At 57.4% G+C, this 57007-nt stretch carries 53 protein-coding genes and 4 pseudogenes (1 of these 57 cut by a window edge); 26 read left to right on the top strand and 31 right to left on the bottom strand.

The features are described from left to right. The 3 genes in view from GBO37_RS17770 to GBO37_RS17760 are tightly spaced (at most 32 nt apart) and all read left to right on the top strand, a layout consistent with a single transcriptional unit that may run on beyond the window. Positions 1 to 800, top strand: the 3' portion of a protein-coding gene (locus GBO37_RS17770) for a bifunctional alpha/beta hydrolase/OsmC family protein (protein WP_045269764.1). It extends 433 nt beyond the left edge of the window; the window shows 800 of its 1233 coding nt (coding positions 434-1233); its start codon lies beyond the left edge, outside the window; it ends in the stop codon at positions 798 to 800. Between the two features lie 32 nt (positions 801 to 832). Beyond that, entirely contained in the window at positions 833 to 1396 is a 564-nt protein-coding gene (gene msrA, locus GBO37_RS17765) for a peptide-methionine (S)-S-oxide reductase MsrA (RefSeq protein WP_011191350.1), read from the top strand. Further along, positions 1396 to 2421 carry a zinc-binding alcohol dehydrogenase family protein gene (locus GBO37_RS17760; RefSeq protein ID WP_252930252.1) on the top strand — a complete coding sequence of 342 codons (1026 nt, stop codon included), beginning with the start codon at positions 1396 to 1398 and terminating at the stop codon, positions 2419 to 2421. The genes msrA and GBO37_RS17760 overlap by 1 nt, the downstream gene beginning before the upstream one ends. A gap of 396 nt (positions 2422 to 2817) precedes the next feature. Here GBO37_RS17760 and GBO37_RS17755 read toward each other — a convergent pair whose 3' ends face one another. Then, positions 2818 to 3312 carry a MarR family winged helix-turn-helix transcriptional regulator gene (locus tag GBO37_RS17755; RefSeq protein WP_004099028.1) on the bottom strand — a complete coding sequence of 165 codons (495 nt, stop codon included), beginning with the start codon at positions 3310 to 3312 and terminating at the stop codon, positions 2818 to 2820. Between the two features lie 750 nt (positions 3313 to 4062). On the opposite strand from GBO37_RS17755, the gene GBO37_RS17750 reads away from it, so the two are divergent. Together GBO37_RS17750 and GBO37_RS17745 are read left to right on the top strand one after the other, a co-directional pair. Continuing rightward, positions 4063 to 4551: a YkgB family protein gene (locus GBO37_RS17750; RefSeq protein WP_018429614.1), complete on the top strand. Its 489-nt coding sequence runs from the start codon at positions 4063 to 4065 to the stop codon at positions 4549 to 4551. 24 nt (positions 4552 to 4575) lie between these two features. Then, the gene (locus tag GBO37_RS17745; RefSeq protein ID WP_232092758.1) at positions 4576 to 5007 is read left to right on the top strand and encodes a DUF6314 family protein; all 432 of its coding nucleotides are present in this window, start codon (positions 4576 to 4578) and stop codon (positions 5005 to 5007) included. Positions 5008 to 5045: 38 nt separating this feature from the next. Here the strand turns inward: GBO37_RS17745 and GBO37_RS17740 are convergent, their stop codons facing one another. After that, positions 5046 to 6005, bottom strand: coding sequence for a YeeE/YedE thiosulfate transporter family protein (locus tag GBO37_RS17740; protein ID WP_103243971.1), 960 nt, complete (start codon positions 6003 to 6005; stop codon positions 5046 to 5048). A 26-nt stretch (positions 6006 to 6031) separates the two neighbouring features. Next, entirely contained in the window at positions 6032 to 6454 is a 423-nt protein-coding gene (locus GBO37_RS17735) for a MarR family winged helix-turn-helix transcriptional regulator (protein WP_223296479.1), read from the bottom strand. A 367-nt stretch (positions 6455 to 6821) separates the two neighbouring features. On the opposite strand from GBO37_RS17735, the gene GBO37_RS17730 reads away from it, so the two are divergent. After that, positions 6822 to 7292 (top strand): LysR family transcriptional regulator, encoded by a 471-nt coding sequence (locus tag GBO37_RS17730; protein WP_252930250.1) that lies wholly within the window; start codon positions 6822 to 6824, stop codon positions 7290 to 7292. 186 nt (positions 7293 to 7478) lie between these two features. Here GBO37_RS17730 and GBO37_RS17725 read toward each other — a convergent pair whose 3' ends face one another. The 16 genes from GBO37_RS17725 to GBO37_RS17650 form a co-directional block, all read right to left on the bottom strand. Further along, positions 7479 to 8834: an IS1380-like element IS1247 family transposase gene (locus tag GBO37_RS17725; protein WP_084693981.1), complete on the bottom strand. Its 1356-nt coding sequence runs from the start codon at positions 8832 to 8834 to the stop codon at positions 7479 to 7481. 151 nt (positions 8835 to 8985) lie between these two features. Continuing rightward, the gene (locus GBO37_RS17720) at positions 8986 to 10047 is read right to left on the bottom strand and encodes a type IV secretion system protein (protein WP_252930248.1); all 1062 of its coding nucleotides are present in this window, start codon (positions 10045 to 10047) and stop codon (positions 8986 to 8988) included. 1 nt (position 10048) lies between these two features. Next, on the bottom strand, positions 10049 to 10588 hold the full coding sequence (locus tag GBO37_RS17715; RefSeq protein ID WP_252930247.1) for a hypothetical protein: 540 nt from the start codon (positions 10586 to 10588) through the stop codon (positions 10049 to 10051). Beyond that, positions 10581 to 11591: an ATPase, T2SS/T4P/T4SS family gene (locus tag GBO37_RS17710; protein ID WP_252930246.1), complete on the bottom strand. Its 1011-nt coding sequence runs from the start codon at positions 11589 to 11591 to the stop codon at positions 10581 to 10583. Before GBO37_RS17710 ends, GBO37_RS17715 begins: the two co-directional genes overlap by 8 nt. A gap of 2 nt (positions 11592 to 11593) precedes the next feature. Next, on the bottom strand, positions 11594 to 13000 hold the full coding sequence (locus GBO37_RS17705) for a TrbI/VirB10 family protein (RefSeq protein WP_252930245.1): 1407 nt from the start codon (positions 12998 to 13000) through the stop codon (positions 11594 to 11596). After that, positions 12997 to 13710 (bottom strand): TrbG/VirB9 family P-type conjugative transfer protein, encoded by a 714-nt coding sequence (locus tag GBO37_RS17700; RefSeq protein WP_341872768.1) that lies wholly within the window; start codon positions 13708 to 13710, stop codon positions 12997 to 12999. Before GBO37_RS17700 ends, GBO37_RS17705 begins: the two co-directional genes overlap by 4 nt. Beyond that, positions 13707 to 14411: a virB8 family protein gene (locus tag GBO37_RS17695; protein ID WP_252930244.1), complete on the bottom strand. Its 705-nt coding sequence runs from the start codon at positions 14409 to 14411 to the stop codon at positions 13707 to 13709. The genes GBO37_RS17700 and GBO37_RS17695 overlap by 4 nt, the downstream gene beginning before the upstream one ends. A 7-nt stretch (positions 14412 to 14418) precedes the next feature. Continuing rightward, the gene (locus GBO37_RS17690) at positions 14419 to 15186 is read right to left on the bottom strand and encodes a type IV secretion system protein (RefSeq protein WP_252930243.1); all 768 of its coding nucleotides are present in this window, start codon (positions 15184 to 15186) and stop codon (positions 14419 to 14421) included. 22 nt (positions 15187 to 15208) lie between these two features. Continuing rightward, positions 15209 to 16411, bottom strand: a complete 1203-nt coding sequence (locus tag GBO37_RS17685; protein ID WP_252930242.1) for a transglycosylase SLT domain-containing protein — start codon at positions 16409 to 16411, stop codon at positions 15209 to 15211. Beyond that, entirely contained in the window at positions 16398 to 16622 is a 225-nt protein-coding gene (locus tag GBO37_RS17680) for a hypothetical protein (protein WP_157020521.1), read from the bottom strand. Before GBO37_RS17680 ends, GBO37_RS17685 begins: the two co-directional genes overlap by 14 nt. Further along, positions 16615 to 18993, bottom strand: a complete 2379-nt coding sequence (locus GBO37_RS17675) for an ATP-binding protein (protein ID WP_252930241.1) — start codon at positions 18991 to 18993, stop codon at positions 16615 to 16617. The genes GBO37_RS17680 and GBO37_RS17675 overlap by 8 nt, the downstream gene beginning before the upstream one ends. After that, positions 18983 to 19261 (bottom strand): type IV secretion system protein VirB3, encoded by a 279-nt coding sequence (locus GBO37_RS17670; RefSeq protein WP_042250064.1) that lies wholly within the window; start codon positions 19259 to 19261, stop codon positions 18983 to 18985. The genes GBO37_RS17675 and GBO37_RS17670 overlap by 11 nt, the downstream gene beginning before the upstream one ends. Before the next feature lie 4 nt (positions 19262 to 19265). Continuing rightward, complete coding sequence (locus GBO37_RS17665) at positions 19266 to 19586, bottom strand: TrbC/VirB2 family protein (RefSeq protein ID WP_231559042.1); 321 nt, start codon at positions 19584 to 19586, stop codon at positions 19266 to 19268. Next, positions 19583 to 20203 (bottom strand): lytic transglycosylase domain-containing protein, encoded by a 621-nt coding sequence (locus tag GBO37_RS17660; RefSeq protein ID WP_371927626.1) that lies wholly within the window; start codon positions 20201 to 20203, stop codon positions 19583 to 19585. The genes GBO37_RS17665 and GBO37_RS17660 overlap by 4 nt, the downstream gene beginning before the upstream one ends. Positions 20204 to 20291: 88 nt before the next feature. After that, complete coding sequence (locus GBO37_RS17655; RefSeq protein WP_252930238.1) at positions 20292 to 20663, bottom strand: hypothetical protein; 372 nt, start codon at positions 20661 to 20663, stop codon at positions 20292 to 20294. A 436-nt stretch (positions 20664 to 21099) separates the two neighbouring features. Continuing rightward, positions 21100 to 21369 (bottom strand): hypothetical protein, encoded by a 270-nt coding sequence (locus GBO37_RS17650; protein ID WP_252930236.1) that lies wholly within the window; start codon positions 21367 to 21369, stop codon positions 21100 to 21102. A 69-nt stretch (positions 21370 to 21438) separates the two neighbouring features. Here GBO37_RS17650 and GBO37_RS17645 point away from each other — a divergent pair, with 69 nt between their 5' ends. From GBO37_RS17645 to GBO37_RS17630, 4 genes are all read left to right on the top strand, one after another. Then, positions 21439 to 23067 carry an RcgA family putative transporter gene (locus tag GBO37_RS17645; protein WP_252930235.1) on the top strand — a complete coding sequence of 543 codons (1629 nt, stop codon included), beginning with the start codon at positions 21439 to 21441 and terminating at the stop codon, positions 23065 to 23067. Then, positions 23057 to 24061, top strand: a complete 1005-nt coding sequence (locus GBO37_RS17640) for a S9 family peptidase (protein ID WP_252930234.1) — start codon at positions 23057 to 23059, stop codon at positions 24059 to 24061. Before GBO37_RS17645 ends, GBO37_RS17640 begins: the two co-directional genes overlap by 11 nt. 133 nt (positions 24062 to 24194) lie before the next feature. Further along, positions 24195 to 24728, top strand: a complete 534-nt coding sequence (locus tag GBO37_RS21690) for a hypothetical protein (RefSeq protein ID WP_371927625.1) — start codon at positions 24195 to 24197, stop codon at positions 24726 to 24728. Between the two features lie 318 nt (positions 24729 to 25046). Further along, positions 25047 to 25796, top strand: a complete 750-nt coding sequence (locus tag GBO37_RS17630; protein ID WP_252930233.1) for a helix-turn-helix domain-containing protein — start codon at positions 25047 to 25049, stop codon at positions 25794 to 25796. Positions 25797 to 26169: 373 nt separating this feature from the next. On the opposite strand, the pseudogene GBO37_RS17625 reads toward GBO37_RS17630, so the two are convergent. Further along, positions 26170 to 26571: pseudogene (locus GBO37_RS17625) on the bottom strand (IS110 family transposase); the annotation flags it as partial. 238 nt (positions 26572 to 26809) lie between these two features. Continuing rightward, positions 26810 to 28105, bottom strand: coding sequence for a serine--tRNA ligase (serS, locus tag GBO37_RS17620; protein WP_252930232.1), 1296 nt, complete (start codon positions 28103 to 28105; stop codon positions 26810 to 26812). Between the two features lie 442 nt (positions 28106 to 28547). Between serS and GBO37_RS17615 the strand changes: the two genes are divergently transcribed. The 4 genes and pseudogenes from GBO37_RS17615 to GBO37_RS17600 form a co-directional block, all read left to right on the top strand. Beyond that, the gene (locus GBO37_RS17615) at positions 28548 to 28751 is read left to right on the top strand and encodes a hypothetical protein (RefSeq protein WP_252930231.1); all 204 of its coding nucleotides are present in this window, start codon (positions 28548 to 28550) and stop codon (positions 28749 to 28751) included. Beyond that, on the top strand, positions 28748 to 29539 hold the full coding sequence (locus GBO37_RS17610; protein ID WP_252930230.1) for an IS3 family transposase: 792 nt from the start codon (positions 28748 to 28750) through the stop codon (positions 29537 to 29539). Before GBO37_RS17615 ends, GBO37_RS17610 begins: the two co-directional genes overlap by 4 nt. A gap of 192 nt (positions 29540 to 29731) precedes the next feature. Further along, complete coding sequence (locus tag GBO37_RS17605; RefSeq protein ID WP_252930229.1) at positions 29732 to 31171, top strand: IS1182 family transposase; 1440 nt, start codon at positions 29732 to 29734, stop codon at positions 31169 to 31171. Positions 31172 to 32114: 943 nt separating this feature from the next. Continuing rightward, positions 32115 to 32354: pseudogene (locus GBO37_RS17600) on the top strand (IS481 family transposase); the annotation flags it as partial. 20 nt (positions 32355 to 32374) lie between these two features. Here the strand turns inward: GBO37_RS17600 and GBO37_RS17595 are convergent. From GBO37_RS17595 to GBO37_RS17585, 3 genes and pseudogenes are all read right to left on the bottom strand, one after another. Beyond that, a pseudogene (locus GBO37_RS17595) lies at positions 32375 to 32578 on the bottom strand (IS3 family transposase); the annotation flags it as partial. 16 nt (positions 32579 to 32594) lie between these two features. Then, complete coding sequence (locus GBO37_RS17590; protein ID WP_252930228.1) at positions 32595 to 33638, bottom strand: IS110 family transposase; 1044 nt, start codon at positions 33636 to 33638, stop codon at positions 32595 to 32597. 194 nt (positions 33639 to 33832) lie between these two features. Beyond that, positions 33833 to 34805, bottom strand: a pseudogene (locus GBO37_RS17585) (IS3 family transposase); the annotation flags it as partial. A 204-nt stretch (positions 34806 to 35009) separates the two neighbouring features. On the opposite strand from GBO37_RS17585, the gene GBO37_RS17580 reads away from it, so the two are divergent. Both GBO37_RS17580 and GBO37_RS17575 read left to right on the top strand, forming a co-directional pair. After that, entirely contained in the window at positions 35010 to 36176 is a 1167-nt protein-coding gene (locus GBO37_RS17580; RefSeq protein WP_252930226.1) for a nucleoside triphosphate pyrophosphohydrolase family protein, read from the top strand. Between the two features lie 5 nt (positions 36177 to 36181). Next, positions 36182 to 36868, top strand: coding sequence for a uracil-DNA glycosylase (locus GBO37_RS17575; protein WP_252930224.1), 687 nt, complete (start codon positions 36182 to 36184; stop codon positions 36866 to 36868). Here the strand turns inward: GBO37_RS17575 and GBO37_RS17570 are convergent. From GBO37_RS17570 to GBO37_RS17550, 5 genes are read right to left on the bottom strand one after another with little or no spacing between them, the layout of a single operon-like run. Beyond that, positions 36802 to 37635, bottom strand: coding sequence for a hypothetical protein (locus GBO37_RS17570; protein WP_252930223.1), 834 nt, complete (start codon positions 37633 to 37635; stop codon positions 36802 to 36804). The genes GBO37_RS17575 and GBO37_RS17570 overlap by 67 nt on opposite strands. After that, a complete protein-coding gene (locus GBO37_RS17565) occupies positions 37607 to 38290 on the bottom strand; it encodes a C1 family peptidase (protein WP_252930222.1) in 684 nt (227 codons plus the stop codon). Before GBO37_RS17565 ends, GBO37_RS17570 begins: the two co-directional genes overlap by 29 nt. Next, a complete protein-coding gene (locus tag GBO37_RS17560) occupies positions 38291 to 39307 on the bottom strand; it encodes an ImmA/IrrE family metallo-endopeptidase (RefSeq protein WP_252930220.1) in 1017 nt (338 codons plus the stop codon). A gap of 3 nt (positions 39308 to 39310) precedes the next feature. Continuing rightward, positions 39311 to 39685, bottom strand: a complete 375-nt coding sequence (locus GBO37_RS17555) for a helix-turn-helix domain-containing protein (RefSeq protein WP_252930218.1) — start codon at positions 39683 to 39685, stop codon at positions 39311 to 39313. Next, positions 39682 to 40026 (bottom strand): hypothetical protein, encoded by a 345-nt coding sequence (locus tag GBO37_RS17550; RefSeq protein ID WP_252930217.1) that lies wholly within the window; start codon positions 40024 to 40026, stop codon positions 39682 to 39684. The genes GBO37_RS17555 and GBO37_RS17550 overlap by 4 nt, the downstream gene beginning before the upstream one ends. Before the next feature lie 199 nt (positions 40027 to 40225). Between GBO37_RS17550 and GBO37_RS17545 the strand changes: the two genes are divergently transcribed. The 5 genes from GBO37_RS17545 (at position 40226) to GBO37_RS17525 (ending at position 50028) form a co-directional block, all read left to right on the top strand. Continuing rightward, positions 40226 to 41364 (top strand): IS3 family transposase gene (locus GBO37_RS17545; protein ID WP_371927624.1). Its coding sequence is split into 2 segments (ribosomal slippage): positions 40226 to 40478 and positions 40478 to 41364, totalling 1140 coding nucleotides; the frame shifts between segments, so codons are not numbered across the junction. 184 nt (positions 41365 to 41548) lie between these two features. Then, positions 41549 to 44368 (top strand): S8 family serine peptidase, encoded by a 2820-nt coding sequence (locus GBO37_RS17540; protein WP_252930216.1) that lies wholly within the window; start codon positions 41549 to 41551, stop codon positions 44366 to 44368. Continuing rightward, on the top strand, positions 44358 to 46178 hold the full coding sequence (locus GBO37_RS17535) for a serine protease (RefSeq protein WP_252930215.1): 1821 nt from the start codon (positions 44358 to 44360) through the stop codon (positions 46176 to 46178). Before GBO37_RS17540 ends, GBO37_RS17535 begins: the two co-directional genes overlap by 11 nt. An 8-nt stretch (positions 46179 to 46186) precedes the next feature. After that, positions 46187 to 49225, top strand: a complete 3039-nt coding sequence (locus GBO37_RS17530) for a hypothetical protein (RefSeq protein WP_252930213.1) — start codon at positions 46187 to 46189, stop codon at positions 49223 to 49225. Next, complete coding sequence (locus GBO37_RS17525; protein ID WP_252930212.1) at positions 49210 to 50028, top strand: DNA/RNA non-specific endonuclease; 819 nt, start codon at positions 49210 to 49212, stop codon at positions 50026 to 50028. The genes GBO37_RS17530 and GBO37_RS17525 overlap by 16 nt, the downstream gene beginning before the upstream one ends. A 52-nt stretch (positions 50029 to 50080) precedes the next feature. Here GBO37_RS17525 and istB read toward each other — a convergent pair whose 3' ends face one another. Together istB and istA are read right to left on the bottom strand one after the other, a co-directional pair. After that, a complete protein-coding gene (gene istB / locus GBO37_RS17520) occupies positions 50081 to 50845 on the bottom strand; it encodes an IS21-like element helper ATPase IstB (protein WP_252930210.1) in 765 nt (254 codons plus the stop codon). After that, positions 50842 to 52287, bottom strand: a complete 1446-nt coding sequence (istA, locus tag GBO37_RS17515) for an IS21 family transposase (protein WP_252930209.1) — start codon at positions 52285 to 52287, stop codon at positions 50842 to 50844. Before istA ends, istB begins: the two co-directional genes overlap by 4 nt. A gap of 43 nt (positions 52288 to 52330) precedes the next feature. Between istA and GBO37_RS17510 the strand changes: the two genes are divergently transcribed. The 5 genes from GBO37_RS17510 to GBO37_RS17490 all read left to right on the top strand — a co-directional run. Next, on the top strand, positions 52331 to 53347 hold the full coding sequence (locus tag GBO37_RS17510) for an ATP-grasp domain-containing protein (protein ID WP_252930207.1): 1017 nt from the start codon (positions 52331 to 52333) through the stop codon (positions 53345 to 53347). Positions 53348 to 53351: 4 nt separating this feature from the next. Beyond that, on the top strand, positions 53352 to 54650 hold the full coding sequence (locus GBO37_RS17505) for an acetyl-CoA carboxylase biotin carboxylase subunit family protein (RefSeq protein ID WP_252930205.1): 1299 nt from the start codon (positions 53352 to 53354) through the stop codon (positions 54648 to 54650). A gap of 26 nt (positions 54651 to 54676) precedes the next feature. Beyond that, on the top strand, positions 54677 to 56005 hold the full coding sequence (locus GBO37_RS17500) for an MATE family efflux transporter (RefSeq protein ID WP_252930204.1): 1329 nt from the start codon (positions 54677 to 54679) through the stop codon (positions 56003 to 56005). Between the two features lie 368 nt (positions 56006 to 56373). Further along, a complete protein-coding gene (locus GBO37_RS17495) occupies positions 56374 to 56664 on the top strand; it encodes a hypothetical protein (protein ID WP_252930203.1) in 291 nt (96 codons plus the stop codon). Positions 56665 to 56817: 153 nt separating this feature from the next. Continuing rightward, on the top strand, positions 56818 to 57007 hold a 190-nt coding region (locus GBO37_RS17490; RefSeq protein ID WP_252930202.1), incomplete at its 3' end, for a transposase.

Raw genomic sequence — 57007 nt, 5'->3', positions numbered from 1 at the left:
TCGGACCGAATGATCTGGACACCATCGCGAGCGAGGGCGAGGCCTCGGTGGAGATTGCCGGTAGGCCCTTCCTCATTCGCCGAGGGTTCCTTGAGGCGGTTGAGGGGATCGACGTCGAGAAGGCCATTGCCTCCCTGCGACGGCCGGTGCTGGTCATGCACTCTCCGCTGGATCAGGTGGTCGGCATCGACCACGCGTCGCGCATCTTCGTCGCGTCCAGGCACCCTAAAAGCTTCATCTCGCTCGACAACGCGGATCACCTTCTCACCGACGTCGCGGACGCGAACTACGCCGCGGCCATGGTGGCGGTTTGGGCGAGCCGCTTTCTCCCACCACTCAGCGCGGATCTTCCGCAGATCGAGGTTGCGGAGGGCGTCGTCGCCACCGAAACTCTTGCAGGGACGTTCCAGCTCAAGGTCCGCAGCGGCGAGCACACTCTGTTCGCCGACGAGCCAGCATCGGTCGGTGGCCTCGGGACCGGACTATCTCCCTACGAACTCGTATCTGCCGGCCTCGCAGCCTGCACGGTGATGACGATGCGTCTCTATGCGAACCGCAAGGGCTTTCCGCTCGAACGGGCGAGCACGACCGTGCAGCACGAGAAGGTGCCGGACATGATGCCACCCGACCGGTTCACCCGCACCATTGTCCTCGATGGGCCGCTGAGTGATGATCAGCGCGCTCGGATCCTCGCGATCGCTGATCGGTGTCCCGTCGATCTGAGTCTCATCCGGGGTTCGGACGTGCAGACCGAGCTCTTGAGCGCCAGTCAGGCTGCGGATCCCGCGAGGCTGGCTTGACCGTGGCGCACACGGAGGAGGGCGAACGGACTGTGAGCCAATCGCCTACCGGCAATAGGGCGGCCGCGACAGAGCGAGCAATTCTCGCAGGCGGCTGCTTCTGGGGCATGGAGGATTTGCTGCGCCGAGCCAGGGGAGTCATTTCGACGCGTGTCGGTTACACAGGCGGAGAAATGCCTGATCCGACCTACGCGAGACATTACGGCCATGCGGAAGCAGTGGAAGTGACCTTCGACCCTTCCGTTCTCGCCTATCGCTCGCTCTTGGAACTCTTCTTCCAGATACATGACCCCACGACCTACGAGCAACAAGGCAGCGATGTCGGTCCGAGCTATCGATCGGCGATTTTCTACACCACCGAAGTGCAGAAGGAAGTCGCCCTCACAACCATCGCGGAAATCGAGGCATCAGGAAGCTGGCCTGGCCCGGTCGTGTCGGAGATCAACCCAGAAGAACCCTTTTGGGAGGCGGAGCCAGAGCACCAAGAATACCTGGTGCGCTATCCTGGGGGCTATAGCTGCCACTTCGTGCGCCCGACCTGGCGGTTGGACCGCTCAGACGAACGCCCAGCTGTAATACTTGACAGAAAGAGTTGATGATGACCGAAACCGTGACTAATCAGGCCGCCTGGCAGAAAGCGCCGGGGCAGCCACTGAGGATCGGTGTCACCGCTCTGCCGCATCTGGCGGCGAACGAGATATTGATCCGCAACGCGGCCATCGCGATCAACCCACTCGACTGGATTCTGCAGGACGTCGCGCTTTTGCCATGGCTCGACTATCCCGCGATTCTCGGCAGCGACGTCTCCGGTGAGGTCGCGGCGGTCGGTGGCGCGGTCGAGCGGTTCAAGGTCGGCGATCGAGTCATCGGACAGGCGGTCGGGACAACCGTAAATCAACCTGCGCAGGGTGCGTTCCAGCACCACACGATCGTGCTGGACCACATGGCGGCGCCGATCCCCAACAACATTGCCTTCGCTGATGCGGCAGTCCTCCCGCTTGGCCTTGGCACCGCCGCAAGCGGGCTCTACGGACGGACACAGTTGGCTCTCGCGCCACCGTTACACTCGCCGACCGCGCGTCCAGAGGTCGTTCTGGTCTGGGGTGGATTGTCGAGCGTTGGCTGCAACGCCATCCAGCTCGCGGTGGCGTCGGGCTACAGGTGCGTCGCCACCGCTTCGGCGCGCAACGTCGGCCTGTTGAAGGAGCTGGGTGCAAGCGAGGTTCTTGACCACTCGAGTCCAGCCATCGTGGAAGACGTGATTGAGGCAATGCGCGGGCGCAGTCTCGCTGGAACGCTTCACGCGACCGGTCACATGAAAGACTGTTTTGCCGTAGTTGCGAGATGCGAGGGCTCGCGCCGGGTGGCAGCGACGCTGGCCCCGCCCGACGAGCGTTCATTTGGAGTCGAGGCGACGCACATCTCCGGGACGAGCCTCAAGGATGACGAGGTTGGTCCAATGATCTACCGCGAATTCCTGCCGCAGGCTCTCGCGGCGCGCACGTTCGTCCCCGCCCCTCCGGCGAAGATCGTGGGCCAGGGCCTTGAAATGCTCCAGGCTGCCTTGGAAGCCCTGAAGGCGGGTGTATCCGCAGCGAAAATCGTCGTTACCCTGCCTTGAGTGACCAGCCAGGCGGTTTTTCGCGTTCGCAGTCTGAGGTGGCCCGCACTTTGCCGATTGGGAAGCTCTACCGGGAAAACGCGTGTGGGACGCGCGCTGCGCTCCTGCCGGAGCATGCGTTCCCGAAACCTGTTCCCGACTGCTTTTCCCCGAAACTACCTATCGGACATAGAGAAATGGGAATGCAGCGAGTGGTTTGAACGGCCGCTTCCGAAACCGCGTTCCGATCAATTGAGCGGCTAAAAGTGGGGCGATCACCGACATATTAGAATGAGACCGCCATGCCCGATCGGCCGGCTTGACGCGTAGCCAAAAGAATGCGGCTGATGGTAGGCTCGCTGACATTATGAAGCCCCGCCATCTGAGCAGCGTTGAGCTGCCGCAATTGCGAGTCTCCTACGCGTCGTCGTTCTTCTCGCGGTCCACACCTCGCTCATGCAATTCGGCATCGACGGGGCAGTTCGTGCAGCCCTCGTAGCAGCACAAGCGGCAGATGCGGTATGACTGCTCGAGGTTTTCCAAGCGATTTCGGAGAACGCGTTCAGCGATGTCCGATAAGGTTTTCAGTTCGTCTGGATTAAGGATCGATAGCCCTTCGGCAATCACTTGATCGCGCGAGGCCAGGACCTCGTCGCTCGCGACCTTGCCAGTTGGAGTAAGATAGAGGGATCGCGCGCGCCCGTCTGTCGAATGCTCCCTACGCTCGATCAATCCCTCGCTTACCAATCTATCCACCAGGCGAACAGTTCCAGCATGTGAAAGGCCCACCCCGATCGCAAGCATACGGATCGAGAGCCCGGGCTTGTGCGCGAGCAACGCCAGCGCTGAGGCGGCGGGTCCAGCTTCCGGCGCCCGCGATGAACTAGCGCGAACGATGTCGTCGCTGATCATGAGTGCGAACGCCCCGAAAATGTTTCGATCTCGAGGTCCATCCATTGCCACATCTATATGTGCGCGGAGCATAGACAGCAAGCCATACCGTGGTCCTCTTCCTCCGCGCGGCTTGTGGAAAATGTCCTGTTTTAAAAGGGTTTCGGAGGATTTCGACTGATCGAGCGCGCCGAAAAAAACGGGTCCGGCTCGTTAAGGCAGCGGAACCGTTGATACCTGGCGGCTATAGGGCAAGCCTTTTCGCTCGGAATCGCCGTAGGTCGCGCCCGAGAATCACTCCGCGTCAGCGCTGTCATCCAGGCCGCGCAGGTGCAGATCAGCGAGACCTAGCTTGCCCCCGGCGTCGCACTTCCATCGTGTCACCGCGCGCGATCACGATTGTATCAATCCCATTGAGGAACAGTCCGTGCTCCACGACGTCGGGGATTGCGGCGATCGCTGCTACGATTTCGGTGGGCATGGTTATCTCGTCCAGGGCCGCGTCCATCCGTACAGGCTGGACGTTTGCCAACGGGCTATAGGCCCACCCGGAGCGCCAGCCCCATCAAGTCAAAATCCCGCAAAGGTCGCGCGTTTGCTGGGTAAAGGCATCGCCGATGAGGATGGCTTCGTGAGGCAGCGAAGCGCGAACCAGCCGCTCGACATATCTCGCTTATTAGTATATGCGTCGCGCATATACTGCAACGCCTGCCCGAAGCACGTAGACGACGTTCGTGACGTTCCCACGGGACCACTGTTGAGGAATTTTAGATGAGCATTTTCGACCGTTATGAATTTCTTGTCCCCGAGCACGGTCGGAGGGATCTTGGCCTGCTTAGATGGGCTCTCGTGATCGTATTTCTGTGGTTCGGCGCGATGAAGTTCACAGCGTACGAGGCCTATGGTATCGCCCCGTTTATCGAACACAGCCCGATCATGAATTGGCTCGGCATGTTCGGGACGCAGGGGCAAAGCTATTTCATCGGCGTTATCGAGTTATCGACCGGTCTCGTTCTGATCCTTGGTGCATTTCGTCCACTCTTCTCTGCGCTAGGCGCACTAATGTCAGCAGCGACCTATCTGATCACGCTGACCTTTTTCATCACCACTCCAGGTGTCGCGGAGCAGACTGCCGGCGGCTTTCCTGCGATTTCGGCTGCACCAGGGCAGTTTCTACTGAAGGACGCAGTTCTGCTAGCGGCGTCCCTCGTGCTGCTGCGTGCTTCGGTCCGCCACAGAGGGGCGCTTGTGCCCTCGTGACTGTGGTCCTCTCGTGACGGCGGCGTGCAAATCCTGCAGAACCTCCGCGGGGCATGGATGCTCCGTCGCGATATCGAGCCCGGAGGCGCTCAGCTGCATGGCGACGCGGTCTTCGCCCGTTTCGGCGAAGGCGCGCTCGCTTATCGAGAGAGCGGCATTCTCACACTGGCAGATGGCAGAGTATTCTCCGCGTGCCGGCAGTATCGCTATCGCTTGAGCGAGGACAGTGTTGTCGTCGAGTTCGCAGACGGACCTCATATCGGGACGCAGTTCCTCAGCTTGAGTTTCTCGCGGACGGATACCGGGTTGGAAGCGAGTGGCGTCTATGCCTGCGGAGACGACACCTACCATGCAACCTACAGGATTCTGGGGCCGGCGGCCTTTGAAGTGGTCATCATGGTCCAAGGGCCTGCAAAGGCATACGAGCTAGTCAGCCGATATTCCCGGTCGGGATAAATGCTCATGTCAGGAGGGCAAGTCCTCTGTTGCCCTTATCATGGCCGTGAAAGGCAGCGCCGGAATAACTTACCACGCGCTGCAAATCCGAAGACGATTGTCGTCGTCATCAGAAGGTAGGCGACTATCCCACCAGGTGAAAGAGTCGGAACCGCTGCGAGGATCAACCCATCATTCCCGCCGGGTATGAGCGCGATGCCGATACCCATCAATGTGCCGCCGACGATAGATCGCAGAATGCCATTGGCTGTCGGCAGTTGGAGACGCAGATTGCCTTGGCGAAAGGAGGCGGTTAGGGCGCCTGCGATCGAAGAGATCACCGCAGTGAGCGCGACCTCGCCGGCCGGCGACATTCTGAGAGGAAGGGCGCGTTGAATCACGTCTGCGAAGGTCCAGGCCGGCGAGAGTGCATATAGAAGTCCGCCAGTGATACCGAGTCCAATCATCGAAGCGCCGAACGACCAACCCGGCTTTGTTCGCAGAACGCTCTTCGTGGAAACGAAAACGAGTGCCAGCACGAGCACAACTAGGAAGGCTAGGAGAGTAACGAGGCCTGTTGCGCTCGGTTTGGAGATTAAGCTTGGCCATGTTGAATCGTAGCCGAACCTGCCATGGTCGGCAACCAAGATACCAATCGTTAATCCCAAGGGTAGAGCTAGAAGTCGCATCTCCCCATCCCCAAGCCGCGCCAGCGATCCGAGCAGGCATGTGTCATTAATGAGTGCGCCGAGGCCGAAGGCGATGGCGCCGATGAGCAGGAGGAAATTGATGCTGGTCGAGGGTGCGAGTGTTGCGCCCAGTGTTCCCGTCCAGACTATCGGGACCGCAACCAGGCCTGCCGCTGCCGACGCTGCGAGAAATCCGACGAACATTTTCGGCGGCTGTCTTCTGTGTAACTCATGAGCGGCCACCACTAAACAGGTTCCGCCTTGGTTCGCCGCATATCCGAACCCGAAGGCAAGTACGCATAGAAGAAGTTCGAGCGCAAACGATCCCATTATTTCAAGCCTGCCTGATCATATCGTCAGCCTTCTGATGCGACGTTCCAGCGTGGCGAGCGCCCCGGCTTAGCTTTACCACGGGAAGGCGCGATCCTGCTGTAGCCGCACAGATGGCAAAGGCTGACCGAGCCATCTTTGTCGAAGCCGTTTGCCACAAGGAGCCGCTCCGACAGCATGCCTAGAATGTCGAGGTCATTGGGCGACAGGGGCGAAATACATTCGGAGATCACCTGCTCCCGTGCCTTGAGCAAGGCGTCCGTTATCTTCTTCCCCGAATTGGTGAGGTGAATGAAGCGCGCCCGCCTGTCGGTGATTTGTCTTCGTCGTTCCACCAACTGTTCGCGCTCGAGCCTATCGATCAATCGCACCGTCCCGGCATGAGAAAGCCCGATCGAGGTAGCCAAAACGCTGATCGGCAGTCCGGGCTCCATGCTGAGTAACACCATCACGGCGGTCCCCGGGCCGCTTGGTGAAAACGAGGCCGAGACACTGGCGATGCTGTCTGCAACCGCCAACGCGAGTGCACCTAAATGGTACTTGGCGACCTCAGGCTCCATACCGCAAGAATATATGCTTCGCGCATAGACTTCAAGCGTGTGAAAATGTATGACCGCCGCATGCATCTATGACAGATTCGGACATGGTCATGCTCATTGAGGGGCTCAGCTCGGATTCCACATCTGAGATCAACGGACGTGCTCGTTCCCCAGGCGCTAGCGGGGGTGGGCTCGATGAAAGTGGACGTGCATGGGTGCCGCTCACCGGGCGCAGGCGGTTCGCCGATGAGACCGCCGGTATGATCGGACGGGTCTCATGCCCGACCTGACTCTTGATCTCCGATACCTGAAGTACGCCGTTCAGGTCGCCGAGGCCGGCAGCTTCCGCCGAGCGGCGGAGCGCCTATCGATATCGCAATCCACCGTCAGCCGACGTGTGCAGCTGTTTGAGCGCCAACTTGGCTTTTCTCTCTTCAAGCGTACGCGAGCGGGGGCAGGGCTGACTCCAGAAGGTGAGCGCTTCCTTCAACAAGCGGTGGTGGGAGCGCGCTACCTTCGTAACGCCGCAACGGAGATCCGCTCCGCGCGGAAACTCAAGACCGGGCTCGTGAGGTTTGGAATGCTTGAAGCGTTCCCGGCGTGCCCGATCATCAACATTCTCTCGGCATTCAGAAATAGACATCCGACGATCGAGGTAAAGCTTGAGGAAGGCACTTCAGAAGAAAACACTTTGGGGGTGAAGCGCGGATTACCCTGCATTCCCCAAGTGGCGTGTCGTTTGAGGTGAAGATCGCCTGTATCCGAGCGCTAGACAAGGATTTTCTGCCGCAAGCGGCACCTGCGGTCGCGCAGACTGCTGGATCTGGACGGATCAGACCGCGAAGCCGCTGTTTCCTTGCCCAGGGGCGGCGTTTTTCAGCGCAGCGGACAGATCTGTCCAGCCGCTTTCGTTCAGTTTGAGCGTGGATCGCGATCATGCGCATAGCGGTGGCGCTCGCAATCGGCGGATAGCGGCGAGGATGGCGCGTACCATCGTGCCGGTGACAGCGACCTCGGCCAGCTGGAAGGTGATGGTGCGGGCGTGACGGACCACACGTGCCCCGATCTTGATCAGCTTCAGTTGCAGGCTGATCAACGACCAGTCGGCCATGGCCTCGGGCAGCTCGATGCAGCGCAAGAAGGTGGCCAGGTTGTACGCCAGGGCGTGCAGTTGCAGCCGCACCTCATTGTCGCGGAACTTCCGGCACGACAGCCGCGTCCAGCGAAAGGCGTATTTGCCCTCTTTGATGTGCTGCTCGGCGGTGCCGCGCTGGTTGTAGAACCGCACCACCCAGTCCGGCTCCATCGGCAGGTTGGTGACGATGAAGCCGACACGCGGGAACAGTTCGCCCGGATGCCATTCGATCTTGGCGATCACCCGGCGTTCCTTGTCCCAGGACGCCGCCTGATACTCGAATTCCTCGAAGAACCGCTTGACCTTGGTCAGTGACGGCCGCCCGACAGGGCGCGTTAGCCGATGCGCGATCTTGTCCTTGAGGACCGCGTTTGCGGGCAGCCGGATGGCGTAGAAGAACCGCGCTTCTTCCAATCGCTCATAGATCGCCGGGATCGCGTAGGCAGCATCGGCCCGGAAGAACCTGCCACCAAGGTCGCGCTCCGCGTAGCGCGCAATGACGGGGTCGAGAACATCACGCCAGCCATCGGCGCTGTGGACGTTGCCATGGCGCAGGGCGCAGCGTTCCAGCATCCCGAACTGGTTGAACAGAAAGTTGGGGTGATAGCAGCTACAGTCGAAATGGCCATTCCAGGCGGACCCTTCCTGGTCGCCATGGGTCGGGCTGACCGAGCTGTCCATGTCCAGAACGATGTACTTCAGCCCGTTACGGTCATGGAACCGGTCGATCCATTGCCCGTTCAGGTCGGCCAGCGCGGCACGGTTCCCGGCCAGAGCCAGCGTCTCGGTCTCGAACCGTCCCATCTGCGATGCCGAGGCCGCTTGTGCATCGACCGCTCTGCCGCCGACAACTTGGCGCATGACCGGATCGCAGGCGAGACGGTTGGCGTCGTTGACATCCTCGTATCCGGCCAGCCGCCCAAAGACTGATTGCCGGAACAGGCCGTCGAGCCGATGGACCGTGTTCTTGCCAGAGCGAGTATCGCGCAGCGCCGCTGACGCCAAATCGGACAACCCGAGCGCGTCATCAAGCTCGCGCATCACCAGAAGGCCGCCGTCGGAACTGAGCTGCGTGCCGCGAAATTCCAGCCGCACGCGAGGGTCGAAATCCACCCGATCTGCCCGTTGCAAGCCCGCACCCTCTGGGTGATCCATGAAACGCGCCCCTCGCAGCCTTCAACACCATGTTTTATATAGGAAATATAATGGTCAGGACAGCGAAATCAGCGCCTTACTTGGGAAATGTGGGTTTCAATGAAGCGAGGGCAGCAAAAAGCTGCCCTCATGTCCCTCGCTTATGCGAATATTATTTTCCGAGTATGCGGGCCTTATCCTGCATTCTATTGATTGACGCCGCAACCCCCGTGGTCGCCTGAAAAACAGATGGGTGTGCTGCAAACGCCTGTCCGGCGCGACCGACAGCATTCTCTCCACGCATCGTTTGCGCTGAGGTTCTGGCGATGGCTGCACCGCCTGCCGTTGCGCCCTTTCCTGCTTTATAAATATTGCTACTTTGCGTAGCGAATTTACTAGCAGCCGCAATGACGCCGGTCATTGCAATATTTCCAGATACAGTTGTGACAAGCATGGGTAGCAGAGCCATGCAGAGCAAGATCAGAATAAGCAAAACAATGAAGGGAATGAACGCCCCGACACTAGAGAATCCACTGGTCCCAATGCGCTCAATCATCTCATTTCCCATTGAAATCATAATCGAGAAGATTGATGCAATAAATAGGGGGTAAAGCGACCAACTGATACACGCCGAAAGCCAGCGTTCAAAGAATCCTTTTGTGGCTTCAAAAAGGGTCATGGCAATAACAATAGGAGCCAATCCAAGAAGGATGGTAATTACCACTTTCGGAAATAATATGAGCAGTGTTGATACTGCTGTAACAATGCCGATAAGAGACAAACATATCCCGGAAACGATAGCCGTAGTAAAGTATCCACCCATTTCCTGTGCGATATTGGTTGCTGCTATACTGAATCTAACCATCATTCGGTCGATCTCACTGGCGAAACCATCGCTGATTGTTGGACCACTTAACCCGTTTCCACTAGATGCAAGTATGCCACCAGCCGTTGATTCAATAGAGCGCAAAATGCCGTCAGCGACTCCCCAAAATTGGTTCCAATTCCAGGCAAAAATGCCTATTAAAGCCAGCTTTATCATCAGGCTTAGACAATGCCCCCACGCCATCGGTCGTAGTTGCACCATCATATTGATACCCAAAAGAGCTACCGCTAGGACAGCCATGTGGCCAACTAGGGTGCCCGATGCTTCCACTAGGCCAAGGAACGTCGATCTGGCTGCATTAACAAGAAAGGTCTCCGCCGAATTGACCATTGGTGCAACGATGGCCATATCAGCGACCTCGCCATTTGCGGCAAATATCTATCGATGGCTTTAGTAGCCTTGCCACTTCAGACAACACAGCTCCATCCAATTCGCGGATTTCTGCTATGCTGCTACCTGCGGCTACCTTATGGTATTCATCGTCGGCATTATCCCATGATGGATATTCAACTTCGCATGGGCATGAATTAGTTTCGACAATGCTTTGGTAGCGTCGCATGTCATATATTGATCTTATCAGAAGGGCATTGCTTGCTTCTTGCGGAGTTCGATTGATGACCCATTCCGGGGGCTGTGGCTTCACGCATCCATGACGGGTTGTCTCACCACCTGCCGGGGGCTTTGACAGATCGGGCATGGTAAAATCCATAAAGTCCCGCTCAGCCTGTGAAGGCTGCGGCTCGGTCTGGGCTTGTGCAAACTGCACATCGCCCATCCGCGTGGGGGATGCAGTCTCGGCAGGGAGCCAGCTGTTAAGGACGGCACCACCGATCGCCACACCGACAGCAAGCGATGTGAGAGCGATGAAAAGGGTTCTCTGATCAAACATGGCTCGTCTTTCCGTTGACCCCGGCATCAGGGATGTAAAATTCCAGCACGCCGCGCTCGCCGCCGGCGCGTCCATTCTGGACCACCACGTCGATCGAGCTGGCGATGTAGCGGAGCGTGTCATCGAACGTCAGCGGCAGTTCCGACTTCAGCGCCATGATGGCGAGTTTCCACAAAGCCAGCTTTGGGGTTTCGGCATGGATGGTGGTCATTGACCCGCCATGGCCGGTGTTGATGGCTTCGATGAAGGTCATGGCTTCCTTGCCCCGGACCTCGCCCACAATCAGTCGGTCCGGCCGCATCCGCATGCAGGAGGTCAGCATGATGTCCGGCGATCTGGTCTTGCTGTCCCGCGCCGCAATCAGTGTCACCACATTGGGCTGCGTCAGCTGCAATTCAGGCGCGTCCTCGATGGTGATGATCCGTTCGCTGTCACTGACCTGCGCCAGCATCTTGCGCGCAACAGTGGTCTTGCCGCTGTCCGTCGCACCCGCGATCAAGGCGTTCATCTTGTGATGGACGATGAACGACAGGGCCGCATCGATATCGCCGGTCGCTGCCAGCCTTTTCAGTTCTCGCTTCGTCTCCGAGCGAGCCTTTTCCACCGAGTATTCCTGCCCATACAGGTATTTGATCTGAATCTTGTCGATAGGCATGGACGTGAAGAACCGCATCGAGATTGCCACGCCTGATTCAACGGCAGGCGCGGCGACCACCTGGACCCGGATCGGACGGCCCCGGTAATCTACGGAGGTCGAGATGATCGGCGCATCCCGGCCAAGGGTCTGCGTCCCTGCGCTTGCGATACGGCGGCCCAGGTCCATGACTTCCTGACGGTTCATCGCCGCGCGGGTTTCCAGCTTCATCGCCAAATCGCCGTGTTCCAGCGACCAGATGCGGCCGTCCGGGTTTATGGCGATTTCCACCAAGGCGGGACTGTCGATGACAGCCCCGATGCGGGACAAGGCTTCATCCAGATAGCTGCCGTGTTCCATATCGTTCATGATCAAAAAATCTCCAGATCGCGGTCCACCATGACGGTGATCCTGGTGCCTTGATTGACGGTGATGGTCGGCGGCATCGAGACATACTTGCCGATGGCCGACTCCGTTGCGCCGGTGACGGCGTTGGATACGCCGGTTGCGGGATCGTTGGAGCCGCCCGTCGAAATGGTCACGCCCCCGTCGCCGCTGTCGTCCTGCAAGGCCGAGGGGATGGCCGAGATCGTGGAAATCAGCGCCGCCGCCCCGAGCCTACGGAAGAAATGGTTGTTGACCTTGCCAGTGGTGCCGGAACGGCCCAAGGCGTCGCCACCAAAGGAGCTGATCTGCACCGACTGGTTGTCGGGCATGATGATACGTTCCCATGCCACCAGAAGCCGGTTCTGGCCTGTTTCCACATCTGCCGAGTAGCTGCCGATCAGACGCGACCCGCGCGGGATCAGGATGCGCGATCCATCATAGGCCACCACATCGGTCGTCACGAGGCCCCGGATCGGACCTTGAAGCGTGGAGTCGATGGCTGTTTCCAGAACCGCCTGGATCATCGTGCCCTGCGTGACGGTGTTGGACGGGTTCACGATGATCTCTGCGCGCTGGACCTGCACCGGACGCCCGGCATCGCGCACGAATTGGGCATCATCGCTGAGACGCGCCGCCTGCTGCGCAGCCGCCCCGTCTCCCAGACCCGCCGCATCGGCGATGGCACCGCCTGCGCCGCCGCCGCCGCCAAGGGCAACCATGGACGATTGCAACCGGGCCTCTTCCAATTGCGCCGCCTCGTCGGCGGCCTGACGGCGCTGCGTGAGCAGATCGTCATCCCCCCCCGGCATCACGCTCTGGCCGTTTTGCAGCCGCAGCATGTCCAGATCGTTCTTCAACTCGGCAATTTCGAGGTTACGGCTGCTGAGTTGTTCGTTCAGTTCCTGCTCGCGCGATTGTGCCTCGTTGCGCAGCTGGTCCAGCTCGCCGCGCATTTGGTCGAGAGCTTGCGTATCCACGACAGGCTCACCCTCGGCGTCCTCGGCGGGAGCCTCGGACAGCCGGTCGATCTGGTCCTGTAGGCCGCGGATCAGATCGACCACTTCGGAATTGTCGCTTTCCGCCGCAGGGGCAGGGGCCGGTTCCGGTTCTGCGACCTCGACCGCTGCCGGCACCGCGGACGGGGGATTTTCCAGATCGCCAAAGCCGCTGCCCTCGTTCTGGAACTCCTGGGCTTCACGGACGGTCATATCCGCTGCGCCGTCAGGGAGCGAATAGACATAGACCAGTCCGGCGATAGCCACGCCGCCGCACAGAAGCCCGGCCATCTTGGCAGCCTTTGCCGCAGGCCGGGCCTTGGGTTGATTGCGCGGATTGGATTTCTCCAGCGCCGCCAGCCGTTCGCGCAGGTCTGCCGTTTCTTGTTCGCTCATTGCACCAACCTCACCGCTTTCATCATCCCCACCGTCGATTCAACCGTTCCCAAGCGCAGCATCCAGAACGGGCTGGTGCCGGTCACGCGCACCACGCCATCGGGCATGGTCTGGGAATTGACCGTGATTTCCTGCCCTGCCGTGACCTTGAAGATCGCGGGCAATTCGCCGTTGCGCCGGAACTTGAAATAGGTGAAGGCCCCATCGTCCCAGACTTGCGTCGGGGTGGTGCCGTTCACGATACTGCCGCCGTAGTCGTAATTCAGCGGACCACGGGCCACCTGGCGGTTCGCGGGCGTGGCGCTGCCCGAGCCGCGCGGGTAGGTGAAGCGCACCACGGAGAACTGCGCCGAGGCGGTTTCCGAGACCTCAAAGTAATACTGCCGCTTGTTGGTATAGACGTTGATGTTGGTGGCGGCGCCGCTGGTCGTGGGCTTCATCACGAAGGCGCTGCCACCCGGCACCGCATCGAAATTGAAGCTGACGGTATCGCCCGCGACCACGGAGGTGATTTCTTCATCCGGGCCGAACTCCACGGACGTGACCCGGCCAACCTGCGTCTGGACGCGGTAGACCTGTCCATCGACCCATTGGGCATAGCGGACACGGGCATCGAGATTGCCCGCCCGAGGGGTCACTTCGGCCAAGGCGCTCGACGCCCCCATGCTGGCCGCGCACAGGGCAATGGCAAGACAAGTGCCGCGCATCATTGGATCTCCGATCTGTCAGAGGTGATTGCGTATTCGTAGACCGAGAAGCCGAACGGGTTGGTCCAGACATCCTCTAGCGACCGGGCGTCGGTCGTGTCGTAACGGAAGGCCAGCGTGGCCGTGAACAGACCCCGGGTTTCCCCGTCACTGTCCTGCAGCCGCTTGCGCAACCGGACCTGGGCACGATCATTGGTGATCTGCGTGACCGAGAGAATTTCCACATCCATGCGTGCATTCGCGCCGTATTTGCTTTGCGGATAGTCCGGGTTTTCCGACGACCAGAGGCTGCGCATGGATTGCAGCGCCGCCCCCGAGGACCGGGCCAGCACCGAGCGGATCCGAAGGTCATTGTCGAGCATGCTGTAGGTTTCCCGGTCGCGCACATAGGCATGGACCAGCGACTGCACGACAGCATCACGGTTGCTGACGGAGATCGTTTGCAGGTTCACCATCGGCAGCGCCATGCCGCTGGACGGATCGAACGGCACCAGGACCGGGGCAGGCGTCTCATGGCTGGCCGCGATCACCGCCGCCATGATGCAGCCGATGGCACCGAAGCCCCATCCGGCAACCCCGAACTTCTGCCAGAAGGCACCGCGCCGCCGCGCGCCGTAGATCAGCTCTTCCTCTGTCTCACTGACATTGCGGGACGGGATGGCCGTGGCGGAGGCTTGCGCCGTTGTGTTTTTGCGATTGAACATCAGTGGCTCACTCCAAATCCGGCATGGTAAAATCAAGCATCTGCTGTTCCTGCGCCCAGGCACTGGCAATCGACACGTCCGACATGCCCATCCCGTAGCTCTGGAGAGCGAGAAGCTGATTGTTCTTGATCAGCTCGCTGACAGCCTCACCCATCATCCGGGTGTTCAGGTCGATGGCTTCCTTGATGCCGGTCTGTTGCGGGATTTCCCCCACCAGACGGTCAAGGCGCTGGAGGCTGACCGCACTTTCCCGCTGCGCGGTATCGGCCGAGGCCGCCACCATCGCGCCGGTCGTGGCTTGGTTGGCCGCGCGTTTTTCCGCCACGCTGCCATCCCGGCCCATGGCCTCGACCCGTGCCGGATCGAGGCCCGCCCCGATCATCGTCGTCTGCGCGGCCGCCTGTATCTGCTCACGGTAATCCGAGGACAGGCCCGACCAGTCGCCGGACGATGCCGCATTGGCGGCTTGCAGGATGCTGGTCATTTTCGGAGCGAGAACCGTATCCAGCCCGCCCCCCATGAGAAGGCCCTGAATGTCGGCATTGCCGGTCAGGACGGCATAGATCTGTTGCAGCTCGTTCGTCTGCGATTGCAGTTCGGCCAGTTGCTCGACAAGCTGGTCCAGCATGTCGGTCTGGATGCCGTAATCTTCCAGCATCCGCCTGATCTGCGTGATCTGCTGCGCGATGGACTGGGTATCGACGGTCGGCACACCCTGCGCCGTGACCGGCGCGGGTAGTGCCACGGACAGGCACAGACCCGCGCCGACGATCAATCCCTTGAATGCAATCCGCATATTACAATCCCCCTTCAAAATTCATGAATGCGCGTTCCTGCGCGAAGGCAGAAGCAGCCGCGATCTGCTCTGCCGTCATCGGCTTGGAGCGTGTGGCGACGAGGCGCGTCCTGATGACCAGCAGGCGCACAAATTCGGCGCGCACATAGCTGTTCAGGGCCATCGCCTCTGCTGCGTTGGTGGTCTCTCCGATACGGGACATGGCTTCCTCAAGGCGCGCCATCGCCAGCCCCATGTCCTGTCCGGCCTCGTCGGCATATTCCGCCGTGGCCCCGCCGATCATCGCCTTCTCGGCATTGGCCATGTAGCTGGCCTCGATGCTGCCGATCTGGTCGGCCGCGCCAAGCGCCGCCATGTATTCCTGATACTTGGTCGGGATGATCCGGACGTAGTTCTGGGTTTCCTTGAACGGCGGCACGCCGCCATATCTGCGAACATTACCCGCCCCGGCGTTATAGGCGGCCAGTGCCAGGGTCATGTCGCCGTCAAACTCGTTCAGCCGCTGTGCAAGATAACGCGCGCCACCCTCGGCCTGGACATAGGGATCACTTTCATAAGTGTCTCTGATGCCTAGATCACCGGCGGTTTCAGGCATGATCTGGGTCAAGCCATAGGCCCCGGCGGGCGAGCGAGCATGGGGATTGAACCGGCTTTCCTGCCAGATCAGAGCCTGCAACCAGCACCGCCACTGGATCAAAGATAGCCCGGCACGCTGCATGTGGTGCGTGTCCTGCGCCGCCCGGATGATGATCTGTTCGACGTTCTCACGCTCGCCGCTAAACAGCCTGTCCGCCGCGGCGCTGTTGTCGGTGGCATAGACTTCCGCAGACGGCGCAAAGCCTTCCTCTAAGCCCCGAACCGTTTCCTCGGCCCCCGCCCCATCATCGGGCAGGGTCATCCCTTCGGTGACCGCCTCCAGCGCCTCGACCTGTTCCCGTTCGGCTTCGACACGCTTGCGGCCTTCCTCGGCCTTCTGCCGTTGCCGAACGAGGTCCGCTTCAAGCCGCAGGGTGATCTCCGCCTCGCGGGCATTCTTGGCCGGATCGACAACCGGCACACCTTGCGCCATCGCCGTGCTGGACAGCATCAGGGCAAGAACAGGGGCCGCCAGAGCCACCGCCAGGCTGCCCGCAGTCCCTTGCTCGATCCTTGACGTCTCGCGCGGGCCTTTTGCGGGCATGGAGCGCGGATCACCGTTGCGCATAAGGACCATCCTCGACCGCACCCTCATACACGCCCACCTGGCGCACAGCGTCCTGTCGCGCCTCGCCCCACAGTTCTGGCAGGGGGCGCAGATCGCAGGTCAGATCACCCCGCGCATTGAAGCACTTGCTGCTGACCGGCTTTGATTGGGTGCCAGCGCAGGCAGACAGGGCCAGGGACGCCAAAACGGCGCAGAGGGCATGCTTACGCATTTTCAAATCCTTTCCAAAAATCAGGGCGGGTCCGGTAGTCCGCGCCGACCAGCGCCTCACCGGCCTTCATGCCGCCGAGGATGGTCAGGAGCGGGCCAAGGGCCGAAAGGTCTGTGTCGATGACATGCGAGCCGTCATCGGATCGCAGCAGGGCGATCCGCGAACCGGGATTCACGCCCATGAGGATTTCCAGTTCTTTCTGGTTCAGCGGCAGCCCGGCATAGTCCTCGGCACTGGCATCCTTGTTCGGCAGCAGCATTTTCGTGGGCAGTGCCTGCATCAGGGTCCGGCCATGCGCGGAGGCTTGGAGCTGATGCGCAAACTGCGTCATCATCACCACGACCGTGTTCTGCTTGCGCGCCGTGACCAGCCAGTTTTCGATGCGGCCCGCAAAGTAGCTGTTGTCCAGCGCCTTCCACGCCTCATCAATGATGATGATCGTGGGGCGCTTGTCCTCGATCTGCCGCTCGATGCGCCGGAAGATGTAGGACAGGACCGCCATGCGGGCTTTCTGATTTTCGCTATCCAGAATGTCCGTCAGGTCGAAGCCGACAAACTGGCCGTTCAGCGAGAAGGTATCCTCGACCTCGCGCCCGAAAATCCAGCCGAAGCGGTTTCCCTCGGTCCACTCGTTCAGCCGTTCCGCCAGCGCGCCCCCGTCATGGGTGGAGCCGACCAGCTGTGCAAACTGCGTCCAGGTCCGCAGGTTGGGATTTCGCGCCTCTGCGTTTTGGCGCACAGCGTCGCGCACCGCGCGGGACTGTTCCGGCTGGAGCTGGCTATGGCCGGTTTCCATCAGGTGAATGATCCAATCGCTCAGCCATTCCTGCCCGGACGTGTCCGTCTCGATCCAAAGAGGATTGAGGCCCGTGCGTTCGCCTGCCTTCAGTTCGGAATACCGGCCGCCCAAGGCGCGCACGGCCATTTCCATGCCCCGGCGATAGTCGAAGACAAAGACCCGCGCGCCGACACGTTGCGCTTGTGCGGCCAGGAATGCCGCCTGCACGGATTTGCCCGACCCCATGCGGCCAAGGACCAGCGTGTGACCGTTGCTTGGTTCCTTTTTCGGATCGCCTTCTTCATGGAAGTTGAAGCGGTAGGCACTGCGCGAAATTGTCGGAAACCACGTAATCGGAGTGGCCCAAGGCACATTTTCACCGCTCTTGCCCATGGCTGCACGATGCAGCGCCGCGAAGTCGGCAAACTGTTCATTGGTGATCGCGCCTTCGCGGATGCGGAAGGCACGGTTGCAGGGATGCTGGCCGAAATAGACGGTGCGGGCCGTATAGCCCTGCGCGATCATCTTGACGCCCGCGCCTACGGCGATGTTGCGGATCATCGAGCTGATCTTTGCCAACTCCGCTTCGCTGTCAGCATAGACGGCGACCGCCATCTGATGCTGTCCGAAAGAAATCTCACCGGAAGCCAGACGGTTTTGCGCCTGTTGCACGGCCTCGATTAGGTTGGCGGCCTTGTCGTTGATCGCGGCGCGGCGGCGCAGTTCCCGCGCGATCCGCTCTTCCATGATGCCGCTGTTGACCGGAACGTAGTAGTTCGACACCACCATATCGACGGGCAGGTCCAGTTCATCGAACATGGTCACGAAGGACTCGCGCGGAAACTCTTTGATCGAGTAGATCATGCCCACCCGATCCGGCAGGCTGCCCCCGGTCAGGTAAATCTTGTCGCCCTTGAAGGTGACGCGTGTGTTGCTGACGGTTTCCGCAATGGTCCGGTCCAGCGACGTGTGAAATGTCGGAACCTCGATCCCGGTATTGATGCTTTCGAGAAAGCCAAGCAGTTGACCGCTAGATGCGGTCAGCACTTGCGGGCTCATGCCTGACAAAGCCGAGCAGAGAAACTCCACGACCTCTTGCAGCTGGCCCACCTGGCCGTCGATCTGCCGGGCCAGAGCTTCCTGAGACTGGCGCTGCGAGAACGGGATCTTCGATAGCACGTCAGGACGCTTGATGACGGTTATGGTGATGGTGTGTTCGCGCAGGTTGGCGCGGCTCATATGGGCCTGCCAACGCCGGTCGATCTGGGCAGCAAGCCCATCATCCGCGACGGGCGGAAGGGCCGTGTCGATGCGGCGCGATACCTTGTGGACGGTATAGGCAAACTTGTCGCCGGTCTGGGCGATGATGCTGGCGAAAATTTCCTTCATCCGGTCCAGCTTTTCATCGGCGACGGTCAGGCTGTTCAGCCCGGAGACGCGGATACACTGGAACAACTCATTGCCCCTGGTGCGGATGGTCAGGTCGTCGATCAGCGAGACATATGGCAGCATTGAAGCCACCGATTGTTCCCGGCTGGCCCATGCGGGCAGGGCATCAAGGGCGGCAGGCCCAATCCGAAGATTACGGTTCATAGCTATCAGCACCCCATTGATCGCGGTTTTTGGTTCGGCGGGTTTTTTTGCTTACGACCGTGACCACATCGAAAAAATGCGGGTCCCATTCGGCAGCGATCCAAAGGGCCGGATAGGACAGGGCCGTGAATGTGAGGGTCCAGAAACTCTGGACCCACACGAAAGCCAGGACGGACCCCACCATCCAGATCACGGCATAGAACATCGGAAGACCCATAATGCGGGCCGGGCGAATGAGGCCGAGGAACAGCGGGGACCGTTTAACCATGAGATTACTGAGTGCCCCACATCGCGTTCACGATGACGCTGGCGCCGGCGACGATGGCGATGCCCGCGACGACATAGACGACAGTGCGGAAATCGACGTAGCCCATCAGCCAAGCCGCGCCGATGCCGATCACGGCCAGCGTTGCCATGGCCCGGCCAAGCGGCCCGGTAAGGGTGTCGGCAATTCCGGTCAGAATGTTCGTAATCGGGCTGAGGTTGATCTGCCCCTGGGCCATTGCAGGCTCTGTCATCAGCATGAAAAGGCCGACAGCCAGCAAGGCAAAGAGCAGCAGGTTGAGTGCCGAAACCGGCATTGATTTGGTCATAGGATGTCTCCGTTCAATCGGGAAAAGACGGCCATCACCTTGCGGACGTGGCCTTGGGTTTCGCGGTAGGGCGGAATGCCCCCGTGGCGCGCGACAGCTTCAGGGCCAGCGTTATAACCAGCCAGTGCCAGCTCCATTGATCCGAACCGATCAAGAAGAAGGAGCAGGTATCGTGCAGAACCATCGAGGTTCTGGTGCATATCATGGGGGTTCACGCCGAGCGTTGCGGCGGTGGCTGGCATCAGCTGGCCGAGGCCGATAGCCCCGACATGGCTCCGCGCCCGAGGGTTGTAAGCACTCTCGATTTCAATATTGGCACGGTAGAAATGCCGCCATTCCATGACTGACATTCCGGCTTTGCGCAGGGCGACGTGACCGCCGTAGCGCATTGCGGTCTGATCAATTGCGTTGAGGATTTCTTCGCTTCCGGAAACTGCACGCGGCGCGACAAAACCGCTTTCCGGTTCTGCAAGAAACGACATGGAGTCTTGGGAAGGGGATGCCGGGCGTTCAGCCTCTGGAATTATCGGCTGCCCGCCTGATCCGAAATGGCGAGCGAAGCCGTTGCTTTGTTCTCTGAATTGAAAGGCTCCATCGGAGCCGGGCACGAGAACCATGCCATTTGCAAAGGAGTGGCCTGGATTAAGCGGAAGAAGCCCTATCAGGCAGCCAGCCATTGCCGGAGAAAAGGAGGATAGTGAAGACCTAGCTCTTTTTCTTATCTTCTGGATTTGTTGATGTTGAATGGACGGTCCGCTCTTTATCAAACAGCGGAACATCCACGTGCCTGAATCCGGCTTCGTGCATGAAGGAAGTAAGGCCGTTAATTGTTCTGAAAACCCTGACTTTAATTTCGTCCATATCATCGACCTTTCGTGGTGTCGTGACGAGGAGTTTTTCAAAAGTCCCTTCTGAATTAACGACGCGAACGATCCATTCGCCATACCAGACGGATGCTTTGCGGTAGGCCGCCGCTTGGCAAACGACCTCAGCGAGATAGCCGCTAGCAACGAGCTTTCTGAATCTGGGTTCTGTAACCACATTCGGCGTTTCTTTTTGTAGCTCTATTTCTTCCACGCCTGTGGTCCTCCAACCGGTAGGACCAGGCACCCTTCTCGGGCAGCCCAGTTCTACGATAATATAATATTGACAACAACCCTATAGGATTGATTGACGCGACTTTTCTCCTGCGCAGCCATCAGTAGGGCGCTGACCAAACAAATTAAAGCTACTTCGGAGGGTGCGGCCTGTGCTGGCTAGGGGGAGTGTTGCGTGCAGGATTGTCTTCAGCCCGCGGCAGAATGCCTTTGCTACAATGCCGGGATTTGCTGCTGCGTCTTGCATGGGCATTCCAAGCGACGCCTCATAAGAAGCATGGCGGGCAGACCTGATGATGGGCCTGAACCGTGATGGGTGTCTTGCGTGACAAATAAGCAGGGCGGCCCGAAGACCGCCCTAATGCACGGGGCCGGGGCTATAGGGTGCTATGAGCAATGTGCAGTTTGCACATTCCTCATTCGTAGATCACGTTTTCGCATCTCTCGCCCTTCCACATGATGGCGACATGCCCAGTGTTCCACTTGTAGAGCCAACCCACGACTTCCCGCGATCCCTGATCCAAGACACGTTTGATCGGATGAGCCTGCTCTCTCTCGTTGAGCGATCCAGTCGTATCGTCATCGACAGACACGATTTTGCTGCCTTGAATACCCATATCATTACTCCCAGGGGCGGCGCGGTGTGTGGCAACGCAGCGAGTTCCATCCACCGGCGATTTGTTCATTTCTGGTTAATGAACTATGGTCCGCGGCCTGATCACGGCACGATACGAAATTGAGCGAAACAGAACGAAATGAAACCCTCCAACATGCTGATAAAAAATGGAAAGTTTTTCGTTCAGCCTGATGCTAGTGGCAGAGATTTCAAGGTGCTTTTCAAGAACCTCGCGGCGGCAGGAGCCGGGCGACCGGTTGACGAAAACGGATTTCCAAAAGGCCCTTGGACGGCAGACCTTCTCGCTGAAGCGATCTCATTGATCGACGCAAACCGGGCAGGGATAGAGCTACGCACTGTCCAGCTCTGGTTCCAAGACAACGACAAAGGCATCAGTCCAGAGAACATCCGATGGCTTGCACGGATCTTTGGCTGCGACGACCCCAAGGCGACAAGCGCCTGGCAAGCTGAATTGAGTGCATCGCAAAGGCAGCTGGTTGTCCAAAGACGTGAGCGGCAGAAATCTTTGGTCAGCAGCGCCTCTGAGGCAAGCAACCTAGAAGAAATAGCAGTCGAAGTTGGCGACGGGATCGTGATCGATGCCGACGACGATCTTCCTGATGATACTCAGCCCAAAAGACGCTTCAGTCTGGCCCGAACATCAGAGGCAATCTTTGGTGGGGGATCGTTCCTAGACCTACCGGTATCAGTCTTTGCCGGCGCAGCGGTGCTTGGATTTATGTCTGTCTTCCTGGGTGTCCATAGTATTACCTACGCGGAAAACAATGGACCATTGAAGCAAGTAGGCTTTTTTTGGGCTCCAAACTGGACTCTTCTTTTCATGGTGTTCTTGCCTCTCTTTCTCGGCTTTTGCCATGAGGTAATAGCCTTCTGGAAAAATGAGGGGCGAGCCCTGCTTGTTGCAGCAAGCGGTAGTTCAGAGGGTAATAATGGATGGTTGAAAAAGGTTGAGGCTTCGCAGCTTACCTACTGGTCAGTGTTTCTCGTCTGCATAGGATTTGCGGGTATTTTCCAGTGGGTCAGTGTTCGCTTATTGCCCCTTATTGATGGTAGTCGCGATTATGCGATTGATTGGGGGTCAATTGGCATCATACGCCCTGAGCTGACGTCCGTAATGGCCCAGGCATTCTTTACCGGAATTGCTTACCTGTATATGTGTCTCTGCTTCTATCTTTTCTTAGTGGGGCTTATTTTACTTTACACGTTGGCATATGACTATAGGGACATTAAACGTAAGTCAGAGAGGATTGTCGATGACAACCCGTCAGATGCTATCTTGAAGGTCAGCGAAAAACTTTCCAAAGGTGTTTTCAGGTGTGCTATATCAGGCATCTTAATTGCAATCTGCATGAAGCTCCAGTCTGTTTACTTGGTTACGGACAGTAGTAATATCATAAGCTGGCTCGTGAATGACTTTTACGCTGTAACGGTTGGGAGCGACACTATTCGTAGCCACAAAGAATTCAGCACTCCTAACCAATATACAAGTTTGCTTATTGTCATAATAACAGTATTTACGTTCGCTTATGCACTTTCCCAAGTGGGGCTTGTCCGGCGGTCTGGAAATGCCCGTGTAAAAATGGCAGGTTGTGTCCTGTCTTTGGTCATAGCCTATACGGCTATCGGGATGGTCAATGGCTTTTCAATCATTCTAGGTCTTTCCATACTTCTCGCGGCCTATGGCCTCTTTGATCCATGGTTTGGATCCCGGTATGGCAATGTGGAAAGGCGCGTTGATGTATCATAGCTGGCTGGATCGTTGGGATGATAAACGGGCGCAGCGTGGAAACGCCTTAAAGTGCCAAACTGTGTTCAGTCTGGACGCGCATCTTGCGTTTCCTATACCGGAAAGTGAAAATATTGGCATTGCTGATTTCATACGTTTGGTTGAGCGAGCTGTCGCTGATGATTCATTTTTTGAAGAACCCGCGAAGTCTAATTTCAACTATACATGGAAAGATGGCTGGATCGAGTATCAGTCTGATATTAAAACGGGCGTTGCGGAGAACGACCGTATTCAAGCCAAAGTAACTGACAGCATTACCAAAAAACGCGCCCTTATTGTTTTTCATCATTGGAATGCGAGATCGAGATATAAGCAGATCGCTGCATTCCTATCGAGGCGGGGAATTACGGTAGTCCAGATTGCTATGCCGTATCACTTTGAACGGTCCCGGTCGGAATCGTCATATGCGGATTATATGATCAGCTCTAATTTGGGCCGGACACTACAGTCGGTTCAACAAGCCGTATCGGATGGGCGGAAGCTGATACGCATCCTGGAACGTGAGGGCTATGAGCATATTTCGGTCTTGGGCATAAGCCTTGGGTCTTGGATCGCTGGCCTTGTTGCCGCTACAGACAGAGCTGTTAGGAAGGCAGGGCTTTTTCTGACCGCAGGTAGTCTGGCCGATATGGTTTGGACTGGAGATGCTACGAAGCACGTTCGCGCCAGCTTGGAGGGCCAGATCGACACCACGCAACTCAACAGAGTGTGGAGTCCGCTGAATCTCGAAAACTATACAGAGCAGTTGGCACGGCCCGGTCTGGAGCTTCTGATTGTCGTTGCGACCAGAGACACTGTAGTGCTGCCCCATCTGGCAGAACCTTTGATCACCAAGTTGAACCAGGCCGGGGCGAGGGTGGACACCCTACAGCTGAACTGCGGGCACTATTCGTTTTCGCTGCCACCTTACATCCTACCGGCAGGTCTTCGCACGATCCGGTTTCTGACAGGGTGAAGAATGACCTCTAGGCGTTGCCAAAGCGTTCTCAAAGGCTCTATATGATCTTATACTGATGACAGACATCGTATAGGATCGTTGCTTTGAGGAAGTGGTTATGCGTTGTCTAGGCCAAGTCACGTTGGGAGTGATGATCGCCGTGTCGGCGGGCGTTGTGACACCGATGCGTGTCGCTGCGCAATCCTACCCGATCGATTGCGCAATTCTTCTCTGTCTGGCTGGCGGCTTCCCTGCATCAGCGGAATGCACAGCAGCCAAGATCGAAATGATCCGTCGCGTTACGCCGTGGCCCGTTGAGCCGCCCTTGCAGCTCTGGAACTGCCCGCTGCGTGCCAGCGGTCTCCCGCCGCTGCCCAACATGGGCAGCGATGGTCTGACAGACGATTTAAGGGGCTATCGTGACGGCATCGAGGTTTACCACGTCAACTATCGTGGTCAGCGGAACAGTGAGGGCATCGAGATATCAGATTCGACGCAGCGGGGCTTCTACGACGAGGCCGGCGAGTTTCGTTGGATCAGTATCCGCCTGCAGGACGCGCCTTTGTGGGTTCGTGACCGGGTAGGGTATCACGGTGGAGAACAAGCCGGAACGAGGCGTGGCATTGCGATGAGGACCATGGATTACAGCGGTCAGATTTCCGAAATCATTTGGGAGACTTACTGACGCGGGTCATTCGGCGCCGGCAGTCATTTATTCATCAGCCACTTCGGCGCCTTTGGCGTAGGCTATGCGGCAAAATGCCCGGAAAGAGAGGGACGAGCAGAATCAGATAAAACCACCCACCCAACAGGAAACCCCCCGCGCGGGGGTCCGCACGAGGGGGCTTGGGTTTGGTAACACAGGTTTGGCGACCTGAATTAGCAAGATGTTCGACTGCTATAGTTACCTTCCCACTCCCGAAAATCAAGAGCAAAAAGCGCATCTGTGCGAACGGATACGGCTTGCCTGCGGACACCGCGCTTCTTGATCGAGGAGCAGCAGATGAATACCAGAGAGGCCGCAGAACGCGGCAATTTTTTCAAACGCATAGACGGCGTTATTGATGGCACGCGTGCCGATGGCAGTGCGGCCGATCGCAAACCCATCCACCGCAATTCGCGTCGTAAGGGATCTTGTGAGGCATCGTTCTGGCGCGGGACGTCACGCCAGGACGTACAGAAGGTCTTGATGGCCGCCCGATACTATGACCGGGTAAAGAAGGAACCTGGCAAGCGGAACGGACCCCTCGGCGGCATCGCTTTGGAGGTTTTAGCGCTGTTCGCGAATTTGGTGAACTTCAAGTCGGGCCGATTGGATCCGTCCCTGGACTACATCACCGAAAAACTTTGCCGGTCTCGAGACGCGGTTGTGCGGGCACTAAAGGCACTGCGCGATCACGGCTTTTTGGACTGGCTGCGCCGCTTTGAGCCTGCCCCGAATGAGGGCCGGGGGCCGCAGGTCCGACAGGTCAGCAATGCCTATCGCTTGTCCGCCCCTAAGCGCGCCCTTGCGCTTCTCGGGCGGTGGGCTGGTCGGCCGGCAGCGCCGGATGACGACCAGGCAGCGCGCGAGGACCGCTTTGCAGTGGAAGCAGAGCATGTCGAGACCCTCGACCTTGCTGGACTGGCAGCGTTCAAGATCGAGGACTCAGATCTTGCGAAGGCTTTGGCGATGATGGGCAAGGCCATAGATTTACGCGAGTCCGCCAAGCGGACTGAATTCCAATCTACCTTCTTCTCTTATACTTTATGACATTGATGAAATTGCACATTCGGCCGGTAACGCGCCCGCGCCGCAGTTCCAACCCGAACAAGACGGGCTGATGGGCACGCTTAGGACCATCAGATCAAACCGTAGTTCTGGCGGCGCCGTTGTACTGGCTATGAATGACACCCTATTGCGGCCGAGGAGCCGTGCGAGCCCGTTTTGAGCGATGAAGCGTTCCAGAAAAGCTTTTTCCAGCCTTATGCCTGTGCTGCGCCCTTTCAGGCCAGTGTTAGCAAACTGATAAACGACCACCGCGGGGGCACAAATGCGTAGTAACTCCAGATCGGCGTCGCAACAACGAAAGGCGCGGCAGTTTGCTCCTCGTTGTGCACCGGATGTGTCCGCGGCACACCTAACTCGTGCGCTGCCGCAAGAACAAATCAGGGGTTCGAAACACCATAGCACGGGCCTGCTGGCCGTTCGTTTTGAGTTCGACAAACCTCATAGTTGGACGGTTCGCAGCCTCTGCGATGGCCTCCGTATCTGCCGCATCATTCTTCTGACGTTTCACAAAAGGCTTCACGTATGCGGGTGGCACCAACCTCACCTCATGGTCGAGTGCGCCGATCTTCCGAGCCCAGAAATGGGCCGTCGTGCAAGCCACCATTGCAACCACGCAAGGCGGCGGCTGCGCGAAGACATGAAGCCCTTAGCTCCGCGAGAGCTTCCATCGGCATATAACGCACCCAACGCAAGTTCCGCCATGAACCGGAAAGACCCGCTTTGCCAGATTCAGACCGACGATGCTAATCTCTGCCAGTGATAACCCCTCCTTCCTGTGACATTGTCCAATATCGCTTTGGCACATCGCAGTGCTGTCGTGAGGGGGTATACACCCCATCAGTTCTGGGTGGAAATCAACAGCAAGGATATTGAATGACTCAGGCTAGGCGGCCTAAAATCGATTAATCGCGCGTGCCCCTAGTTTGACACCACCGTAAACTCAATCATAGCTTCGAAAATAACTTAAAAAGAAAGAACTACCATTCACAAAGATACTAACGAATGATATCTCCGGTGTTGGACAGCTTCGTTGCTCCATTTAAATAGGGATGCAAAGCAGCTGGCAGTTGGACTGAGCCGTCGGCTTGCTGTCCGTTCTCCAGCACCGCAATTAATGTCCGTCCCACCGCAAGGCCGGAGCCATTCAGAGTATGCATAAATTCAGGCTTACCTCCGCCTTCTGGTCGATAGCGCGCGTTCATCCGCCTCGACTGAAAAGTCCCGCAATAACTGATGCTGCTGATTTCGCGATAGCGATCTTGGCCCGGCAGCCAGACCTCTATATCATGAGTAATCGCTGCACTTGGCCCCATATCGCCCGCGCACAAAATGACCGTACGATAGGGCAGGCCTAGTATTTCCAGTACCGCCTCAGCGCAACGCGTCATGCGGTCGTGTTCGGCAAGGCCGGTTTCCCCGTCGGTAATTGACACCATTTCGACTTTCTCAAACTGGTGCTGACGCAGCATCCCCGTTGTGTCACGTCCGGCGCTGCCAGCTTCCGAGCGGAAACACTGGCTATGAGCCACCATGCGACGCGGTAAGCTGGCGTAATCGGCAAGGTCGCCGCTGACGGTATTTGTCAGCGTTACCTCGGCGGTAGGGATAAGCCACCGTCCTTCGCGAGTCTGATAGCTGTCCTCGCCAAATTTAGGCAGCTGTCCGGTTCCATACATCATCTCCTCCAGCACCAAGACTGGAGTCCAAGTTTCCTGAAGACCGTGGCGGTCAACGTGCAGGTCGATCATGAACTGTGCTAGCGCGCGGTGCAGACGCGCGACACCGCCTTTAAGAACGACGAAACGGCTGCCGGATAGCTTGGCGCCGGTCTCAAAATCCATGCCTAGCTTGACCCCCGCAATCTCGAAATGCTCAGCCGGGGAGAATTCGAAATGGCGGCGATCCCCCCACTGGCGTAATTCGACATTGTCATCCTCGCTTTTACCCGCAGGAACGCGGTCAAGTGGGAGGTTCGGGAGGGCGAGTAGCAGGTCCTGCAGGCGGCTGTCCAATGTGGCTGCCTCTGCCTGCATACGCGCTACTTTCGACTTTTTCTCAGCCATAAGCGCGCGTAGACGCTCGAATTCTGTCTGATTTCCAATGGCCTTGGCGGCACCCACATCTTTGCTGGCACGGTTCTGATCGGCTTGCGCCGTTTCCGCGGCATTGATGAGAACGCGTCGGTCGCTGTCTAGCGACAGGATTTGCGCAGTAAGCCCATATAAACCTCGCCGGTTCAGAGCCTGTTCAAACTCGGTCGGATTCTTCCGGATAGCATGTATGTCATGCATAGGCACACCTTCGCAGCAACTCGAACGGAACCTGCGTACCTTAAGAAAGACGCCGGTAAAACCCCTGTGGATTATCTTTTAGAAGATGCCTCGCTGTATTAAGGTTCTACCCCTTTCTTAGACAGGATCTGGCGCCTTGACAGCTCTAAATTACTACTATTAATATCGTCGATGTTGATTTCCACCCAGAACTGAGCCGGGTTTGGAGTGAACCCCATGGGCTGGACCACAGGCCCCTAGAAAACTGATACGCTGGACGGGCCTTGATTGGAGAAGGCCCATGACATCACGAGGTCCCTACCGCCGGCATTCCACGCCGTTCAAGCTGCAGCTTTGCCAAGACATCCGCACCGGTGCTCTTGGGCGGCGCGATGCGCAGCGCAGCCACAATCTTTCCGCTAACCTCATTCAGCTATGGCTCACGTAATATGACCGGGGCGAGTTGAACGACGAGGAAGCCGAGGCCAGTGTCATTGCAGAGTATGAAGCTCGCATTGCCGCGCTCGAGCGTAAGGTCGGTCAGCTCACGATGGATCTGGATCTTGCAAAAAAAACACCGCGGATGTCGACCGCGGGCGGCAGCGAAAGATCCTTTGTGATTAGCGGCCCCTTGGCCGCTCCGTCAGACGGAGATGCAAAGCCATGAACCTGCCGCGCAGCACCTACTACTACCGCTCTGCCAGGACCCTCGAGCTGACAGACGGCGAACTCACCGCCACCATCGAAGATGTCCAGGATGAGCTACCCTGCTATGGCTATAGACGCGTGACCCACGAGCTTCGGCGCCGTGGTTTTGCAATCAATCACAAGAGGGTAGCACGGGTCATGCGAGTAGCGGGACTGGGCATCAAGCCCCGCAAGCGCTCTGTGCGTACGACTGACAGCCGGCATGACTCTCCAATCTTTCCCAACCTGTATCGCAACCTCATTCCCGATCGCCCTGACAGGGTCTGGGTCGCGGATTTCACCTACATCCGTGTCGTCACAGGCTTCTGCTACCTGGCCGCCATCCTGGATGCCTGTAGCCGCAAAGTCATAGGCTATGCATTGTCACAGCATCTGGATACGGAACTGGCACTCGCAGCTCTGCGCGCGGCCGTCATGACCAGAAAGCCTTCCGATGGCTGCATTCATCATACGGATCGCGGCTGTCAGTACGCATCCCAAAGCTATCGGGATGCCCTTGATGCTTCAGGCTTGCGCGGTTCGATGAGCAGCGTCGGCAATCCTTATCATAACGCGCAGGCTGAAAGCTTTATAAAGACCCTGAAGGTCGAGGAGGTCTATCGAGGCGGTTACGAGACTTTTGCCGATGTGGCAGTCCGCTTGCCGATTTTCATTGAGCAGATCTACAACACGAGAAGGCTTCACTCAGCCCTCGGCTACAGAACCCCCGAGGAATTCGAAACCCTGTTTGCCCAGAAAGTGGCTTAGTTCGAATGGTGCGATGTGGTCCAGCCCATGGGGTTCACTCCACACCCGGCTCAGTTCTGGGTGGAAATCAACATCGTCGATTCACTTCGAATTGCGGTGAGTAGACCACTGCTGCCGGTCGGCCGCAAAGGGCCGAGGCTGTGTCAAAACCTAGCGATGTGCTATGCTTTCCTGACGTCGGGAGGGCAGTCCATGACCGGTTTCATCGAAGGTGTGCAACGCAGCCAGACATCCCTGTTCCCGGATCAGCTCGACGACTGGATCGGTGGGGATGACCTTGTCCGCGTTGTCGATCTGTTTGTCGATGAGCTTGATCTGTCTGGCCTCGGGTTCAACCGTGCCATGGCTGCAAGGACGGGGCGGCCGGGTTATCATCCGGCGACTCTGCTGAAGCTCTTCATCTACGGCTATCTGAACCGCATCCCGTCCAGCCGGCGGCTCGAGCGCGAGGCCGGGCGCAATGTCGAGGTTATGTGGCTGACGGGGCGGCTTGTGCCCGACCACAAGACGATCGCGGAGTTCCGGCGCACGAACGGCGATGCCATCCGCAAGACCTGCGCGCAGTTTGTGAAGTTGTGCCGCCGGATCGGTGTGCTGAAGGGCGACTGCGTTGCCATCGACGGCAGCAAGTTCAAGGCGGTGAACAACCGCGACAGGAACTTCACCAAGGGCAAGATCGCCAGTCGGCTGGCGCATCTGGAGGCCGATGTCGAACGCTACATCGACGAGATGGTGCGCATCGACCGGCAGGAGGAAGGCGAGGTTCGGAGCGAGCGGGTGCGGCACCTCGGCCGCCGATATGGCCGGATCCGGCAGGAAATCGACCGGCTAAAGGAGATGGACAAGGCCTTGGCCGATGCACCAGACGGCAAGATTTCCCTGACAGATCCTGATGCCCGCGCCATGGCGACCAGCGCCCGGCACAGCGGCATGGTCGGCTACAACGTCCAGAGCGCCGTCGACACCGAGACCCACCTGATCGTCGCCCACGAGGTCACCAACAAGGGCTTCGACCGCGATCAACTTAGCCCGATGGCGATCACGGCCAAGAAAGCGCTCGACCGCGATAAACTGCATGCCATTGCCGACAAGGGCTATTTCAGCGGCAATGAGATCCTGGCCTGCCAAGAGGCCGGTATCACCACGACCGTGCCGCGCCCGGCCACGTCGGGCAATGCGGCCAAGGGGATGTATGTGAAGGCCGACTTCACCTACGACGCCGAGCGCGATGTCTATATTTGCCCCGCCGGCGAGGAGTTGACCTATCGCAGCACCCGCGAAGAGCGCGGCGTTCAAATTCGACGATATTGGGTCAACGGTTGCCAGACCTGCCCCATGCAGAGCCGATGCACCACCGGCACCGAGCGCAGGATCACCCGGTGGGAGCACGAGGACCTGGTCGACGCGGCCATCCAGAGGCTCGGCCGTGATCCCGATCCAATGACTTTGCGCCGCTGCACGGTCGAGCACCCCTTCGGCACAATCAAGGCCTGGATGGGGCACACTCACTTCCTGACACGGCGGCTCAAGAACGTGCGCAGCGAGATGGCACTGCAGGTGCTGGCTTACAACATCAAGCGGATGGTGGCGCTAATCGGCATCCAGCGGCTGATGCAGGCCATTCAGGTCTGATTGCCGCCCGTAGCCCTTGCTGTTCCGCCGGGACACTCATGGAAGTCTTCCGGCTCGAACGACTGGCCCAGCTGGCGGAAAACGGCGGAGCGCATCAAACTACTCGGAAGCGCCACGCCGCGCCGACGCGCTGGTCGAGTTTTGACACAGGCTCGGCCTTGTGCGACCGACGGTTTTTGTAAAATTCCCTCCAGTTGCACACTCCTATGCGTGCATGCAATTCGCTTTGCTAAGCATGTAGGTAGACGCATTTGTATTTCAGAGTGCGCTACACCACAGGGGCTCGATGAAGATGTTTGGTCTTGTCGAGTGTTGCCGCGGCACGAGCTCCAGCCATGCAGCCACGTTCCGCGCTTGCTTGAATCGTGACGGATTACCCATTGGACGCCAGGATGGCAGTTTCGCCAAGTGGTCCGACACCAAGAAGCATAGTTAGCCGACGCACAGTCTCATTTCTGTCCGCGATGTTCTTGATTTCAGTGGAGATGCTGAGAATTCGCTCTTTCAAGCAGAGAAGGTCCCCCTGTAGCTCCCACAGGACACTGCGCGCCCGCTCCATCAGATTATCTTCCGGGTCATCGATCGTGCGGTCAATATCAAGTCTGAACACACCGGCGCCTTGGCGGAGAGCGACGCCGTGCTCCAGACAGTATGAGCGCATCCGACAGATAAGACCGGTCCGTCCCTTCACCAGTCGGCTGCGGAAACGGTGTAGTATCTGCAGATCAATCTGGTGCGCCTCCCTGATCACGCCGAAGCAAATTCTGGGTCTGGTTGCAGCCTCAGCGTCGATGATATCGGTTTTATGCGACTTCACGTTGGGTTTAACGAACTGCGCCGGGATGTTGCGGACCTCTTGACCGAGTTCCTATAGTTTCCGGGCTAGGTATTTGATCCCGCGGTTTGACAGTGCGATCCTTTCCGAGGAATGGAAGGAAGCATTATAGGCCAGGTTCGCCATGAAAGCGCCAAGACCACGCATGCCGTCAGAGCTACGATTCAACGATCGCAAGCTTCGCTCGCGACGCTGAGCCGGGAGTTGGGCATCAACCAGAAGCCGGTGACGAAGTGGCGCAAGCGCAAGACGGTCGAGGATCTCAAGACCGGGACAAAGGAGCTGCGCTCGACGATCCTGACCGAGGCCGAGGAGGCGACGGTCGTTGCTTTTCGTCGGCACACGCTTTGTGAATAGCCCCGAGTTTCTTAGACAGCTTCGTGTGTCATCTTCTGCTGCCGTTCGAACTCGACTGGTGACAGCATCCCGTTCCTCGCATGCTTGCGCTTCGGGTTGTAGAACATCTCGATGTAATTGAACACGTCCTGTCTGGCTTCTTCGCGGGTCCGATAGGTTCGCCGTCTGATCCGTTCCCGCTTGAGGAGGTTGAAGAAGCTTTCGGCCACCGCGTTGAAGCTCCTATGTTCGTCAAGCGGCAATCGGCGGCGATTTTGGTCTGCACAGGGCATTGTATATCTCCCGCACGATGTATCGTTTGATGCAGCGCACGATCTCGCGCCGCGTCTTGCCCTCAGCCGTTCGCCGGGCTGTATAGATTTTGGTTTCATGGTCGTCGCGCATGCGCACGATAGCGACACGGTAAAGCGCTGCATTGGCCTGCCTGTTGCCGCCGCGGTTCAGGCGCATTCGGTTCGTCTTGCCACTCGAGGCCGGGATCGGGCAGACGCCGCAAAGTTTGGCAAGGGCAGCTTCGGATCGGATGCGCTCTGGATTGTCGCCGACCAGGATCAGCATTTCGGCAACGGTCAATGTCGAGATGCCATGGGATTTCATCAGTTCGGGCGCCTTGTCTGTGACCATGCGCTCCAGCTCCTGTTCGTGGACAAAAATTTCCTCGTGCAAGACAAGCCAGCGGCGCGCAATCGCACGCATCGCGGTTTTGGCTGAAGTGGTCGGGGAGGTAATCTCGCCCGGTCTGAGGGCTGCGATATGACGAACGAGAGTGATCGGTCCCTTGATCTGGTCAAGGCTGGCGCGCAATTCGGCCGGTGCGTTTATAATCAACGTTTTTAAGGTGATCATTGCCTGTGACTTGGCTTTTACCGCACTGTCCCGCGCGATCTTGATATGCCGGATCATCTCTGAAGTCCCGCCTTGGGTTTTGGCCAAGGCGGTGGCCTGACCGTTCAGTACGGACCTCGCAGCACCTTCGGCATCAAGGCTGTCAGATTTGCCATGAAGGTAGCGCAGCTGCCGATTTGGACGCATGACGTCTAGCACAGTATGGCCCTTGGCCAGCAGATCCCGGGACAGACCAGCGCCATAGGAGCCCGTGCCTTCGATGCCAAAGGCTTTGACGCTCCCCAACCCGGTCGCCCATGCCTCGAGGCCATGATACCCGCCAGGGGTGGTAGGAATAGACATGACACCCAAGCGGGCGCCCTGCATGTTGATCGCGACAGCAATATGGTTGGACTTGTGTGTATCTACTCCAACGATGATCTGATCCATGGCTTCCCCTTGGCCAAAATGAGCCCGGGCATCGATCGAAGAGGACAGGACTGTGAAGGTACGGGACCGTCAGGCTCCTATGAAGTCACATCTCGCCCGCTGCCGGGGCAACCTGATGGTCGACACGTCAACACAATGACACGGGGTCAATCGTAGCATGGGTCAGGCCATCAAGCTGCAATACCACATTCACAGTCATGGCAGTTTCCTCGGCGGCTCATGGAGTGCTCAAGATTGTGGGCGCGCAGGAAGGCGGCCCAATCCATGCTGGTGAATTGGCTGCCCTGATCGGAGTGGATCAGCACCTTCGCCTTGGGTTTGCGTCGCCAGACCGCCATGAGCAGGGCTTGCAAGACGACGTCCGTGGTCTGGCGGCTTTGCATCGACCATCCGATGACACGCCGAGAATAGAGGTCGATGACCACCGCGAGATAGGCAAAGCCCTGCTGCGTCCGGATGTAGGTGATGTCCGTCACCCAGACACGATCCGGTGCTTCGACGTCGAACTGCCTGTCGAGGGTATTGTCGACTACGACCGAAGGCTTGCCTCCGTAGCTGCCCGGACGCCGCTTGTAGCCGATCTGCGCCTTGATCCCTGCAAGCTATGTCAGTCTGGCCACGCGGTTCGCGCAGATACTTTCTCCCTGCTCCAGAAGATCGTCGTGCAGTTTGCGATAGCCGTAGACCTTGCCGCTGTCGGTCCAGGCATTGAGCAGCATCTTCGTCTGGCGCTTGTCTTCCATCGCCCGATTGCTCAGCGGCACCTGAAGCCAGGCATAGAACCCGCTCGGTTGGATGCGCAGGCACCGGCACATGGCCCTGACGGAAAACTGCCCTCGATGCTCGGCCACGAACGCGTATCTCACCTTGCATCCCTGGCGAAATACGCGCTCGCCACTGTCCTCGGACCGATGGCGGACAGGGCTCGCCCTTCTTTAGAATGTCCCGCTCCTCCGACGCGCGCGCCAGCTCGCGCTTCAGCCGACGGATCTCGACATCCTTATCGGTCTCGCCTGTGGCCGCCTTCGCGAACTTGCGCTTCCACGCATAGAGCGAATGCAGGCTGACCCCGAGCCGCTCCCAAACCTCCTTGATCGGGTAGCCCCGCTCCGTGATCTGTGCGACCGCGTCACGCTTGAACTCGTCTGTGAAATTGCCTGTGCCCATCACGGCCTCCTTGCCTCAAGGTTAGCGAAGAAGGTGTCCAGGAAACATGAGGCTATTCAAAAGTTTAGTCGAAAACTGCAGTTTTAAACGGTCCAGTTCCCAGGGGGCAGAGTAGTCTCATTGCCACAATCACATTTACAACCCATAGTTGGCAACGCGATGTAGTTGTCGGAATAAGCCGGCACACACGTTGGGAGGATCACTATGGCTGACGAATTTGTGCCGCTGTCAGTTCAGCAATTCTCCAGAGAAGCTATTAGGACCGATAGACGTAGCGACGATGGCTCGTTGAATTTCCCACTGTTGGGGCTGTTCGGGGAAGTCGGCAGCCTCCTTGCAGAGGTCAAAAAAAAACAGAGAGACAAGATTGCTTACCTTGCCTATGCGGAGGCCGTCACGGAAGAACTGGGTGATGTGCTGTGGTACTTCAATCTTGTCGCCATTAGAGGTGGCGTGACCTTTGCTGATATCGTCACAAACCTGCACCAAGACGGCGATGACTGGGAATCAGCATCTGAAGAGGCTCTCACCTTCGATGCCTTGCAACCATCAATCATTGGCCCACCGAAATCGCCAACGGAAGCTTTTGAGAACACGCTTATCGAGTTGGCGGCCGCTGTTGGCCGGTTGATGGACAAACATGCCAAAAACGATCTCAGCCATGATCCTTCTGGCCTTGGACCAAGCCTCGCCTCCATCTTAGAAACCCTCATTCGATCAGCAAATGAGGCTGGCGTGAGTTTGGAAGCAGCCGCCGTGAAGAACCGGCACAAAACCCTCGATCGTTGGCCTGTCGAAAAGAACTATCCGTGTCCCTTCGACGAAGATGCGCCGTTTGAAGAACAATTGCCTCGGCACATCAAGATCGAAATCTTTGAGCGCTCGGTGTCTGGAAAAAACTATGTCTTTCAGACTTGCCATGGGCTCAACATTGGCGACCGTCTCACCGACAACGCAATGACGCCAGACGACTATCGCTTCCATGACGTCTTCCACTACGCTTATGTAGCTGTCCTCGGGTGGTCTCCGGTCACGCGTTCTTTGTTCCGGCTTAAACGAAAGAGCCAACCTACAATTGATGAAGCGCAGGATGGTGCGCGCGCCAAGCTTATCGAAGAAGGCGTTACTACGTGGATCTTTGGTCAAGCTATGAACATGGAGTTCTTTGAGGGACGCGTTCCTGGAGAGCTACCATTCGACTTGTTGAAGCAAGTCCGTCAGTTCGTCTCGGGTTATGAGGTTAGTGAATGTCCGGCTTGGCTATGGGAACGAGCCATCTTGCAAGGCTATGCTGCCTTCCGCTACCTACGCGAACATCGACGTGGAACCATTGTCATAGACATGGTGAACCGCCGCCTCGACATAGAGTGATTTAAATGAAGACAGCAGCAGATTTTGTGGACGCGCTGAGTGCAGTCGCCCTCGAAAACACGTTCAATCCATATCGCGACATTTGCCCAGTGCACGATGCAGCAAATGCCGCCGAGCTACGACGCACCAACTTATGGCGATGCCTAGAGGCTTGTCTAAACGGCGGTGCAGACACAATTTGGGTCGCCCGCGACCTCGGCTACCGTGGCGGGCGTCGCACTGGGATCCCGCTTACTGATGAAGCACACCTGCAAGACGCTTCAAGTCTTTTTGCGGGCGCGCATCTATCTCGCTCAACAATTGGGCCGCCTGTAGCCGAAAGGACTGCAACTGTAACGTGGGGGCAACTCAATTCTATTGGTAAACCTGTCATGCTTTGGAATGTGTTCCCGCTCCATCCTCATGCACCGGGCAATGCCATGACCAACCGTTGTCATAAAAAATCGGAGCGTCTAGCGACTTGGCCCTTCATGCTGGCGTTGTTGAAGCTGCTTAAGCCTCGCAAACTAGTGGCCATCGGTCAAGACGCTGGTCTTGCGTTGGCTGATCTCCAGATTGACGTATCCGTTGTCCGTCATCCTAGCTACGGCGGTCAGGCCGATTTCATAGCAGGCATTCAGGACATCTACGATTTAGTGCCAGCCACTCCCGCAGTGCGTGAACCAGCACTGCCATTTGCGGAATTTGCTTGATCATACGGCAGCGGCAAGGCGTCATACTCATCAAGTAAGGCCTGCATGTTCTTACGTGTCGTGCGGCCCCCGGCGCAAGTATTCGGCAGATCAATCGTCGCGTGTGACGAAATGATCGTCAACGGACCGACCTCCTGGTCGGTTTCCTTCGCTACGAACGCCATTAACTGGCCCAAGCCGATCAAGTTTCCCAGCAGTTTTTCGACATAGTAGTGATTTCGATAAAGTGCTGTCAGTGCTACTTTCTTGCGCGCCCCAGGCAAACGTTTAAAGCTCAGAAAGCTGAGGCACTGCCCCCCATAAGGGGAATTGTCGATATCTCGGGAGGGATCAAATAGCGCAAGCTCATACTTGTTGTTCGCTGTTACCGTACGCATCCGCGTAACGATATCCCACAATGGATTGTCGTATGGCGCTCCTGGCCAATGGCTCATTCGCTCGAAGTAGTAGCCAGACCAACGCTCTTTCTTACGAACTGTCGGTAACACTCTCTTTTGGAAAGCCTCGAAGAACTCTGGCGCTCCATGGCGTTGATACAAACCCTGTGGAAAAATTGTATTTGAGATCGTCTGCACGGATTTGTCATGGAGACGCAAGAAACGGTCCACCAGCGCCACCCGTTTGTCGCCGAGCTGTGCCCCCGCCGTTGGGTCCTCTATCGTCAGAACCACATTATGCGCTTCGTGACCTAAAGCGTTATCAACGGCACGAACCGCCTCTCGCCACGTTTCAATGCAGCTAGGCTGCGACAGTACGATCGGGGACATCGCACGCCTCCTTTAAAAGCGCCAAACCATACATATGCCGACGCAGATAATCTTCTGTAAGCCAAATATGGCCCGCCATACCCCAACTTGGTCCCCAACTATTGCGGATGAGGATGACCTTTTGGCCTCCAAATTCGCCGTAGCCCACCGCAACAATGGCGTGGCGTGGCGCTGGAAAGACTCGATCTTGATCATCATGCATTACCACGCCGTCGTTCGGTGGCTGAAAGAAGCGACGCGTGAGCGTTGACAGCACAATTGCCGGCCTCTGTTGATTCAACGCTCCTCGGATCAGGTCCAAGTCCTGCCGTGGCTGCTCAGCTTCTCGTCCATATAACGCGCCTACGGCTGTCGGCGGATGGTATTGCGAAAGGTCACTTGGTAACGCTGGAAGATAAGGCCATTCCTGTTCCTTAGGCTGTCCCTCAGTTTCTAATGTCGCAAGCATATCGTTTAAAAAAGCACCTTTCGTTGGCGTTTGTCCTGCTCGCTTTTGCGCATGATAGAATACGTACTCGCAGGATAATGGGTCCCAGCCCTGACGCAGGCCCGCATGCGCGTCACTTGTGGCAAACGCCAAACAGGTAGGTCGCGCCCCTTGATCACGAACCGGTCCAAACTGTCCGCGCAAATCTATAGTCACCAAAATCGACACTCAGACGGCCTCCAACATCAGCCGCTCACGACGCTCAATACGGGACAGCCCTTCTTCTTCAGGACCGGTGAAATCGAAATCAAGTTCAAGCCGTGTCAGTACTTGATCACTATCCCACGGCCGAACCTCATCTAGAACTAAGCGCCCCCGATAGTCCTGCGGCGGTTGTGCGGTAACACGGCGAACACCAGGATCACCAATGCTCTCGGTTTCCACCTCGGCGACCTCGTCTCGAACAACCGCAAAGCCGCTGTCGCGCAGCTCATCGATGTTCCAAAGGTAACCGCCATTGCTATGTTCAGTCAGCTTCAAGATAAAAAGATCGTTCCGACTACCATCGATGCGCGAGCCCGCGTCGCGCTCTGTTAGAAGCCAAACATCACCCCGGTAGTTTGTCGGGCGGTGCCCTTCCAACAACGCTTCTTTCACTGCGCGCCGCGGTGTCAGAAGGAGCTCTCGGGCTTGTTTGCCCTCGATCATGCGGTACCGTACCAAGGTCCAACAGAATGCTTCGTAGCTCACGCCCAGCCTCAGGCTGAGCTGGTAGATGACGTTCGGTCGCCGCAGATGCGGAATAGTAATACCGTGGCGTTTCATGTGGTTGGCGATAAGCCACTTTGGTAGCAGAAATGCAGTCGCGAACCCATCCGCCTCGACCTCTTGGAGATCTTGTGTTGGTTGCTCATTCACCACCATGCGACGCAAGATGTTTTCATCATCAAGACTTGGCTTATGATCCAGCATACAGTGACCTAACTCATGCGCCGCTGTGAACCGCTGGATGCTCAAAGGACGCTGCGTAGTCACCAGAATGCCCCGCGTGGGGAAGTTTAAAAACGCGCCAAGCAAACCGTCCAGAGGTCGGAACAACAAGGGCACATCCAGCGCCGAAATTGCCGCAAAAATATTGATGGCACCGCCTGACTGTTCAATCTGTTCTTTGACGCCGAGCTCTCGCAGCAGCCGACCAGCTGACAGCGTACCCTTGCGCACAGCCTGAGCATAATTCGAGGCCATAGCCTATTCCTCGACAGCGGCCGCGCGCGAGCGAAGGTACTCGGTAAACCGGCCCAACTCGTCACGGTCCTTACGAGACAGATCAGCAGCACGTCGTGCAAGGTGTGCTACATCCACTGGTAAATTCGTATCCGCGTCATCTTCTCCCATAAAATACGAAACCGGCTGGCGGTACAACTTGGCCAGGCGATTCAGTTCGAGGGCTTCGACACGCCGGTTTCCGGCTTCAATCTCAGATAACGCGCTTCTTTGAATATTAAGATACTGTACCACCTCCTCTTGCTTCAGGCCAAGATACCGTCTCGCTTCGCGTAGCCGTTCCCCTAGAACACGACGTTCTTTCTGATCATTGTCATCTACCCGCTTTGCAACACTCATGTAGTTTCCCCATGCTTTTTCTGCCATTGCTTTTCGAGCCGCGGCATTATGTGATCAAGCGCATCCTGGACAGAATTATATCCCCCAGTGCGCACCGTGGCGTCCTTCGGTTGAAACCCGAGTAAATCTTCTACGGAGCATAAGATCTCCACCACTACGAGCGAATCCATTGGTACCGGCGCAATCGCAGCGACGCCTGGATCTTTGGGAAGAGTAAAACCGTTCATATCGGCTTCTGCTTCCGCCACTCCCATCAATTCGTCCCGCAATATGGCCTGTAAAGCCTTGCGGGGAAAAACACTGGTTTTGACCTTTACTTTGGTAACCGATACTTCATCCATGGGAGAGTCCGAAAATCCATCTTATGCAGAGCGTAACGTCGGAATATCCAACATTCAAGCTTTTTCGTGTGCTGCCGACAGCTTGAAGCATCTGCATCGACAGACGCGCCTAGATGCCTGCTCTGCCCCCTGAGAACTGGACCGTTTGAAGCTGGAGTTTTCGGCTAACCTTCCCTAGCTGGGAGAGGAGCGGAGAACGATGAAGGCATCGAAGTTCACGGAAGCGCAGAAGGCGTTCATCCTGAAGCAAGGCGAGGAAGGCACGCCGGTGGCCGAGGTCTGCCGCAAGGCGGGTATCAGCCAGGCGACCTACTTCAACTGGAAGAAGCGGTATGGCGGCCTGCTGCCGGACGAGATGCGTCGGCTGAGAGCGCTGGAGGACGAGAACGGCCGCCTGAAAAAGATCGTCGCGGACCTGACTTTGGATCGGGAAATGCTGCAGGACGTCATCCGGCGAAAGCTCGTTCACCAGCTGGCTTGAACCGGTGGCGGCAGCTGGCTCACCCTGGCCGGATGCGCGAACTAGTTCGCGGGATGTGCATCGATTGGGGCGCGTCGATAAGCAGGGCTTGTGGGGCCCTGCGGTTTGACACCTCCACGTTCCACTACAAGTCCCGGCGCACGGACCAGGCAGCCGTCGAGAGACGGATCAGGGAGATCTGCGAAACGCGGGTGCGCTATGGATATCGGCGTGTCCACGTCTTGCTGCGACGGGAGAGCTGGCAGGTGAACATCAAGAAGACTCGTAGAATTTACAATGAATTAGGTATGCAGCTCAGGATCAAGAACCCGAAACGGCGGGTGAAGGCCAAGCTGCGAGACGATCGCCAGGAGTCTGTCGCGCCGAATGATGTCTGGGCCATGGACTTTGTTCATGACCAATTGGCCTTGGGCAACAAGCTGCGGATCCTGACGATCGTCGACACGCATTCCCGTTTCTGTCCAGCAGCTGACCCGCGCTTCACCTACCGCGGCGAGGATGTGGTCCGGACACTGGAACGGGTCTGTGCCCAAGTCGGCTATCCCAGGACAATCCGGGTAGACAATGGCAGCGAGTTCATTCCGCGCGACCTCGACCTGTGGGCCTACGCCAACGATATCACCCTGGACTTCTCACGCCCTGGCAAGCCCACCGACAATGGCTTCATTGAGGCGTTCAACAGCAAACTCAGGTCTGAATGCCTGAACGCACACTGGTTCATGAGCCTTGCAGACGCGCAGGAAAAACTGGAGACTTGGCGTAGGCACTACAACGAGGACCGACCCCATAGTGCGATCGGATATAACGTCCCGATCGCCCTGCATTATCCCGGCGGCGCAGCCAGCCCGTCGCCATGACCAAGCCGGAAAACTCCAGCATCCGGCGGTCCAAGGTTGGGGAGCAGCGCACAAACCGACAGACTCTCCTTATGACCGAGGGACCAACAGGGGGCAGGTTAGAAACTGCGAACCGTATGATTGATCTTCCTCAGACGGACTGATGGTGCCATGTTGATCCGCCAGCACTAGGGGGGAAGTGGCGGTGAACTACCTAGATTTGTTGCGTGACTTACATCGGATCGGCAAACGTCAACTTGTATGCGAAACGGGACTTCCCCCCGACGAGCTTCGATTTGCACTAGAGTATCGAAGCCAGCCTGATCCGTTGCTGGAACAGGCGCAGTTCGATTTGCTGCTGGGAAGAGGGGTTGCAAAAGTTGAGAGACTGTCGCCAGACGGCCAGCTTTCTCACTTCCTACTCCTCCGAATTCTAGGAGTAGAGCGGACTCTTCCGCAACGAGATCTTTTTGGTATTGCCTATGCATTGGTCGATCTTGCTGATCTGGTAAGTGCCGAACCCGATCTTGGTTCAGAATATTTTTCGGATCCTGAGCCGGGCGGGCGGTATCCGACGGTAGAATCGGCCGAATTACTTGGCCCGCTATGCTGGGTTTCCGGGGAGGCGCCTTCCGACCGCCGCTGGAGCCTTAAGACCATTCGAGCACCTGAAGCGTGGCGTAGAAGCCGAGGCTGCGGGATCCTCGTTGGACAGCCGGACACCGGAGTGGCCGTCCACGACGATCTGGAAGCGGGTGTGCTTCTGGTCGAGAAAGGTTTTGACTTCATCGGCGGCAAACCAGATCCCACCGATCCATTGCACGAGCATACTGCCAATCCAGGCCACGGCACTAGCACGGCTAGTGTGGTCGCCTCCCGGGAGCATGGTGCAATTGTCGGAGCGGCCCCGCACGCTTGTGTTGTTCCGATCCGGTGCATCGAGGACGTCAGGGTGTTCAATGCCGCGCCCGTCGCGCGCGCGGTTGCACATGCAATGGCGGCCGGATGCCATATCGTTTCGATGAGCCTGGGCGGCATTCCTAGCCGGGCTATGCATGCATCGATCCGCTCTGCGATCGAACACGATATCATCATCTTGGCCGCTGCTGGGAACTGCGTTAGTTCGGTGGTTTGGCCGGCGCGCTACGAAGAAGTTATTGCGGTAGCGGGCACAAACATCGACGATCGGCCGTGGAAGGGGAGCTGTCGTGGGTCCGCAGTCGACATTTCAGCTCCAGCGGAATTCGTCTGGCGCGCCCTGCGCGCTCGCTCTACCGATCCGACCTCCGAAGTTTCTGGCGGCCAAGGCACCTCATTCGCGGTGGCCTTAGTGGCGGGGGTGGCCGCCCTTTGGCTGGAGCATCATGGCCGGGATGCGGTGATTACGGAGTCGCGGGCACGCGCAGTTAGCGTTCAGCGCTTGTTTAAGGCCGCCCTTCAGCAGACTGCCCGGCAGCCCCCGAATTGGGATTCCGACCAATTTGGAGCAGGCATTGTTGATGCTGACGCGCTTACGGCCCTGCCGCTTTCCGAAATCGCCCTCGCCGAGCCCGACGTCACTGCCGGAACCGAGTCTTCGATCTGGAGCTTCCTTAACGAAGAAGTCAGGCCGGCAGCACTGGATCCGGAATTTCCACTTCACCGCTATGGTGCCGAGCTGGGTGCCATAGGCCTTGCCCAAGCAAAACGCGACGGCTCCGCAGCGACACTCACGTCGGAAGCGAAATCTCAGAATACTCGGCCGTCGCCGCAACTGTCCTCAGCGTCGCGGCGCTCGAGCGATGCGCGGCTGCGCCGGTTTGGCGAGCTGCGAAGCGGTACGAGTGTAGAGCGCCCGCTCGCACAGCCTTTGGGCGAAGTGCCGGTCCGGCGCTTGCAGCAGGCCCTCAAGCGAAATGGTACAGCGCTCGAGGCTACCGGAGTCCAGTCGGTCGAGCAGGCGCGGGATTATCTAGCGACAGGGGGGGTGCGGCAGCAGCTCGACGCCGTTGAAGCTCAGTTGCACGCAATGGCGCTTTCCCAAGGCGCGATCGATGAGACGCTGCGGGGCGCGGACGAGGCGCTGTCTAGGATAGCTGCGGGGACGCCGCTGATGACTGTGCGCGCGCTGGTGGGTCTCGAGGCTCTGGTTTCACTCACTGGCCGGCCGGTCATTCCTGTCTGCAACGGAGCGATTGACTTCCATGATCCGAGAGCGGGCGCGTGGCGCGACAAACTGTTCCTTATCAGTCAGGATGGAAGTCTTCCCGCGCGAATCCGATCCGTCGGGCGGATCGATGCCGACGGTGGCCATGTGGGAACCGGCTTTGTAGCAGGCGACGGTGTGGTGATGACGAACCGGCACGTTGTGCAGGCTTTTGCGGCTCCGCTTCCATCCCGCAATAGCGCCCGTGAGTGGGTGATGACCAGCGACGACGTGACGTTCGACGTCGGGGACCGGCCGAATTCGTCCACCTCGTCAACGCGTTACCGAGTGAAATCAATTATCTCGGCCGGACCCACCCATATCAATGACGATCTGATCAACTTCACCGATCTCGATGTCGCGCTGCTCGAAGTTGAACCGACCAGCGAGGGTGGAGAACCGCTTCCAGCGCCGCTTCAGATGACAAAGGCAGTCACCGCCGCCGACAGGCGGAAGGAGCTGATCGTCATCGGCTATCCGGCCAGACCCTCGTCGCTCCCCACAACCAACGGATCCTTCAATCTCGACGTCGTGGAGAAACTTGGGGAGCTGTTCGGCAACAATTACGGCGTCAAATATGTCGCGCCGGGTGAAGTGAATGAATCCGTGGGCTCCGCGAAGGATCCGAGGGGGTGGACGTTCGACCATGATGCCAGCACTCTCGGCGGCAATTCTGGATCCTGCATCGTCGGCTTTGACGCGCCGCTAGACGTGATCGGGCTGCATTTCGGGGGTCAGTGGCTGAAGGCCAATTTCGCGCATTCACTCGGCGCCCTGGCGGGCATGCAGACGTTCCTGGGCCAGAGTCCCCTGAACTGGAGCAGGCCCAATGGGCACTGACGCCGAGCTGCGCAGCATCGCGGGAGGCATCCGCATCTCCGAGCCGGCATTCGCCGAAGCCTATGAAGAGGTACGCGCGGCTCACGGCGGCGGATCACTGTCCGACAGCTTCATGGTTCTCAAGATCATCAAGGGGCCCGGCGAACTTCTCTTCGAAAAAGCGTTGAAGGTAGCGCGGGACCGGGGATGGCTGGAGATATTTCTTGGCCGGCTAGCGGCGGTGGTTGACGGCGCTGAGGATCCGGGGTCGGAGGCGGCACGGGTGATGCTGCAGGCCATCGTCAATCCCGGTATGGGCCTTCCGGATGCCTATTCACTCAATAAGGAACTTGCCATGGCAGTACGTCGCCTCTGCCAGATCACAGTCACGACAGGGACTGGGGACATCAAAATGGGAACCGGCTTTCTCGTCGGCCCTCAGGCAGTGCTGACGGCCGGCCACTTGGTGATGGAACTCATCGACGCCGCAGGCCAGCCGTTGCCGGACGTATTTCGACAGGTCGAAGTAACGTTTGATCATTTTGCGGGGGCAACCAGTCGCACATCGACCGGTCTTGCCGAAGATTGGCTGATCAGTTTCAGTAAGGTTCATCCGTCGGAGCGGCCAGGCGCTTCCATTTTGGATTTTGATCAGGCGGACCCGGCGGGGTTCGACGCTCACCTCGATTACGCGGCACTCCGGCTGGCAAGAACCGTTGGAGGAACCCGTGGCTATTACCGGCTGGAGAGGGATCGGTTTCCAAAAGTGGAAGCCAGCGAGACGAACTATGTCTTCGTGCTGCAGCACCCAGGAGGGCACCCTCTGAAGTATGCGCCCGGGCAGGGCATCAAGCTGTGGCCAGGTACCTGCCGCACAAGGCTTCAGCACAATGCGAACGCAATGGTTGGCTCCTCGGGCGGTCTAATCCTCGACGATCAGCATAAGCCTATCGCTCTCCATCAATGCGGGATTTCCGCTCAGGACGGTACTGCGATCGTCAATGGCGCGATACCCACGGCGTGCATTGCCGCAGCCAATGACGACGCGTTTATGTCTGTCGTCGGTTTCGATCCGATCCTATGCACAGTCTCGGGTCAGTCTGTGATTGGTCGCGAGGAATTCCAGCGGCAGGTATTGCTCGCGATTACTGGTGATAAGCGCATCCTTGTCGTTCGTGGCGCAGAGAAATCCGGAAAAACATTCAGCATCGAGATTATGAACAAAATGCTCGGGGGCGCTGAGCACAAGATTGTCACCCTTTCGGCGTCCGAACTTCCGGCAGAAGCCTCCGCACTTGCCGCTTTGATCCTAACGAATGCAGGCGTATCCAAAGCCGCGTTTGTCCTGCCGAAGCCGGAAGACAGTGATACCGCCTACTCTGCCTGGATAAAGGACAAGTTGGCTCCCGCTCTTGTCGACAAGCTCCGTGCCGAAGCGGGTTCCCGTATCCTGTGGCTCATCATCGACGATCTTGAGAAGCACTTCGTGCCTGAAACATCCGCACGTATTTTGCTCGAGAGGCTTTATCACGACATTGTTCTGCTGCCTTTCCTGCGTATCTGCTTGATCGGCTTGTCTGGCGCCGTCCCGGCCGCGCCGCCCGAAATCGTAGCGAGCGAGCTAACCCGACCTTTGGACTTCGAGGAGATTGTGGAGTATCTTAGCCGACGCGTTGTCCACGCGGGAGGTGAGGTGTTGCCTGGAGCAATTGGGCAAGCGGCAAGATCAATCATCAACGACGCGACAGTCGCGCCGGGTCCGCCAGTCCAGAACATGGCGCAACTGGCAGCAAGACGCGCAGCAGAGCTGATTGTGGGAGATGGGCCATGATTCCGAGGTTGGAACAGTACCTCCCTGAGGTGCCGGAAAGGCTATACGCGTCCTTGCAGCAAGCGGTCGACCGAGCCGCCCTTATGGGCTCTTTCAACCCACTTGAGCTCATCGACGAAGTCAACGACCCGGAGGCTCAGCGACTGCTTCTGGGCACGATCGGAGCCATGTCCAAGGAACTGCCCGGCCGGGGGCCGATTTGGCAGCTTCAAGCCGATGCGAGGCGGGAGTTGCTACGAGACCTTTCAAACCGTGGGGAGCTCGAGCAGATGGCAGGTCAGGCACGCACCGCGCCCGACGATCGGTTGGGCAGATTCCTAGTGGCGATGCTGCGAGGAGATTCTGTGTCACCCGGTGCAGTTCGACCTGAAGAGTTGGACGCGCTCCACACGGCCATCGAATTTGCAAGAGATGTCCGCGCGGGGATCGATGGGCCCCAAGAAGTTGAGACAGCTTTGGCGCAGCGGGATTTCGATGAGTCGATTAAGTTTCTGCTACCGCGCCGATTCATAGGCAGGCGCAGCGCCCTTTCCAAACTGCAGCGTTTCGTCCAGTCGCCGGCCCAAGAGGAAGCCCTTGGGCCTTCAGCAATACCAACGGCTGTGGTGAGCGGCATAGGAGGCGCGGGGAAATCTGCTTTACTTGCCGAGCTCGTGCGGCGAGAGCGACGCAACCCCAACGTGCAGATTATCTGGCTGGACTTTGACACGGCCAGTCTGGCGTCCGCAGATCCACTCGACCTGTCTGCCGAATTCAGTCGTCAGCTCGCGCGATGGCGGCCCGACTTGGCAGGCGCGCTGAGCGAGTACAGGAATTCCGCTCGGGATCTGGGCCTTGAATCCAATCTGCGAGAAATGAGCTTCGAGGCAAGCGCAAGTGGGTCGAGTGAGGCTTGGTCCATGTGGCGAAATGCTTTGAGAGAACACCTACCTATCGAAGCATCCGTTGTTCTCATTCTCGACACGTTCGAGGAGATTATCCTCCGGGACCCACTTGAACTCGAACGAGTCCTTCTCTGGGTTGCGGCCCTTTGTGAGGAGGGCGGAGTAAGGAACCTTCGCCCTATCCTGAGTGGTCGCGCAATACCCGAAAATCTTGAACTCCCCTCCCGTTTCGCAGCGTCTATACGTATTCCGATTGATGACCTTGGCCGGGGTGAGGCAGCCGATTTTCTTGCCGACAATTTGAAGCATCTCGGGGCGGCAACCAACAATTTTCCTATACACGAGTTGTCAGAACGGTTTGGCGGCAATCCCCTGCTGCTCAAAATCCTTGCGCGATACTGCAAGAACGAGGGAGCGGAGGCAGCTTGCGAACTTCTCGTGGGTGAAGGCAACAGGTTCGGCACGGAATTCGCTCAAGTCTTTCTGTATGACCGCATTCTAAAGCGCATCAGGTCTGATGATCCCGCCGTGAAGGACCTCGCCCATCCCGGGCTAGCGCTCCGGCGGATTACTCCCGATCTTATCCAATCCGTGCTGGCCGAGCCGTGCGGCTTTGGCGACATTGATTCCATGCGCGCATCCGAACTTTTTGACGCTCTCGCAGAGCAGGTTTGGCTCGTCGAGCCGTTACCAGGACAGCGTGCCGTGAGACATCGCCGCGACCTTAGGGGACTCATGCTCAAAGCGATGGCCCATAGCCAATCCGAAAAAGTGCGGGAGATCCACGAACGAGCGCACCGATATTACGCCGATCGCCGCGACATGTGGTTGGACCATCGTGAGCAGCAGGACGAAAGCCTATATCATTTCTACATGTCTGGAGGCGAAGCGCGGCCTCGGGAAGAAGACGAGGCGGCATTCATCCGTCGCATCGGTCAAGATGTAGAAGACCTCCCCGTCGGTGCTCGCGCTCATCTCCAAATGCGGTTGGGCCGCAGCCTGACAAAGGAGGAGGCCGACACGCTCGATAACGATCTACGAGACCGATACGACGCCGATCGCCTCAGGCAGCGCGCGATCAGAGGTACCGCGTCGAACGAAGGCGCGGCCTCAGTCGCTTACCAACCCTCTGACGCTTCGCGAATGCCGCGTGCAGAGGCGGCACTAGATGAGAGCCTGACACCGCTGATCGAAATCCAGTTGGCGCAGGCTGAGTTCGGTTGGATTCGGGACGCATTCCATCCAGCTTTCCAAGAGTTCCGACTGCTTCTGACGGAGGGGATTAGGCCGAGAAATCCACCCGCTGACCTGACGCAGCTGCCGCTCTGGCGCGTGACGATGATTTCGCTTCCCGAATCCGACTTTGCAAATCGCCTAGGTACCGCGCTGCAGTCGCTCGAGACCAGACGCTGGAACATCCCTGTGGTCCGCGGCAGGAAGTTTAGTGGGGCAGCCGCGGTCGCGACGCTGCTTGGTTTGGTTGGCAGGCCATACCCTGACTGGCTTCCCTCTACAGAGCTGCTTACAGCCGGACGGCTCCGCTCAGTGGACGAGCTTCGCCTCCTGCAGGTGTCGGGTCGAGAGCTGCTACGGGGTCGCTCGCGCGTTCATCTCAAGCTCGACCTTCTCGCTTACCTCTCTCCGGAAGCGCTGCGGGACCCGTTTTCAACCGGCGAGTGGCCCAACCAAGTCGGCAGTTTTTTCGAAAGCATCCGAGCCGCACGGCCGGTCACTCTTGCCGATATTCGCAGTTTCCGGTCCGAAGACAGTGAAGTGGGGATCACTTTTCTTTCCGGACAAGTGCCGCCAGCGTTGCGTGGGATGACGACCGAATTCCATCCTGCCATACGAGCGGTCTTGGATGGGGTCCCTTGGCGCGCGGTCGAGATCGCGGAAGAGCTGGACCAACTACATCCATTTTGGCCTTACGAATTGCGCGGGAGGCCCCTCCAAGACGCGTTGCAGCGAGACCGGCAGCGCTGGCTGGCCACGTTTATTGAATGCGCGGATCGCTTCGGCGAGCTGGACAGGGTTGTATCCGCAATATCGGGCGCCGGTGCGCGGGGCGCCGAACTGGGCAGGATTTGGAACGCCTACGACCGGCAGCTTCGGCGGCGAATAGGAACAACTAACAAGGAGAGGATCACATGGGTGCCGATCTGAATTATCGTCCGCGTCTCAGTGATATGCATTTACTGGTGGAGGCGACCGCCAACTCCAGCACAGAGGCCGTCCTGGAGACGAGCCTTAAAAAGCCGCGGATCACCCGTGCCGAAACGCTCATAGACCGTAAAGGCTATGATTCAGACTTTCTCGGTGATCTCGTTGTTCCCCTTCCCATTCCCGCGGGTAATCAGGCCAATGACGTTCTGGAGGTTGAAGGCTCGGATGGAGGCCGCCTCGACTACACCAATTTTTCTGTCGTGATGTCGCGGTCCAGAAAAATCGCGATGTTCGTCGCCGTTAACATTGATGGCAGCACTTCGCGTTCCATTGAGCGCGGTAGTGATAAGTGGTTTCTCGACGGACGCATCCCGATTGATGCGCAGGTCGGTGAAGAACTGTATGCCGACAACCTTCTAGACCGAGGTCATCTCGTTCGACGGGAAGATCCGAACTGGGGACCAGACGCGGAAATCGCGAACGACGATACCTTCCACTTCACGAACTGCGCCCCGCAGATGGGCGCATTCAACCAGCGGACATGGCTAAGCCTGGAAGATTATGTTTTGAAGAATACCCGCCGTTGGCGGGAGCGGGTCACTGTCTTCACCGGGCCAGTGCTCCGCGATGACGACCGCCTCTACCGGCACGTTCAGATACCAACTGCGTTCTGGAAGGTGATCGCCTTCGTCAGCGAAGCTGGCCGCCCTGTCAACGGCGGCGTAAAAACCGGCCACGCGGCGGCGCAAAACCAGGCCAGTGGCGAGGCGCCAAGCGCCATGGCGCGCGCGCTCCCCAAATAGCTGGCGCGTGCCATGGCGCTTTGGCCCGCAGGGCCAATCTCGCAGGGTGTGATCAGGTGGTTGCGTCGGCCTTTCGGGCACGGCTTTGTCCGAGCCGATAACTGTCGCCGTTCATCTCGAGGATATTGACGTGGTGGGTCAGTCGATCGAGCAATGCGCCGGTCAGGCGTTCGGTGCCGAAGGTTTCGGTCCATTCGTCGAATGGCAGGTTGCTGGTGATCATCGTGGAACCGCGCTCATAGCGCTGCGAGATGAGCTCGAACAAGAGCTCGGCGCCGGTCTTGGACAGCGGCACGAAGCCTAGTTCATCGATGATGAGCAACTTGACGCCAGCCAGCTGCTTTTGCAGGCGGAGCAGGCGGCGTTCGTCGCGGGCCTCCATCAGCTCGTTGACCAACGTCGCGGCGGTGGTGAAGCTGACCGGCATGCCCTTCTGACAGGCGGCCAGCCCCAGTCCGAGGGCAACATGGGTCTTGCCCGTGCCGCTCGGCCCGAGGGCGATGACGTTCTCGCGCCGTAGGATCCATTCACAGCGGGCCAATTCCAGCACCTGCATCTTGTTGAGCTTGGGGATCGCCTTGAAGTCGAAGCTGTCGAGGCTCTTGGTCGTCGGGAACTTCGCGGCCTTGATGCGTCGCTCGACCATCCGCCGCTCGCGGTCGATCAGTTCCAGTTCGACCAGGCGCGACAGGAACTGGACATGGTCCAGCCCTTCAGCGGCGCATTGGCGCGCAACCTTCTCATACTCCCGCAGGAATGTCGGCAGCTTCAGCGTTTTCAGATGGTGGGTGAGCAGGATCCTCGGGGCCTCGGTCATGCTGCATCTCCCGACAGCAGGGACATGTAGCTCGCCACGGACGTGGTCGCGACGTTGGCGCGCGGCAGGTAGGGGTAGACATCAAGGTCCAGCTTCGGCGGACGCCTTTCGACCTGACAGAGCACAAGGTGCTTGACGGCATCGAAGCCGACGGCACCCAGTTGCAGCGCCTTTTTCACGGCGGCGTGCAGGTCGTCGAAGCAGAAGGTCTCGAGCAGGCGTAAAACCTGAACATACTCGCGGCGTCCGGTTTTGTTCATCCGCGCCTCCATTAGTCGGCGTAGGGTCGCGAACTCTGGTGGTAGATCCCACTCGGCCAGGGGCGCCGCCTGGTCCAGGGCGTTGATCTTGCGCTCGATGAGCGGAAGATAGTGCACCGGATCGAAGACCATGTCCTCGCGGTCGTAGCAGCGGGGATGACGTGCGATGATCTCGCCACCGCAGCCGATCACGACCTCGGCGACATAGCCCCTGATCCAGACATCGCGGTGGCCGTAAGCAACCGGCACCGAATAATCGTTGGTCTTGTAGCGCACCAGCGCTTGCGAGCTGACCCGGCCAGTGGCCTGATCGCAGGCTTCGAACGGCGCGGCCGGCTGGTCGGACATCGCAGCCAGATCCCGCCCAAGGCGCTGGCCGATTGTCTCGGACTGGCCGCGCAGGACATCCCCCTGACGCCTGCGGCATTGCGCCTCCAGATGGGCGTTGAACGCGTCCCAGGTCGCAAACCGCGGGATCGGCACCATGAAGTTGCGGCGGGAGTAGCCAACCAAGCCCTCAGCGTTGCCTTTGTCGTTCCCCTTGCCCGGGCGGCCGTAGCGGTCGCGGAACAGGTAATGCGACAGGAACCCGTTGAAGAGCGTGGCTCGCTGGCGCGCCCCGTCCGGCAGGATCTTCGCAACCAGGCAGCGGTCGTTGTCGTAGAGGACCGATGCGGGCACCTTGCCGAAGAATGCGAAGGCCTGGACGTGACCGTCAACCCAAGCTTCCGCGGTCGCCGCTGGATAGGCCCTGACATAACAGGCATCGCTGTGCGGCAGGTCCATGACAAAGAAATGCGCCTTCTGCTCGACACCGTCGATGATGGCCACCGCCTCGCCGAAGTCGGCCTGGGCATGTCCGGGCGGGTGTGCCAGCGGCACGAACATCTCGCGACCGCGCCGTTCGCGCTCCCGCATGTAGTCCTTCACGATCGTGTAGCCGCCGGTGAACCCGTGCTCATCGCGAAGCCGCTCGAACACCCGCTTTGCCGTATGCCTCTGCTTGCGATGGACTTCCCGATCGCCCTCCAGCCAGCCGTCGATGATCCCAGTGTAGGCATCCAGCTTCGGCCGCTTCACGGGGGCCGTCCGCCGATATCCGGGCGGAACCGAGAACGCCATCATCTTGGCTACGCTGTCGCGCGAGATGTTGAAATGACGCGCTGCCTCGCGCTGGCTCATCCCCTCGGCACAGGCCAATCGCACTCTACGATACAAGTCCACGGTGAAAATCCTCCCGCCCTCCCTGTCGCCAGAAAGGGTAAAGGTGGACGACTTTTACGCCGCCCGCAGCAGGATCATCCCGCCGCTACCGTGGCCGATTTTTGCACCGCCGTTCTCAATCCTTCAACGGGCGGGAATATCAGCGCCAAAATTTGGAATTGGAACGAGCCTTAAGGAAATTAAATCCGCGGTGAGTGATATTTGTTATCCAATTGTTTTGAAGCCGGTTGATCGAGCTTCATGTCGCGGGGTGATAAAGGTTGATCACGAAGAACATCTACCTGCAGCATTTTTATATACAGCGAGTTTCTCAGGTCCAGACAAGCGCATCGTGATAAATGAGTTTATCTCCGGAACAGAGCATAGTGTTGAGGGGCTTATGATTAACGGTGAGTACCACTGCACAGCAATTTCAGATAGAATTTTCAAATATACAGAATACTTTCCGAACTTCGTTGAGGTGGGTGATATAATGCCATCCATACTTGACGCTGAACAGCAAAAAGAAATCGTTGAGCTTACTGCCAGCGCTGCCAAAGCGTTAAATATAAACTTCGGAGTTGTAAAGTCAGACATTATATTTGACAAAAAAAGAGGTGCAATGGTTTTAGAAATTGCGCCTCGCCTAGGTGGTCCTCGCTTTGGTACGGAGATGGTTCCTCTCGCAAATGGAACCAATATTCTAAAAGCCACGATTCAGCAAGCTGTAGGAGATGAAATCGACTTCTCTTTGCTTAAACCCAGCCAGCTTGGAGGGATGGTAAATAGGTCCTTGTTTCCCACACCGGGCAGGGTTGTCGAAATAAGTGGATTCGAAAGATTGAGTGACATTCCTGGATTCTATGATTTCAAATGGTGGAATATTCGTCCGTTAGCTGTAGGGGACATCATAAGCAAGCCAGAGAACAATAGCGGGGATATTGGATATTTTATAACCTACGGTAAAGATAGAGAGGAAGCTTTGAAGGCCGCTGATATGGTTGAGGCCACTATTAAGATTGTTACTGAGGAGGTTTAATTTGATGAATTTGCAAGGATCGACACTTTGTGTCGTAGGACTAGGCAGCGCCGCAAAACACCACCTTTATCACGATATTAGAGCGTGGCAGATAGAGCTTGTTTTATGCACTGACTCGCGCGATGAGGTTCCGAATGGCGTTTGCGATGATCTGATATTAATAGAAGGTTTAGCGAAGCACTCTGATGATCAACGCCTTGCTATGATCATCGAAGCTGAGTTAAATAAACGCGGTATCTCACCGGATGGTTTCGTAACCTTCTGGGAGGACTGCGGGCCACTAACTGCGCTTTTAGCCGAGCGATCCAATAAAGTATCCAATGGATACAAAGCCTCTTTGACTGCAAAGAGCAAATTGCTCACGCAAGAGTGCCTACGCCAGAGCAGTGTAAAAATCGGCATGAGCTTAGATTGCCCCAGTATTGCGTGTAATTCAGTTGAGGAACTTAATGAGGGCCTTAAGGTAATACAGTTCCCAGCAATGCTAAAACTTGAACACGGCAGTGGTGCAGCCGGAGTTCAACGTGTTGACAGCTTCGAAGATGCCCAACTGACACTTAGTCAACTTCTTGCTATGGAGGATGAGGATGGGAAGTTGGGAATCGGGCTAGGCTTTGGCAGTCGTGTGCTTCTCACAGAGTATGTTCTAGGGACAGAGCATGACGTCGATATTGTTTCTTGGGCAGGAGAGGTAGTTTCTAGCTTCGTCACAGAAAATGGAAAGACAAGGCCTCCCTCTCAAGCAGAGACCTACGCAGAGATGCCGGCGAGCAGGTTCGAAAGTGAACTTGTAGAGGCGGCAGTCACTACATGCCAATCATTAGGTCTCCACTCAGGGGTGTTTAATATAGAAATGATACGATCTCCCGATGGAAAGATATCTGTTATTGACGTTAATGCGCGTATGGCTGGATTCTATTTTCGTGACTGGATCAAAAGAATATGGGATTATGATTTATTGAGGGCTGCTGTCGAAATCGCCTTAGGTGTGAAGCCCGCCCATGCCAAAGAAGCCTCTAGGACACTAGCAGGGTATATGATACTCCCGAGTGCCCATAACCGGTGGCTCCTGGACAACGAGAAAGTTGCTAAGTTAAATGTGGCATTAAATAAAGAGTATGTGGTATTAAATCAATTTAGCACATCACTATCATCGATAGAGAAAACTGATTTTCCTTGGGGAAACTTGGCTTGTGAAGGGCCGACAATCGAAGTGGCAAGGTCCAGGATAAATAAGATCGTTCATGAAGTGGGTTTACTAGACGTCGACCCCACATTACTGCAGGTCGGGATCCTGTCATAATGAATAATTATAAAGTTGATCTCTACATGCCTAGCTACAAGGCTTTGTCAAACTTAGGCGCCCCTATTTTTTTAAGTCTAGGCAGCGCTACAGTAATGTCCACTATATCCGGTATTTTTTTAGCTAGACTGGGAACGGATTACATAGCCGCGGCAGGCATAGTTATGATAATATTCTCTGTCGCAGTGGTCTTTATAGTTGGGGTGGTGGGTGGCATTGAGTACTGGACCGCTTCTTTTATTGGGAGCGGCAGAGAGTCAGATATACCTACATACTTCTTAACCGCATGCGGTATCTCGCTTTTCCTAAGCTCAGTTTTTCTAATATTATCAGTTGCGGCTTTATCATATATGGCTGTACGTTTTACTCCTACTGGTTTAAGTTTTGAAATGTTAATAAAATATGGCTATCTGACCTTCTTCGGATATTTTGCCATTGGCCTCCAAACGGTTGGAAGGCAAATACTGCAAATCATGGGTAAGGGGCGGTCGGTTTCGCTAATTATATGTCTTGGATGCGTTCTATTGATTTTCGTTTATTCTTTCATCTTTTCTAATTACATAGGCCTACCAGCTGAATCTAAGCTTTATTATTCTGCGATCGCACTTCTCGTCATCAGGATAATCATGGCTGGTTCCACCTTGGTATTGGTTCACCGATCAATGAAAGATGTTGGAAAGAGAAAGTTGAGTAGCTCTGCTTTTATTGATATTTTGCGTGTGGGAGTTCCGTTTGGAATGATGGGAGTGCTAGAGGTGGGAGTTTTTTCACTTTATGCTTACCTTGCGACATTCATGGGAACTGCCAGTTTAGCGGCGCACCATATTGCTACATCGTTTGTTACCGCAGTGTTTGTTCTTCCATCTACTTTGGGAGTGTTATCGACAATTTGGATAGGTTACGCATTCGGAAGGCGTGATTTTCCAGATATTCTGGTTAGGTACAAGGCATTGGAACGTTTGGCCTTTTGGGGCGCAGTCTCAATAACTGTGCTCATAATAGTTTTCAGGGAGGCTATTGGTAGTTTCTGGACAGATGATCCGGTCGTTTTAGAAGTTCTTTTGAGCGTTTTGTTTGTTGCTGCAGCATTTCAAATGTTTGATTGGTTCAACATTTTTTTAGCAGGATGTTTTAGGGGACTAGGTAATACGGCCATTCCAGCACTGGCTAATGCACTGGGTCACTGGGCAGTTGGAGTGCCGTCTGCTGTCATTCTTTCGAGCTATTTTGATTTTGGAGTTTCAGGCCTGTGGTGGGGAGTACTCATAGGATTATTATTTAGCTCTGGACTTGCCTTCGTGTTGTTTAACCGGGAGTTGCGACGTATCAATTCTTTTACCGCCATCGCGCTCTAATTTGCTAGATGTCTAGTCCTGGCATCTGGTGGATTGGCTTAAGGATGATCTGTCTGGCTCGGATTTCCAGATATCGCAGATGTATTCGAAGGGTGTGAACCCTCCGAGGGTCTTAATCCGGCGGGCGAAATTTTAAGCGGCCATGAAGTCAGAGAGGTGGGTGCGGAGCTGGTCGTGGTTGTCGTAATGGAAGCGCTTTACCGTTGCGTCCTTGGTCGTGCGGTTCATTCGTTCGACCTGGCCGTTACTTGGGAAAACATCCCCCGGACTGTTTTCTGGTACTCGCAACCCCAGGGTGGTTTGGTTTCGTGAGGTGATGCTCGATACCGTTGGCTTCATAGGTCATGTCAAAGCGCATGAGCCTTAGAATGGATGATGTTCCGGTTCCGGGGCTGCTCAGCGAACTGAATGCCGTTGTCCGTGATAATGGTGTGGACCTGATAGGGCACCGTCTCAAGCATGTGCTGCAGAATTGCCCGAGCTGTCTTTCTGTCTGCCTTGTCGACAAGCTGGGTCACGGCAAACTTGCTCGTGTGCTCAATATCTTCGAACAAAAACAGCTCGCCCTCAGCGGCCCGCACCTCGGCGATCTCATTATGGAAAAAGCCTATGGGGTAACGCTCGCTGGCTTGCGGCCCACCACGTCAGGCAGCCGGTAAAGGCCGGGACGCTGCAGCCACCGATGCAACGACGAGCGCATCGGACTGGGGATCGATGGCTGCTGAGCATAGAGGCAGTCATCCAACGGCAGCATGAATAGCCTCATGTTTCCTGGACACCTTCTTCGCTAACCTTGAGGCAAGGAGGCCGTGATGGGCACAGGCAATTTCACAGACGAGTTCAAGCGTGACGCGGTCGCACAGATCACGGAGCGGGGCTACCCGATCAAGGAGGTTTGGGAGCGGCTCGGGGTCAGCCTGCATTCGCTCTATGCGTGGAAGCGCAAGTTCGCGAAGGCGGCCACAGGCGAGACCGATAAGGATGTCGAGATCCGTCGGCTGA

Source organism: Paracoccus sp. 08 (assembly GCF_024105395.1).
In the GTDB taxonomy this organism is placed as follows: Bacteria; Pseudomonadota; Alphaproteobacteria; order Rhodobacterales; family Rhodobacteraceae; genus Paracoccus; species Paracoccus marcusii.
Note: the sequence above shows the minus strand (reverse complement) of the source record. Positions and strands in the feature narration are given on the sequence as shown.

Excerpts from the sequence above, each read along its gene's own strand:
- GBO37_RS17760 (WP_252930252.1), top strand. The coding sequence starts at position 1,396 with ATGATGACCGAAACCGTGACTAATCAGGCCGCCTGGCAGAAAGCGCCG.
- GBO37_RS17755 (WP_004099028.1), bottom strand. The coding sequence starts at position 3,312 with ATGATCAGCGACGACATCGTTCGCGCTAGTTCATCGCGGGCGCCGGAA.
- GBO37_RS17750 (WP_018429614.1), top strand. The coding sequence starts at position 4,063 with ATGAGCATTTTCGACCGTTATGAATTTCTTGTCCCCGAGCACGGTCGG.
- GBO37_RS17740 (WP_103243971.1), bottom strand. The coding sequence starts at position 6,005 with ATGGGATCGTTTGCGCTCGAACTTCTTCTATGCGTACTTGCCTTCGGG.
- GBO37_RS17735 (WP_223296479.1), bottom strand. The coding sequence starts at position 6,454 with ATGGTGTTACTCAGCATGGAGCCCGGACTGCCGATCAGCGTTTTGGCT.
- GBO37_RS17730 (WP_252930250.1), top strand. The coding sequence starts at position 6,822 with ATGCCCGACCTGACTCTTGATCTCCGATACCTGAAGTACGCCGTTCAG.
- GBO37_RS17725 (WP_084693981.1), bottom strand. The coding sequence starts at position 8,834 with ATGGATCACCCAGAGGGTGCGGGCTTGCAACGGGCAGATCGGGTGGAT.
- GBO37_RS17720 (WP_252930248.1), bottom strand. The coding sequence starts at position 10,047 with ATGGCCATCGTTGCACCAATGGTCAATTCGGCGGAGACCTTTCTTGTT.
- GBO37_RS17715 (WP_252930247.1), bottom strand. The coding sequence starts at position 10,588 with ATGTTTGATCAGAGAACCCTTTTCATCGCTCTCACATCGCTTGCTGTC.
- GBO37_RS17710 (WP_252930246.1), bottom strand. The coding sequence starts at position 11,591 with ATGAACGATATGGAACACGGCAGCTATCTGGATGAAGCCTTGTCCCGC.
- GBO37_RS17705 (WP_252930245.1), bottom strand. The coding sequence starts at position 13,000 with ATGAGCGAACAAGAAACGGCAGACCTGCGCGAACGGCTGGCGGCGCTG.
- GBO37_RS17700 (WP_341872768.1), bottom strand. The coding sequence starts at position 13,710 with ATGATGCGCGGCACTTGTCTTGCCATTGCCCTGTGCGCGGCCAGCATG.
- GBO37_RS17695 (WP_252930244.1), bottom strand. The coding sequence starts at position 14,411 with ATGTTCAATCGCAAAAACACAACGGCGCAAGCCTCCGCCACGGCCATC.
- GBO37_RS17685 (WP_252930242.1), bottom strand. The coding sequence starts at position 16,411 with ATGCGCAACGGTGATCCGCGCTCCATGCCCGCAAAAGGCCCGCGCGAG.
- GBO37_RS17680 (WP_157020521.1), bottom strand. The coding sequence starts at position 16,622 with ATGCGTAAGCATGCCCTCTGCGCCGTTTTGGCGTCCCTGGCCCTGTCT.
- GBO37_RS17675 (WP_252930241.1), bottom strand. The coding sequence starts at position 18,993 with ATGAACCGTAATCTTCGGATTGGGCCTGCCGCCCTTGATGCCCTGCCC.
- GBO37_RS17670 (WP_042250064.1), bottom strand. The coding sequence starts at position 19,261 with ATGGTTAAACGGTCCCCGCTGTTCCTCGGCCTCATTCGCCCGGCCCGC.
- GBO37_RS17665 (WP_231559042.1), bottom strand. The coding sequence starts at position 19,586 with ATGACCAAATCAATGCCGGTTTCGGCACTCAACCTGCTGCTCTTTGCC.
- GBO37_RS17660 (WP_371927626.1), bottom strand. The coding sequence starts at position 20,203 with ATGGTTCTCGTGCCCGGCTCCGATGGAGCCTTTCAATTCAGAGAACAA.
- GBO37_RS17650 (WP_252930236.1), bottom strand. The coding sequence starts at position 21,369 with ATGAACAAATCGCCGGTGGATGGAACTCGCTGCGTTGCCACACACCGC.
- GBO37_RS17645 (WP_252930235.1), top strand. The coding sequence starts at position 21,439 with ATGAAACCCTCCAACATGCTGATAAAAAATGGAAAGTTTTTCGTTCAG.
- GBO37_RS17640 (WP_252930234.1), top strand. The coding sequence starts at position 23,057 with ATGTATCATAGCTGGCTGGATCGTTGGGATGATAAACGGGCGCAGCGT.
- GBO37_RS21690 (WP_371927625.1), top strand. The coding sequence starts at position 24,195 with ATGATCGCCGTGTCGGCGGGCGTTGTGACACCGATGCGTGTCGCTGCG.
- GBO37_RS17630 (WP_252930233.1), top strand. The coding sequence starts at position 25,047 with ATGAATACCAGAGAGGCCGCAGAACGCGGCAATTTTTTCAAACGCATA.
- serS (WP_252930232.1), bottom strand. The coding sequence starts at position 28,105 with ATGCATGACATACATGCTATCCGGAAGAATCCGACCGAGTTTGAACAG.
- GBO37_RS17610 (WP_252930230.1), top strand. The coding sequence starts at position 28,748 with ATGAACCTGCCGCGCAGCACCTACTACTACCGCTCTGCCAGGACCCTC.
- GBO37_RS17605 (WP_252930229.1), top strand. The coding sequence starts at position 29,732 with ATGACCGGTTTCATCGAAGGTGTGCAACGCAGCCAGACATCCCTGTTC.
- GBO37_RS17590 (WP_252930228.1), bottom strand. The coding sequence starts at position 33,638 with ATGGATCAGATCATCGTTGGAGTAGATACACACAAGTCCAACCATATT.
- GBO37_RS17580 (WP_252930226.1), top strand. The coding sequence starts at position 35,010 with ATGGCTGACGAATTTGTGCCGCTGTCAGTTCAGCAATTCTCCAGAGAA.
- GBO37_RS17575 (WP_252930224.1), top strand. The coding sequence starts at position 36,182 with ATGAAGACAGCAGCAGATTTTGTGGACGCGCTGAGTGCAGTCGCCCTC.
- GBO37_RS17570 (WP_252930223.1), bottom strand. The coding sequence starts at position 37,635 with ATGTCCCCGATCGTACTGTCGCAGCCTAGCTGCATTGAAACGTGGCGA.
- GBO37_RS17560 (WP_252930220.1), bottom strand. The coding sequence starts at position 39,307 with ATGGCCTCGAATTATGCTCAGGCTGTGCGCAAGGGTACGCTGTCAGCT.
- GBO37_RS17555 (WP_252930218.1), bottom strand. The coding sequence starts at position 39,685 with ATGAGTGTTGCAAAGCGGGTAGATGACAATGATCAGAAAGAACGTCGT.
- GBO37_RS17550 (WP_252930217.1), bottom strand. The coding sequence starts at position 40,026 with ATGGATGAAGTATCGGTTACCAAAGTAAAGGTCAAAACCAGTGTTTTT.
- GBO37_RS17535 (WP_252930215.1), top strand. The coding sequence starts at position 44,358 with ATGGGCACTGACGCCGAGCTGCGCAGCATCGCGGGAGGCATCCGCATC.
- GBO37_RS17525 (WP_252930212.1), top strand. The coding sequence starts at position 49,210 with ATGGGTGCCGATCTGAATTATCGTCCGCGTCTCAGTGATATGCATTTA.
- istB (WP_252930210.1), bottom strand. The coding sequence starts at position 50,845 with ATGACCGAGGCCCCGAGGATCCTGCTCACCCACCATCTGAAAACGCTG.
- istA (WP_252930209.1), bottom strand. The coding sequence starts at position 52,287 with ATGAGCCAGCGCGAGGCAGCGCGTCATTTCAACATCTCGCGCGACAGC.
- GBO37_RS17505 (WP_252930205.1), top strand. The coding sequence starts at position 53,352 with ATGAATTTGCAAGGATCGACACTTTGTGTCGTAGGACTAGGCAGCGCC.
- GBO37_RS17500 (WP_252930204.1), top strand. The coding sequence starts at position 54,677 with ATGCCTAGCTACAAGGCTTTGTCAAACTTAGGCGCCCCTATTTTTTTA.
- GBO37_RS17495 (WP_252930203.1), top strand. The coding sequence starts at position 56,374 with ATGGATGATGTTCCGGTTCCGGGGCTGCTCAGCGAACTGAATGCCGTT.